General features: G+C 54.9%; 54 protein-coding genes, 2 pseudogenes and 1 CRISPR repeat array (1 of these 57 only partly in view). Of the genes and pseudogenes, 27 read left to right on the top strand and 29 right to left on the bottom strand.

The window, feature by feature from the left end; translation table 11 throughout:
* The 5 genes from rpsD to HUO07_RS09535 all read left to right on the top strand — a co-directional run.
* Positions 1–406 carry the 3' portion of a 30S ribosomal protein S4 gene (gene rpsD / locus HUO07_RS09555; RefSeq protein WP_008959152.1) on the top strand. Its footprint begins 215 nt before the window's first position, so the window shows 406 of its 621 coding nt (coding positions 216–621); the start codon falls outside the window, past its left edge; the stop codon is at positions 404–406.
* A 98-nt stretch (positions 407–504) separates the two neighbouring features.
* Positions 505–1500 carry a DNA-directed RNA polymerase subunit alpha gene (locus HUO07_RS09550; protein ID WP_008959151.1) on the top strand — a complete coding sequence of 332 codons (996 nt, stop codon included), beginning with the start codon at positions 505–507 and terminating at the stop codon, positions 1498–1500.
* A 39-nt stretch (positions 1501–1539) separates the two neighbouring features.
* Complete coding sequence (rplQ, locus tag HUO07_RS09545; protein WP_008959150.1) at positions 1540–1926, top strand: 50S ribosomal protein L17; 387 nt, start codon at positions 1540–1542, stop codon at positions 1924–1926.
* A 262-nt stretch (positions 1927–2188) separates the two neighbouring features.
* Positions 2189–3580: a D-alanyl-D-alanine carboxypeptidase gene (locus HUO07_RS09540; protein ID WP_176303470.1), complete on the top strand. Its 1392-nt coding sequence runs from the start codon at positions 2189–2191 to the stop codon at positions 3578–3580.
* A 131-nt stretch (positions 3581–3711) separates the two neighbouring features.
* Entirely contained in the window at positions 3712–4587 is an 876-nt protein-coding gene (locus HUO07_RS09535) for a DMT family transporter (RefSeq protein ID WP_232774935.1), read from the top strand.
* Between the two features lie 8 nt (positions 4588–4595).
* On the opposite strand, the gene HUO07_RS09530 is transcribed toward HUO07_RS09535, so the two are convergent.
* From HUO07_RS09530 to thiM, 5 genes are all read right to left on the bottom strand, one after another.
* Positions 4596–5333: a DODA-type extradiol aromatic ring-opening family dioxygenase gene (locus HUO07_RS09530; protein ID WP_101147109.1), complete on the bottom strand. Its 738-nt coding sequence runs from the start codon at positions 5331–5333 to the stop codon at positions 4596–4598.
* 57 nt (positions 5334–5390) lie between these two features.
* The gene (locus HUO07_RS09525) at positions 5391–5825 is read right to left on the bottom strand and encodes a DoxX family protein (protein WP_101147144.1); all 435 of its coding nucleotides are present in this window, start codon (positions 5823–5825) and stop codon (positions 5391–5393) included.
* 64 nt (positions 5826–5889) lie between these two features.
* Positions 5890–6810, bottom strand: coding sequence for a LysR family transcriptional regulator (locus HUO07_RS09520; RefSeq protein WP_176303385.1), 921 nt, complete (start codon positions 6808–6810; stop codon positions 5890–5892).
* Positions 6807–7430, bottom strand: coding sequence for a thiamine phosphate synthase (gene thiE, locus HUO07_RS09515; protein ID WP_176303384.1), 624 nt, complete (start codon positions 7428–7430; stop codon positions 6807–6809). Before thiE ends, HUO07_RS09520 begins: the two co-directional genes overlap by 4 nt.
* Positions 7420–8229 carry a hydroxyethylthiazole kinase gene (gene thiM, locus HUO07_RS09510; RefSeq protein WP_176303383.1) on the bottom strand — a complete coding sequence of 270 codons (810 nt, stop codon included), beginning with the start codon at positions 8227–8229 and terminating at the stop codon, positions 7420–7422. Before thiM ends, thiE begins: the two co-directional genes overlap by 11 nt.
* A 164-nt stretch (positions 8230–8393) precedes the next feature.
* Between thiM and gloA the strand changes: the two genes are divergently transcribed.
* Positions 8394–8930 carry a lactoylglutathione lyase gene (gene gloA / locus HUO07_RS09505; protein ID WP_101147104.1) on the top strand — a complete coding sequence of 179 codons (537 nt, stop codon included), beginning with the start codon at positions 8394–8396 and terminating at the stop codon, positions 8928–8930.
* A 9-nt stretch (positions 8931–8939) separates the two neighbouring features.
* Positions 8940–9308 carry a DUF6164 family protein gene (locus tag HUO07_RS09500; protein WP_101147103.1) on the top strand — a complete coding sequence of 123 codons (369 nt, stop codon included), beginning with the start codon at positions 8940–8942 and terminating at the stop codon, positions 9306–9308.
* An 8-nt stretch (positions 9309–9316) separates the two neighbouring features.
* Here the strand turns inward: HUO07_RS09500 and HUO07_RS09495 are convergent, their stop codons facing one another.
* The 6 genes from HUO07_RS09495 to HUO07_RS09470 all read right to left on the bottom strand — a co-directional run bounded on the left by HUO07_RS09495 (position 9317) and on the right by HUO07_RS09470 (position 15215).
* The gene (locus tag HUO07_RS09495; protein ID WP_176303382.1) at positions 9317–9982 is read right to left on the bottom strand and encodes a cupin domain-containing protein; all 666 of its coding nucleotides are present in this window, start codon (positions 9980–9982) and stop codon (positions 9317–9319) included.
* A 172-nt stretch (positions 9983–10154) separates the two neighbouring features.
* Positions 10155–11327 (bottom strand): class C beta-lactamase, encoded by a 1173-nt coding sequence (ampC, locus tag HUO07_RS09490; protein WP_176303381.1) that lies wholly within the window; start codon positions 11325–11327, stop codon positions 10155–10157.
* A gap of 134 nt (positions 11328–11461) precedes the next feature.
* Entirely contained in the window at positions 11462–12556 is a 1095-nt protein-coding gene (locus tag HUO07_RS09485) for a metal ABC transporter solute-binding protein, Zn/Mn family (protein WP_176303380.1), read from the bottom strand.
* A gap of 35 nt (positions 12557–12591) precedes the next feature.
* The gene (locus tag HUO07_RS09480; RefSeq protein ID WP_176303379.1) at positions 12592–13482 is read right to left on the bottom strand and encodes a metal ABC transporter permease; all 891 of its coding nucleotides are present in this window, start codon (positions 13480–13482) and stop codon (positions 12592–12594) included.
* Positions 13466–14200: a metal ABC transporter ATP-binding protein gene (locus HUO07_RS09475; RefSeq protein ID WP_101147098.1), complete on the bottom strand. Its 735-nt coding sequence runs from the start codon at positions 14198–14200 to the stop codon at positions 13466–13468. Before HUO07_RS09475 ends, HUO07_RS09480 begins: the two co-directional genes overlap by 17 nt.
* A 331-nt stretch (positions 14201–14531) precedes the next feature.
* Positions 14532–15215 carry a hypothetical protein gene (locus HUO07_RS09470; protein ID WP_176303378.1) on the bottom strand — a complete coding sequence of 228 codons (684 nt, stop codon included), beginning with the start codon at positions 15213–15215 and terminating at the stop codon, positions 14532–14534.
* Positions 15216–15372: 157 nt separating this feature from the next.
* Between HUO07_RS09470 and cas1f the strand changes: the two genes are divergently transcribed.
* The 6 genes from cas1f to cas6f all read left to right on the top strand — a co-directional run bounded on the left by cas1f (position 15373) and on the right by cas6f (position 24082).
* On the top strand, positions 15373–16359 hold the full coding sequence (gene cas1f, locus HUO07_RS09465) for a type I-F CRISPR-associated endonuclease Cas1f (protein ID WP_176303377.1): 987 nt from the start codon (positions 15373–15375) through the stop codon (positions 16357–16359).
* Positions 16356–19697 (top strand): type I-F CRISPR-associated helicase Cas3f, encoded by a 3342-nt coding sequence (cas3f, locus tag HUO07_RS09460; protein ID WP_176303376.1) that lies wholly within the window; start codon positions 16356–16358, stop codon positions 19695–19697. The genes cas1f and cas3f overlap by 4 nt, the downstream gene beginning before the upstream one ends.
* Before the next feature lie 427 nt (positions 19698–20124).
* A complete protein-coding gene (gene csy1, locus HUO07_RS09455) occupies positions 20125–21507 on the top strand; it encodes a type I-F CRISPR-associated protein Csy1 (protein WP_101147093.1) in 1383 nt (460 codons plus the stop codon).
* Positions 21500–22468, top strand: a complete 969-nt coding sequence (gene csy2 / locus HUO07_RS09450) for a type I-F CRISPR-associated protein Csy2 (RefSeq protein WP_101147092.1) — start codon at positions 21500–21502, stop codon at positions 22466–22468. The genes csy1 and csy2 overlap by 8 nt, the downstream gene beginning before the upstream one ends.
* A gap of 15 nt (positions 22469–22483) precedes the next feature.
* Positions 22484–23509 carry a type I-F CRISPR-associated protein Csy3 gene (gene csy3, locus HUO07_RS09445; RefSeq protein ID WP_101147091.1) on the top strand — a complete coding sequence of 342 codons (1026 nt, stop codon included), beginning with the start codon at positions 22484–22486 and terminating at the stop codon, positions 23507–23509.
* A gap of 3 nt (positions 23510–23512) precedes the next feature.
* Positions 23513–24082, top strand: a complete 570-nt coding sequence (cas6f, locus tag HUO07_RS09440) for a type I-F CRISPR-associated endoribonuclease Cas6/Csy4 (RefSeq protein ID WP_101147090.1) — start codon at positions 23513–23515, stop codon at positions 24080–24082.
* Between the two features lie 129 nt (positions 24083–24211).
* Positions 24212–26519: direct repeats of the CRISPR family, unit length 28 nt; unit sequence GTGCGCTGCCGCCCAGGCAGCTCAGAAA.
* A 241-nt stretch (positions 26520–26760) separates the two neighbouring features.
* On the opposite strand, the gene HUO07_RS09435 is transcribed toward cas6f, so the two are convergent.
* The 3 genes from HUO07_RS09435 to HUO07_RS09425 all read right to left on the bottom strand — a co-directional run bounded on the left by HUO07_RS09435 (position 26761) and on the right by HUO07_RS09425 (position 29013).
* Positions 26761–27192 carry a DUF29 domain-containing protein gene (locus tag HUO07_RS09435; protein ID WP_101147089.1) on the bottom strand — a complete coding sequence of 144 codons (432 nt, stop codon included), beginning with the start codon at positions 27190–27192 and terminating at the stop codon, positions 26761–26763.
* Between the two features lie 390 nt (positions 27193–27582).
* Positions 27583–27885, bottom strand: a complete 303-nt coding sequence (locus tag HUO07_RS09430) for a hypothetical protein (RefSeq protein WP_176303375.1) — start codon at positions 27883–27885, stop codon at positions 27583–27585.
* 45 nt (positions 27886–27930) lie between these two features.
* Positions 27931–29013, bottom strand: coding sequence for an alpha/beta hydrolase (locus tag HUO07_RS09425; RefSeq protein ID WP_340162497.1), 1083 nt, complete (start codon positions 29011–29013; stop codon positions 27931–27933).
* Between the two features lie 151 nt (positions 29014–29164).
* On the opposite strand from HUO07_RS09425, the gene HUO07_RS09420 reads away from it, so the two are divergent.
* Entirely contained in the window at positions 29165–30193 is a 1029-nt protein-coding gene (locus tag HUO07_RS09420) for an acyltransferase family protein (RefSeq protein ID WP_176303374.1), read from the top strand.
* 36 nt (positions 30194–30229) lie between these two features.
* On the opposite strand, the gene HUO07_RS09415 is transcribed toward HUO07_RS09420, so the two are convergent.
* Entirely contained in the window at positions 30230–30853 is a 624-nt protein-coding gene (locus HUO07_RS09415; protein WP_035564125.1) for a hypothetical protein, read from the bottom strand.
* A gap of 533 nt (positions 30854–31386) precedes the next feature.
* Here HUO07_RS09415 and glnA point away from each other — a divergent pair.
* The 4 genes from glnA (at position 31387) to ntrC (ending at position 36187) form a co-directional block, all read left to right on the top strand.
* Complete coding sequence (gene glnA / locus HUO07_RS09410; RefSeq protein ID WP_008956934.1) at positions 31387–32793, top strand: glutamate--ammonia ligase; 1407 nt, start codon at positions 31387–31389, stop codon at positions 32791–32793.
* 142 nt (positions 32794–32935) lie between these two features.
* Positions 32936–33484: a DUF4124 domain-containing protein gene (locus HUO07_RS09405; protein ID WP_176303373.1), complete on the top strand. Its 549-nt coding sequence runs from the start codon at positions 32936–32938 to the stop codon at positions 33482–33484.
* 221 nt (positions 33485–33705) lie between these two features.
* Positions 33706–34767, top strand: coding sequence for a nitrogen regulation protein NR(II) (glnL, locus tag HUO07_RS09400; protein ID WP_035586359.1), 1062 nt, complete (start codon positions 33706–33708; stop codon positions 34765–34767).
* Complete coding sequence (ntrC, locus tag HUO07_RS09395; RefSeq protein ID WP_176303372.1) at positions 34760–36187, top strand: nitrogen regulation protein NR(I); 1428 nt, start codon at positions 34760–34762, stop codon at positions 36185–36187. Before glnL ends, ntrC begins: the two co-directional genes overlap by 8 nt.
* A gap of 14 nt (positions 36188–36201) precedes the next feature.
* Here ntrC and HUO07_RS09390 read toward each other — a convergent pair whose 3' ends face one another.
* The 5 genes from HUO07_RS09390 to HUO07_RS09370 all read right to left on the bottom strand — a co-directional run bounded on the left by HUO07_RS09390 (position 36202) and on the right by HUO07_RS09370 (position 39841).
* The gene (locus HUO07_RS09390) at positions 36202–36369 is read right to left on the bottom strand and encodes a DUF6435 family protein (protein WP_144408617.1); all 168 of its coding nucleotides are present in this window, start codon (positions 36367–36369) and stop codon (positions 36202–36204) included.
* 86 nt (positions 36370–36455) lie between these two features.
* Positions 36456–36986, bottom strand: a complete 531-nt coding sequence (locus HUO07_RS09385) for a YqiA/YcfP family alpha/beta fold hydrolase (protein ID WP_176303371.1) — start codon at positions 36984–36986, stop codon at positions 36456–36458.
* Between the two features lie 5 nt (positions 36987–36991).
* On the bottom strand, positions 36992–37123 hold the full coding sequence (locus HUO07_RS09380; protein WP_008956940.1) for an entericidin A/B family lipoprotein: 132 nt from the start codon (positions 37121–37123) through the stop codon (positions 36992–36994).
* A gap of 1052 nt (positions 37124–38175) precedes the next feature.
* Entirely contained in the window at positions 38176–38715 is a 540-nt protein-coding gene (locus tag HUO07_RS09375; RefSeq protein ID WP_176303370.1) for a phosphatase PAP2 family protein, read from the bottom strand.
* Entirely contained in the window at positions 38678–39841 is a 1164-nt protein-coding gene (locus HUO07_RS09370; RefSeq protein WP_176303369.1) for a glycosyltransferase family 4 protein, read from the bottom strand. Before HUO07_RS09370 ends, HUO07_RS09375 begins: the two co-directional genes overlap by 38 nt.
* A 199-nt stretch (positions 39842–40040) precedes the next feature.
* Here HUO07_RS09370 and HUO07_RS09365 point away from each other — a divergent pair, with 199 nt between their 5' ends.
* Positions 40041–40706 carry an SDR family oxidoreductase gene (locus HUO07_RS09365; protein ID WP_176303368.1) on the top strand — a complete coding sequence of 222 codons (666 nt, stop codon included), beginning with the start codon at positions 40041–40043 and terminating at the stop codon, positions 40704–40706.
* A gap of 109 nt (positions 40707–40815) precedes the next feature.
* A complete protein-coding gene (locus HUO07_RS09360; protein WP_176303367.1) occupies positions 40816–41265 on the top strand; it encodes a DUF305 domain-containing protein in 450 nt (149 codons plus the stop codon).
* A 150-nt stretch (positions 41266–41415) separates the two neighbouring features.
* On the opposite strand, the gene HUO07_RS09355 is transcribed toward HUO07_RS09360, so the two are convergent.
* The 8 genes and pseudogenes from HUO07_RS09355 to ugpB form a co-directional block, all read right to left on the bottom strand.
* The gene (locus HUO07_RS09355; protein WP_176303366.1) at positions 41416–41787 is read right to left on the bottom strand and encodes a DUF1428 domain-containing protein; all 372 of its coding nucleotides are present in this window, start codon (positions 41785–41787) and stop codon (positions 41416–41418) included.
* Positions 41784–42170, bottom strand: coding sequence for a YciI family protein (locus tag HUO07_RS09350; protein ID WP_176303365.1), 387 nt, complete (start codon positions 42168–42170; stop codon positions 41784–41786). The genes HUO07_RS09355 and HUO07_RS09350 overlap by 4 nt, the downstream gene beginning before the upstream one ends.
* A complete protein-coding gene (locus HUO07_RS09345; protein WP_176303364.1) occupies positions 42167–43012 on the bottom strand; it encodes a YciI family protein in 846 nt (281 codons plus the stop codon). The genes HUO07_RS09350 and HUO07_RS09345 overlap by 4 nt, the downstream gene beginning before the upstream one ends.
* Before the next feature lie 81 nt (positions 43013–43093).
* Positions 43094–44338 (bottom strand): annotated as a pseudogene (locus HUO07_RS09340) (RNA polymerase sigma factor).
* Positions 44339–44414: 76 nt separating this feature from the next.
* Positions 44415–45470: a sn-glycerol-3-phosphate import ATP-binding protein UgpC gene (locus HUO07_RS09335; protein WP_176303469.1), complete on the bottom strand. Its 1056-nt coding sequence runs from the start codon at positions 45468–45470 to the stop codon at positions 44415–44417.
* Between the two features lie 2 nt (positions 45471–45472).
* Positions 45473–46312 carry a sn-glycerol-3-phosphate ABC transporter permease UgpE gene (gene ugpE / locus HUO07_RS09330; RefSeq protein ID WP_176303363.1) on the bottom strand — a complete coding sequence of 280 codons (840 nt, stop codon included), beginning with the start codon at positions 46310–46312 and terminating at the stop codon, positions 45473–45475.
* Between the two features lie 38 nt (positions 46313–46350).
* The gene (gene ugpA, locus HUO07_RS09325) at positions 46351–47235 is read right to left on the bottom strand and encodes a sn-glycerol-3-phosphate ABC transporter permease UgpA (protein WP_176303362.1); all 885 of its coding nucleotides are present in this window, start codon (positions 47233–47235) and stop codon (positions 46351–46353) included.
* Positions 47236–47300: 65 nt separating this feature from the next.
* Positions 47301–48626, bottom strand: a complete 1326-nt coding sequence (gene ugpB, locus HUO07_RS09320; RefSeq protein ID WP_176303361.1) for a sn-glycerol-3-phosphate ABC transporter substrate-binding protein UgpB — start codon at positions 48624–48626, stop codon at positions 47301–47303.
* Between the two features lie 205 nt (positions 48627–48831).
* Here ugpB and argE point away from each other — a divergent pair, with 205 nt between their 5' ends.
* Complete coding sequence (argE, locus tag HUO07_RS09315) at positions 48832–50004, top strand: acetylornithine deacetylase (protein ID WP_176303360.1); 1173 nt, start codon at positions 48832–48834, stop codon at positions 50002–50004.
* Positions 50005–50072: 68 nt separating this feature from the next.
* Here argE and HUO07_RS09310 read toward each other — a convergent pair whose 3' ends face one another.
* Positions 50073–50384: a hypothetical protein gene (locus HUO07_RS09310; protein ID WP_008957053.1), complete on the bottom strand. Its 312-nt coding sequence runs from the start codon at positions 50382–50384 to the stop codon at positions 50073–50075.
* A 186-nt stretch (positions 50385–50570) separates the two neighbouring features.
* Here HUO07_RS09310 and HUO07_RS09305 point away from each other — a divergent pair, with 186 nt between their 5' ends.
* From HUO07_RS09305 to HUO07_RS09280, 6 genes and pseudogenes are all read left to right on the top strand, one after another.
* The gene (locus tag HUO07_RS09305) at positions 50571–51044 is read left to right on the top strand and encodes a YchJ family protein (RefSeq protein WP_176303359.1); all 474 of its coding nucleotides are present in this window, start codon (positions 50571–50573) and stop codon (positions 51042–51044) included.
* 31 nt (positions 51045–51075) lie between these two features.
* Entirely contained in the window at positions 51076–52104 is a 1029-nt protein-coding gene (locus tag HUO07_RS09300) for a tripartite tricarboxylate transporter substrate binding protein (RefSeq protein WP_176303358.1), read from the top strand.
* A gap of 36 nt (positions 52105–52140) precedes the next feature.
* On the top strand, positions 52141–52701 hold the full coding sequence (locus HUO07_RS09295) for a hypothetical protein (protein WP_176303357.1): 561 nt from the start codon (positions 52141–52143) through the stop codon (positions 52699–52701).
* On the top strand, positions 52661–55642 hold the full coding sequence (locus HUO07_RS09290; RefSeq protein ID WP_340162496.1) for a putative bifunctional diguanylate cyclase/phosphodiesterase: 2982 nt from the start codon (positions 52661–52663) through the stop codon (positions 55640–55642). Before HUO07_RS09295 ends, HUO07_RS09290 begins: the two co-directional genes overlap by 41 nt.
* Complete coding sequence (locus HUO07_RS09285; protein WP_235272444.1) at positions 55639–55938, top strand: GIY-YIG nuclease family protein; 300 nt, start codon at positions 55639–55641, stop codon at positions 55936–55938. Before HUO07_RS09290 ends, HUO07_RS09285 begins: the two co-directional genes overlap by 4 nt.
* 9 nt (positions 55939–55947) lie before the next feature.
* Positions 55948–56793: pseudogene (locus HUO07_RS09280) on the top strand (histone deacetylase family protein); the annotation flags it as partial.
* Positions 56794–56910 lie beyond the last annotated feature (117 nt).

The following is a 56910-nucleotide window of genomic DNA, read 5'->3' as shown; positions in this document are numbered from 1 at the left end:
CCGTAACTACTACAAAGAAGCCGCTCGCCTGAAAGGCGCGACTGGTGAAGTATTGTTGCAGTTGCTCGAATCCCGACTGGATAATGTCGTCTACCGCATGGGCTTCGGCTCGACTCGCTCTGAAGCGCGTCAGCTGGTCAGCCACAAGGCGATTTCCGTGAACGGCCGCACCGTTAACGTAGCTTCCTATCAAGTGAAGCCGGGTGACGTTGTTTCCATTCGCGAAAAGGCGAAAAACCAAGCACGTATTCAAAGCGCGTTGTCCATTGCGGCCAACCGTGGCGATATCGCTTGGATCGAAATCGACGCCAAGAAGATGGAAGGCACTTTCAAGGCTCTGCCTGAACGCGGTGACCTGTCTGCCGACATCAACGAAAACCTGATCGTCGAGCTGTACTCCAAGTAAGCAGTTTTCTGTTTCTTGTCAACCTGGTGCGGGTGTAACGCCCGCGCCAAGTCGTACCGAGTACCAAGTATCCGTTTGGCAGCCTGAAAGGTGTTCATATGCAGCGTTCAGTGACAGAGTTTCTACGTCCTCGCGACATCAAGGTCGAAGAAATCAGCGCACATCACGCCAAAATCGTGCTCGAACCGTTCGAGCGTGGCTTTGGTCACACCCTGGGGAATGCACTGCGTCGCATTCTGCTTTCGTCTATGCCCGGCTGTGCCGTGGTAGAGGCTGAAATTGCTGGCGTCGAGCATGAATACAGTGCGCTCGAAGGGGTGCAGGAAGATGTCATTGAAATCCTCCTGAACTTGAAAGATGTTGCGATCAAGATGCACAGCCGCGATGAGGCGGTGCTCACGCTGAACAAGCAGGGCCCAGCCGTCGTCACCGCTGGCGACATTGCGCTTGATCATAGCGTCGAAATCGTCAACCCGGACCACATCATTGCTCATGTCAATGAAGGTGCCGAGCTGAAAATTCAGCTTAAGGTAGCGCTGGGTCGTGGCTACGAACCGGCTGACGCGCGTGGCTCTGATGAAGAGACCCGTGCCATTGGCCGCCTGCAGCTGGATGCCACCTTCAGCCCTGTCCGCCGTGTTTCTTACTCGGTTGAAGCCGCTCGTGTTGAGCAGCGCACCGATCTCGATAAGCTAATTATCGATCTGGAAACCGACGGTACCCTGGATCCGGAAGAGGCTATCCGTCGCAGTGCGACCATCCTGCAAGAGCAGCTGGCCGCCTTCGTCGACCTGGAAGCTGATAAAGAACAGGAAGTCGAAGAGGAAGAGGATCATGTTGATCCAATTCTATTGCGCCCCGTAGACGATCTTGAGTTGACCGTTCGCAGCGCGAACTGCCTAAAAGCCGAGAATATTTATTACATCGGTGATCTTATCCAGCGCACAGAAGTTGAGCTGTTGAAGACACCGAATCTCGGTAAGAAATCTTTGAATGAAATCAAAGACGTATTGGCGGCTCGCGGCTTGTCCCTTGGCATGCGGTTGGAAAATTGGCCACCGGCAAGCCTGAAGGACGACAAAGCCTCCGCGTGAGCGTCGACTTGAGTCCCAGTTTGGTAAGGAATTACAACCATGCGTCATCGTAAGAGTGGTCGTCATCTGAATCGCACCAGCTCGCATCGTCAGGCCATGTTCAAGAACATGTCTGTCTCGCTGGTCGAGCATGAAGTCATTAAGACAACCCTGCCTAAAGCCAAGGAGCTGCGTCGCGTTATCGAGCCGCTGATCACCTTGTCTAAGCAGGATAGCGTTGCAAACCGTCGTTTGGCATTTGCCCGCACGCGCTCTAAAGAAGCCGTCGGCAAACTGTTCAACGAACTAGGTCCGCGTTATGCCGAGCGTCCGGGCGGTTACGTCCGTATTCTTAAGTGCGGTTTCCGCACCGGCGACAACGCGCCTATGGCGTTCGTTGAGCTAGTTGACCGTCCGGTTGTTGAAGAAGCCGCTGCAGAAGAGTAATCCTCTGCGCTAGGTTTCTTTAGTAGCAATCGAAAACCGACCCCTCAGTGGGTCGGTTTTTTTATGGCATATATTTATCTTCTTTTGATACGCATGTAACTTCTCTTTTTCTAAGCCTAACTCCGTATATACTCAGCTTATTATTAAAAGTACCTAGCATGGCCGTGCAGAGCAGGGAAAGCCTTGCGTTGCACCTTGAGTATGGCATGGTAGTGAGGCCATGGATCAGTCACAGTACGTTGATAACAAGCAAGGGGCAGGTATGTATGCGAGGGTAAAACAGATCGCCGTTGGCGGTGCATCAGCGGTATGGTCATTGAGTGTGGTTTTGCTGCTCATGCTGGCAATGGTCTCCAATGCTCACGCCGACAATCCACGCTATGCAGGCATTGTGGTGGATTTGGATAATGGCGAAGTCCTCTACGCTGAAAATGTTGACGATCAGCGTTACCCTGCCTCGCTGACCAAAATGATGACCCTGTATTTGACCTTTGAAGCGCTGGAAGCGGGCACGTTGCGTTTAGATCAGCCCTTGCCGGTTTCCCGTTTTGCAGCAGCAAAGCCAGCCGTCAAGCTCTGGCTTGCTGCAGGTAGTTCTATCCCCGTCGACACGGCCATACGTGCGCTAGCGGTTCGCTCGGCTAATGATGTTGCCGCGGTGGTTGCCGAAGCACTAGGCGGTAGCGAAGCGCGTTTTGCACAGATGATGACCACCAAGGCGCGCGAGCTCGGCATGCACGCGACCACCTTCCGCAATGCTTCTGGCTTGCCTGATGACGGCCAAGTCACCACCGCACGGGATATGTTGACGCTCTCAGTACGCGTAATGCAGGATTTCCCTCAGTACTACCACTACTTCGGTCTCCAGGAATTTACCTACCGCGGCACACGGCATACCAGCCACAACCGTCTGGTGCGTGATTATCCTGGCGCTGATGGGCTGAAAACCGGATTTATTAGAGCGTCTGGTTTTAATGTGGCGACCACCGCAGTGCGCGGCAATCGGCGATTAGTGGCAGTGGTGATGGGCGGTTTTTCATCTCAGTCGCGTGATACCCATATGGCCAATTTGCTAGACCGCAGCTTCTTGCGAGCTTCGCTACGTGATCAACGTAGCTGGGTGGCCGACACCACCTTTTCACAAGAGTTTATGGCCTTTGCCCCTCCCGCTCAGCCGGTTTCCCCACCAACACCTGAACCACGTCAGCCGCTATTGGCCGTCGTGGAAACGACTACGCTTTCGCCCTCCGCGAACACTGCCGCTTCAACGCCCGCCGTGGACCTTGAAGAACAGCTGGCCGATATAACCAGCGTTCAGCGCCCCACGCCTGAAAGCGAGATGCCGCAGCCCGACCCTTTGCAGGCCTTTATTGAGCGCGAACGTCAGCTTGCTTCTGTCAATGAAACAGGCGGCGGTTGGGGAGTTCAGGTAGGCGCCTTTAGCCAGGAGGCCCAGGCTCGTCAATTGGCGCAACAGGCGGCTCAGCGTATTGCACAAAGTTTAGGTGGTCGTGTGGCTATCGACACCGTAGAGGGCCAGAACCCGGTTTACCGCGCCCGCTTAATGGCGTTGGATGAACAGCGCGCCCGCCAGGCGTGTCGCGAACTACACTCCCAGGGGATGGACTGTATGGTCGTTAACGCCAGCTTGTAAGCTGGTTAAGCTGGCGTTGGTTCAAGCGCTGACCCAAGTGCGTATCACCCCGCCACTCGTTATTGGGCGGGGTTTTTGCTTTTAAGCAATTGGCTGGCGATTACCGGCTAACAACAACTAAGGAGAGAGCGGTGACCACCTCACTGAAGGGCATACTCTGCATGTGTATGGGGGTTCTTTTTCTCGCCCTGGGAGACGCCGTTTCCAAGTGGTTAGGCGAGACACATTCGCCGCTGCAGATTATTTTTTTCCGTGCTTTAGTCTCGCTACCAATGATTGCGCTGCTTGCCCATTTTGCGGGTGGTTTACGCAAACTACGGACGAAACGCCCAGGCGTTCATTTGCTGCGTGGATTGATCTATACCGCCACCATGGTCTGTTTCGTCTGGGGATTAACGCTGTTGCCCCTGGCGGAAGCGACGGCAATCGCCTTTGTGGCACCGTTATTTGTCACCCTCCTGTCGGTGCCCTTGCTAGGAGAGCGTATCGACCCACCGGTACTGATCGCCTCGTTAGTCGGGTTTGTGGGTGTGCTGATTGTGGTTCGCCCTAACGGTGATGCCTTCCAGCTAGGCGCGCTGGTGCTGGTCGCCGCGGCGCTCTTTTATGCGTTGATGATGATTACCGCACGTCGCTACGGCGCCCGTGAACACTTATGGGCAATGCTGTTTTATATGACTTTTGTGCCACTCGTGGTAACCGGCTTAACGCTGCCATGGGTATGGCAACCCCCCCAGCCCTGGCACTGGGTCGGTTTTTTCACTTCTGGAATCTTCGGTGTTGCGGCGACCGCCTTTATTACCCTGGCGTTTCGGTACGCGCCAGCCGCCATTGCCGCCCCGTTTGATTACACCGCGATGCTCTGGGCAGTGCTTCTCGGCTGGTGGTTTTGGGGGGAAATGCCCGACCTCTGGGTGTGGGTAGGCAGCGCCTTGATCATGGGCAGCGGCTTAGCGGTGGCGTATCACGACCGCCGCACCACCCTTAAACGCCGCCCTACTGCCTAGCAGTACGCTTAAGCGAACTGGTAAACGTCCATCGCCAGTACGCCGTGTTCCACGCTGTTGTGTAGCTGGGTGGCGTTACCGCCAGCGCCCATCGCGACCAGCAAGGGTTGAAAGTGCTCTGGCGTGGGGTGATTCTTCCGCGCGCTAGGGGCGTTCTCCCAATTTAGCAACGCCTCACGGTCATTGGCGATCAGGTGATCGTGTACCCAGCGCGCAAATTCATCTACCCAACCGGGCATTGGGCTATCTTGCGCCATCAGTTCATATAGATTATGGGTCAGGCTGCCCGAGCCGATAACCAAAATGCCCTCATCCCGAAGTACCGATAACTGTTCACCGAGTGCCGCAAGCTGCGCACTGCTCCAGCGCACCGGCAGCGATAATGAAACGACAGGTACATTAGCGTCTGGAAACATTAGCGAGAGCGGCACCCAAACGCCATGGTCGAAGCCGCGCTCTACCGGTTTGGCGCCCAACAACACGGCCAGCCGTTCAGCCAGTTCAGGGTCGCCAGGGGCGGCATATTGCAAATCAAAAAGCGCCTGCGGAAAGCCACCAAAATCGTGAATCGTCTTCGGTTTGGCGCTGCTACTGACCTGTAGCTCGCTGCTCTCCCAGTGCGCCGAAACCACTACCACCGCTTTAGGCGAGAGCTGACTGCCAAGTTCACGCAGAAACGTATGGGCAGATGTTTTATTCAGCGCCAGCATGGGTGAACCATGGGAAATAAATAGACTAGGTAACATGGGTAGATCTCCACGGTAGTACCGGCGCTTGCGGTGGAGCAAGCGCCGGTGATGAGGTTAGGCGAAGCGACGGTTTAACACCCAGTGACCACTTCCTAAACCAGCTTGAGTAATGAGGGCCAGCGTCCAAAACACCGGGAATTCCCAACCGCCACCAGCATTCGAGAACATCCAACCGTTACCCAAGTGTACCCAAGCGGCACCCAGCAATACCGGTACCAGTGCTAGGCTTACCCAGCGGGTGTATACGCCGAGCAGAAGGGCTATCCCACCGCCCACTTCAGCAGCAATGGTTAAGTAGGCTAAGACCCCCGGCAAACCCAGTGACTCAAAATAGCCGACCGTACCCGGTACGGTAAATACCAACACTTTGAGCAAACCGTGAGCGAGGGCCATAACGCCGAGGCTGATGCGCAGAAGCGTAATAGCATAAGGCTGTAGAGAGGGAGTGGCCGTAAGTGATGATTGAGTCGTCATTTGAGGAGCTTCCATCTGTGTGGTTGATGGAGCTACTTTACAGCTAGGCCAGGGTGAGATAATCAGCGCGTTATGCACATCACTGTTGCGTAATAGGCGACAATCCAATCGCCTGTTCCCAAATAGGTGGATCTCCCCACGCCTCGGTAAGCAGATCGATAAAGCGCTCCACCTTGGCGGGCAGATACCGCCGGGCAGGGTAGAGCGCGTGAACGTCGAGCCGCACCGCGGGCTCGTCGGTTAAAATCGGCACTAACCGCCCGCTGACAATACTCTCCGTGACCAGAAAACTGGGCTGTTGTGCGATGCCTAAGCCCGCTTCAGCAGCCTGGGTCAGTACATCACCATTATTGCTCTCCAGTGGGCCATTAACCGTCAAAGACTGCGTAGCAATTTGCCAGTCAGCGCTCTGCTGGCCACTACGATATCGCAGGCAGCGGTGCTCATTAAGGTCGTTAACGCTAACGGGTTCGCCGTGGGTGGCAAGATACTCAGGGGAGGCACAAAACAGCAAACGGCAGCGGGTCAGGCGGCGTGCCACCAGGCTGGAGTCGGGCAGGCTGCCGATACGGATCGCCACGTCATAACCCTCTTCAAGTAGATCAACGCGACGGTCATTAAGGTCCAGGCGCACGTCAAGCGCCGGGTGGGCAAGCATAAACTGGGTGACGAGTGGCGTTAAGTAGCGGGTACCAAAACTCATGGGCCCATTTACGCGTAAACGGCCGCGCACATCGCTGGTACCTTGGCCAACTTCAGCAGCGGCTTCATCGAGCGCTTGCAGCACACCCTGGGCGCGCATTAAATAGCGCTCTCCTGCTTCCGTGAGATGCAGGCGACGCGTAGTGCGCTGTATCAGTCGCGCCCCGAGTGCCTCCTCCAGTGCCATGACCTGACGCGACACGCGGGTACGCGAAATATCGAGTGCTTCAGCTGCCCGGGTATAGCTACCCAGCTCGGCGACTCGCACGAAAGCAACGATATGCTCTATTTGGTTCATGACGCAGCAGCGACCTGAAAGGCGCGTGCCGCCTGGAAAGGATCGGGTTGGCCGCAAATGGCTGAAATCACCGCTAATCCGTTCGCTCCCGCCCGCTGCACACTAATGGCATGCTCAGCTTTCAACCCACCAATCGCCACGCTGGGCAGTGGGCACGCTTTGACCAGCGAAGCCAAGCCGCCAAAGCCGATAGGCTGGGCGTGGTCCTGTTTGCTCACTGTTGCAAACACGGGCCCAATGCCAACGTAATCAATTAACGCCATGGGCGCCGCTTGGAGCTGAGCGAGGGTATTGATCGACAGGCCAATAATCGCCTGTTCACCTAGCGCTCGGCGTGCTTCCTGAACAGCGGCATCGCTCTGACCGACATGCAGGCCATCTGCCTGACTCTCTAGCGCTACCTGTAAACGGTCGTTAATGATGAGCGGCACGCCGGTTCCGGCCAGTAGCTCTTTTAGTCGTTTGGCCTGGGCCGTCATGTGCGCATCGCTGGCATGTTTATCGCGCAGTTGCACAACAGTGACGCCACCGTTTACCGCTGCTTCAACCGTCTGCTCCAAGCCATAATCGCTACACAGCGCAGCGTCAGTCACCAAATAAAGCGATAGATCAAGCGCCATGAATCGCCTCCCACTGTGTATGAGTCGTAAGGTCGTTGGGGGTAAGTTGGTAAAGAGCATCCAGCAGTGCTACTTGGAAACTACCTGGCCCCTGCGCAGCGTTACCCGCACGCTCGCCAGCGATGGCAAAGCAGCCCAGCGCGGCGGCGGTAGCTGCCAATGTGGTTTCATGGTGGGTGGCAACAAACGCTGTGACTAGCGCGCTTAGCCCACAGCCTAAGGTCGTGACGCGAGGCATCAATGGGTGACCACCGCTAATGCGATAATGCTGTGTGCCGTCTGTCACCCAGTCGGTCTTCCCGGTCATTGCCACAATGCAGCCATGTTGTTGTGCCAGTGCTACCGCTGCCTCCTCAGCCTGCTCAGTGGCGGCAGTCGAGTCGACGCCGCGGCCTTGGCTGGTTAGGCCCTTAAGGGCGAGGATTTCCGACGCATTGCCACGAATCACGCTTGGTTGAGCGGCCAGCAGCTTCGCGCAGAGGGTTTGTCGATAACGCGTGGCCCCCACCGCGACGGGGTCTAACACCCAAGGAATGGCATGCTGGCTCGCAGTTGCCGTAGCGGTCAGCATGGCATCAGCCCAGTGAGAGGAAATAGTGCCTATATTAATCGACAGCCCCGCGGAAATGGCGGTGAACTCAGCCACTTCTTCAGGGGCATGCAGCATCGCTGGCGACGCACCGGTGGCTAACAGCACATTCGCGGTGCTGTTCATGGCAACGTAATTAGTCATGCAGTGTACCAACGGCGTCACTGTGCGCAGCGTTTCAAGATAATCGCCAAGCGGGGGTAAGGGCATAGCGTCTTCCTGTCGTGGTGGCGTTAAGCGGCAACGCATTGACAAAGGGATTATTGATAGCGGTTTATGCCACCATGTTAACGATTATCCAGCCCTTGTGCTGACACAAGGTGGTGAAAGATTATAGCCTTGTGGATAAGGCCAATTTTGCAAAGGAGAGTTAGATGAGTTTTCAAGGTGAGCAGCATCCTGGTGTCGTCGATACACCGCCTCAAACCCAAGGATTCCGTTTAAACCACACCATGCTGCGGGTCAAAGACCCCGAGCGGGCGCTGGCGTTCTACTCAAAAGTGTTTGGCATGCAGGTACTGCGGCGGCTGGATTTCGAAGAGATGCAGTTCTCGCTCTACTTTTTAGCCAACGTAGAGCCGAGCGACAGCGTGCCGGAAGAGACTGACGCGCGTACCGTATGGACGTTTAGCCAGAAGGGGCTGTTGGAACTGACCCACAACTGGGGGACTGAAAACCAGGAAGATTTCGCCTATCACGATGGCAATGCCGAGCCCCAGGGCTTTGGGCACATCTGCTTTAACGTGCCGGATTTGGCAGCGGCACAGGCATGGTTTGACGAGCACGACGTCACCTTCGTAAAACGCGCTGATCAGGGCAAGATGAAGGATGTTATCTTCGTTAAAGACCCGGATGGCTACTGGATCGAAGTAATTCAGGCAGACCTGATGGCGGGTAAAAGCGACGCATGAGGCACGCCAATGGCTGAACTACTGTTCCGGCTGCGCCACGTTACCGACGAAGAGGCCATGGAAGTGCGTGACCTGTTGGCCGACCATGGCTTTGATACCTATGAAACCCAGGCGGGCTTTTTCCGCCTGGGGGTCGATGCTATCTGGCTACGTAATCCACATCAGCATGATGCGGCTATCGCCGCGCTAGACGCCTATCAGGCGGAGCGCCTTGACCGCGTCCAGCGTGAGCATCAAGCAGCGGTTGAGCGGGGCGACGCGGAAACATTGTGGCATCGCTTGGCCGCTCACCCGCTGCAGGTGGTGCTGGTGCTGTTAGCCGTGGGGCTTATTGCGGCTCTTACGCTGCTGCCGTTTCTGGGCTTATCACGAAGCTAAGCACTAAGCTATGCGGGCGGCAGATGGCCGCGCTTAAGGTACATCATCACGCCATCATCACCAGCGGTTAATGCCGGTGCCGCGCCGCTGGGGTAGCGGCACCACGTGCCCGCTGTGTAGCTCTGTTCGCTATCGCTTAGGCTGCCTTCAAGAATCAAAAACTCCAGGCCGCCCAGCAGCGTGGGGTAAGTGATGGAGGTGCCCGCCGACCACCGTTCCAGGCTGGTGCGTTCCTGCTTGTAGGTGTGCAGCATCTTGTAGGCAATGCGCGGGCGACGATCCGGCTGCCAGGGAAGCCGATGCGCAGGTACCGCCAGCTGGAGCGTGTCGTTGGGGTCAAACTGGTGCAGTTTGACAAAAATCAGCGCGCCTTCCTCGCCAATCTGTGGCGTGTGGCCGGTACCGATGGGGTTTCGTAAGTAGCTGCCGGCTGGGTAGCGCCCATGCTCATCGGCGAACACGCCTTCCAACACCAGGATCTCTTCGCCGCCGCCGTGGGTATGCCGCTCAAACTGCGTATTAGGCGCGTAGCGAACAAGACTGGTGGCACGGGCAACTTCATCACCAATTCGGTCAAACATCATGCGCTCGACCCCCGCACTGGGGGAATCGACCCACTGATACTCTTCCGGGGTAACACAGGCAAAGTGGCTAAAATCGGCGTTTAGACGCATGGGAAAGGGCTCTTCGCAGTGAAGGTAAGTATCGGGGAGGAGTAATAGTCTCCTTATTGACAGCGAAAAATGCAACTTTAGGTTGTTTGATCTTAGCGATGATGCCATAAAAAATGCCGCCAACGGCGGCATTAGACTGTTTTAAACAAGAGAGGCGCTAAGCGAGAGAGACTCAGTGGGCTTCTGCCAGTGCGGTAACAAGTTGGTGTGCTGCTTCTATGCGGGCACCATTGGGGTAGTTACGGTTAGCCAGCATCACAATGCCGATCTGCTCGCTGGGCACAAAAGCCACATAACCGCCAAAGCCGTTGGTTGAGCCGGTTTTGTTATAAAGCGCCTCTTGCCGAGGGACTAAAGGGGGCGTTAAGCGGTTGGCAGGGTTGGGCTCTAATATCATCTCAAGTGAGTTACCTGCCAGCAGTTGCTCAAGCGTTACTGGGTAGGCGTAGCTTTCCCAGCCCAGGCCCTGGGTCATATTTCCGACCTCAAAGTATCCCGTGCGCGTGGCAGTCAGGGCTTGGCGTAGGGGGGCTTCCAGCGCTGAGTCATTCATGTGGGCTTCCACAAAAGTGAGCACATCTGCAGCAGTTGATTTCAAGCCGTAAGCCTGAGCATCCAATACGCCGGGGTTCACCCGAATCGGCTCATCTTCTTTCGAGTAACCGTAAGCGTAGTGCGCCTGCTGTGCTTCAGGCACCTGATAAAAACTGTGGTCAAGCCCTAACGGTGAAAAGAGATGTTCCTCCATCAATGCTGCATAACGCTTTCCGAGACGTTGGGCGGTTAAATACCCCATCAGCCCTATGCTCGGGTTGGAGTAGAGCCGATGACTGCCAGGCGTGGATTCAGGCTGCCACTGGCGATAGTAGTCGACCATTGCCGCTTCGTTGTTTACCGCCTCGGGAAACTGCAGCGGCAGTTCACCCGCGGTGTAAGTGCCCAATTCCAGCAATGTGATCTCATCGAAGGCACTGCCTTCAAGGGCAGGCAGGTACTCGCTGGCCGAGTCGGAAAGCGAAAGCGCTCCGCTGGCCTGCGCGTAGCCTGTTAACGCCGCAGTGAAAATCTTACTGATGGAGCCCAGCTCGAACAGCGTCTCATCGGCGACCGGAATCCCCGCTTCTTGATTGGCGAGGCCATAATGAAAGTAGTGCTGCTGGCCGTTGATGCTCAGCGCGACCGCCATGCCTGGAATACGATGCTCATCCATCAGTGGGGCGATAGTCTCGTTCACCAGCGCTTCAACTGCGTCGCTATCCGCTCTTTCAAGCGCCCAGGCAGCGCTGCCGAACAGGAGTGAACTCGTCATGAGAAAGGAGGTTGTTACCGCTACTAACTTACGCATACCAAGATCCTGTGGTAGTGGGTGCGGCAAGTAAGTTAGGGGTATGGCCAGCCGCAAAGAGCGTGATAAAGATGATTGGTGATATGGCTGCTCATATCTATCACGACGTGAGCAGCGTTTATAACCCTATCTGCTTAGTGATTATGCTCACTGTGGTCATGGTCATGGTCATGGTCATGGTCATCGTGGTCACGCTCATGATCGTCATGACCGGGCTTTATATATCCGGGCTCTGCTAACGCATCATGCAGCACACGGGCATTGTGGCGCATCATGCCCAGGTAAGTGCTGGCTTCGCCTTCTGCGGTCAATGCATCGGCGTAAAGTGTACCGGCGATCGGCAGGCCGGTCTCTTCGGCTAGCTGGTTGATGATCGACTGATTGGTCATGTTCTCATGAAACAGCGCCTGCACGTTCTCCTGCGCAATCACATCCACTAGCGCGGCCATGCTGGCGCCACTGGGGTCGGCTTCGGTCGAAAGCCCCACCGGAGAGAGAAAGTTCACCCCGTAAGCGCTGGAAAAGTAGCCAAAGGAGTCATGCCCGGTAATCACGCTAGTGGAAGCCGGAATCTCATCAATTAGCGCACGAATCTCGGCGTCTACCTCGGCCATTTCCTGTAAATACTGCTCCGCATTGGCGCGGTAAGCATCGGCGTTATCGGCATCCGCGGCGATTAAACCGTCACGAATATTGGCGACATACACCTCGGCTTGCTGCATATCCTGCCAGGCATGCGGGTCTTCATTACCATGGTCGTGATCGGCGTGGTCGTCATGCCCATGCTCTTCATGATCCTGCTCTTCGTGAGCGTGCTGGTCATGCCCATGTTCCTCATGGCCGTGCTCGTCATGGTCTTCATGCTCAGCGAAAGAGAGTGGTTCAACGCCATCCGTCGCGGTGACCAGTGCACCTGAATAATCGCTGGCGCTAATCAAACGCTCCATCCAGCCCTCAAACAGCAGGCCGTTGAACACCACCAAATCCGCGTTCGCTAGAGAGCGGGCGTCGCCGGGGCTGGGGGAGTAAACGTGGGCATCGCCGTCGGCAGCCACCAGCGAGGTCACCTCAACATGCTCGCCGCCTACGTTTTCCACCATATCCGCCAGTATCGAGAAGCTGGTCACCACCTGAACGCGTTCATCAGCGATAGCGACAGGCAGTGCCAGCAAGGCGGAAACACCCACTAACCAGCGCGACGGCCGATAGGATAAATAGGCAAGCGACATGCAACACTCCTTACGATAAGTATAAATAGGGACGATTAAGACCCTTGCTCCACGGCCAATGGCGTTGTCTTACGCCGCAGCTTGGCTGCCAAACTGTGATAGCGACCAAACAGGGCCGAAAACAGATACCCCACCCCGGCCAGCAGGATAATGCTCGGGCCAGAAGGAATATCCAGATGAAACGAGAGCAGCAGGCCGCCAGTACTCGCCACCATGGCCAGTACAATCGCGATGCCGATCAACCCCTCAAGCCGTTTACTCCAAAAGCGCGCGGAGGTAGCAGGCAGCATCATCAAGCCCACCGCCATTAGCGTGCCCAGGGTTTGAAAGCCAGCGGTTAAGTTCAGCACCAGTAACCCCAAAAACACACTGTGCACCCAACCGCTGCGGCGGCTTTGGCCGCGTAAAAACAGCGGGTCTAAACACTCCACCACCAATGCGCGAAACACGATGGCCAGCGTCACCACAATCAGCGTGCTGATGCCCGCAATCAGTAGCAGCGCGGTGGAGTTGATTGCCAATATCGAGCCAAACAGCACATGAGTAAGATCTACACTGCTGCCACCAATCGAAATCAGCATGACACCGGCGGCCAGCGAAATGATAAAGAAGCTCGCCATGGCGGCATCTTCGCGTTGGCCGCCCATTTTTGAGACCGCCCCCGCCAGCAGCGCGACCATTAAGCCAAACAGCACCCCGCCAATACTCATGATCGGCAGCGAAAACCCTGCCAGCAGGAACCCCAGCGCAACGCCCGGCAGAATCGCGTGGGCCATGGCGTCGCCAATCAGGCTCATGCCGCGCAGCACCAAAAACACTCCCAGCGGCGGGGCGGCCAGCGAAAGCGCCAAGCCACCCACCACCGCGCGGCGCATAAAGCCATAATCGAAGGGGCTGATCAGCCACGCATTAAGCAGATCCAGCATGACGACCTCCCAGAGTAAACGGCACCACTTGCGCAGGTGAATGGTGATCAGTAAGCGCACTCGGCGCGACCCAACGGCCATGGCCGCCGTTTAGCATCAACACTTCATCGGCCAAGCGTTGCAGGTGATCCATATCGTGGAGCACGACAATAATCGTCGCGCCGTCGTCCGCCATCTGGCGCAGGATGCGTATCAAAATATCCACGGTCTCGCTATCCACGTTGGCAAACGGCTCATCAAGCAGCAGCAGTTCGGCTTCCTGCATCAGTGTGCGACCGATCAGTGCGCGCTGGCGCTGGCCACCGGAAAGCTCGCCCAAGGGGCGGTGAGCCAGATGCGAAATACCCAGCCGCGCCATGATCTCGCGACCCTTGCGATAGTGCGCTGCACAGTAGCCGGTTAACGCGCCGTGGCTGGGCCAGCTGCCAGTCATCACCAGCTCTTCCACGCTCATCGGGAAGGTCAAGTCTAACGCCAACTGCTGGGGCAGCCACGCCCGGCGCTCTTTTGGCACCGTACAGACCACTTCACCGTTAATCGGCCGAAGTTCACCCATAATCGCCTGAATCAACGTGCTTTTACCGGCCCCGTTAGCGCCGATCAGCGCCGTAATCGCGCCCGGTTGAAAGTCGCCCTCAAGGTGTTCAAGCACCGTGCGGCGCGCTTGAGCCAAATGCAGGTTATGCAACTGACAGCGTGATAAAGAGCGCTGACTCATCCTAGCCACCCACCAGCCCAAACCACCAAACACCAAAGCATCAACAACGGCACGGTGACAAACAACAGCCGTTTAACAGCCGATAACGACATCAAGGAGAAGTGACAAGGACCTTCCTTGTTATGGCGGTGCGTATGCTCACTCATCAAGCGGCCTCGTGTAATTTCAAATAGGTTATAACATAACATTTGGCAAAGCCAAAAAATTGCTGAATATTTTACGCGTTAATGCCGCGCTGACAACGAAAAAGCGCTAGCCGAAAACCGCCGACAGCGCTTTTTAGAGTCACAAATAAGTGGGGGAGAGTGGCGCAGGCAGTTTACGTAAAAACCTAGTAGCGCCAGGTAGCACCAAGCTGTTGCGGCCCCACATGGAGTACATATTCACCAGGAATAGTCATCGGACCCAGCGCTAGAGTAGCGGGCTGAAAGCGATTAATCGCAGAGGTCGCCTGATTCGGCTGTGTCCAAATTTGCAGCTCGTTGACCAGCATGCCCGTTGCGAAGTTGATGGCGCCATCGCTTTCACGACCATCGGCAGCAATCACCGCCCCCGCCACACCATTAACCACCAATGAGCCCACACGAGCGCCCCAGCCGCGCCGCTCACGTTCCGCCTGGGCAAGCTGTAAGCCCAACGCCTGCACACCGCTTAGCTCGCCGCTGGCTTTCAACCGCTCATATTCGGCCAACGCCGCCGGGTGCGGCTGGCGGTCGGTCAGCATACCGCCCAGCGCCAGCGCAGATTTCACCACCCCCACTCGCGCATCAAAACGGTCATCCGGGTCGTTCGCCTCACTCGACTGGTACGCATTCACCGCCAGGCTAGTGCCGTAAATGCCCGTCCAGCCCCACTGCCAAATATGCGCATGGCGCGCGCCATCCTCAAACACATCATCGTACTCACTCCACTGCCCGCCCGGCTGAGCCTGGGTTTGTGCGTGGGCCTGCAAAGAGACAGGCAGGGTGATCATCAGCGTCGTAACCAGCGCGGAGAGAAGACGAAAAGCATGCATAAGGAAGTGCCTATTAACGGGATCAATAGCGCTAAGCGTAGCACGGCGTTCGCGGCTGGCTAGCGTGGAATAACGCGAAGCGAAGTATGACTAAGGTTCATGGTGTTTGCTCATAAAGAATGATTAGATGAGGAGAGACGATAACCAGGAGTGCCGCATGGATGACTTTTCGCCCAATGACTTAAAAACCATTCTTCACTCCAAGCGCGCTAACCTCTATTACCTGCAGCACTGCCGGGTGTTGGTGAATGGAGGCCGCGTAGAGTACGTCACCGATGAAGGCAGCAAATCCCGCTACTGGAACATTCCCATTGCCAATACCACCTCGATACTGTTGGGCACTGGCACCTCGATTACCCAGGCCGCCATGCGCGAGCTTGCCAAAGCAGGTGTCTTAGTCGGGTTTTGCGGTGGCGGCGGCACACCACTATTTGCGGCCAATGAGGTGGATGTAGACGTTGCCTGGTTGACCCCGCAGAGCGAGTACCGACCCACGGAGTACCTGCAGTACTGGGTGCGCTTCTGGTTTGATGATATAAAACGCCTGGATGCCGCCCGCGCGTTTCAGCAAGCACGCCTTGCCCGTATCGAAGCCCTGTGGACAAGCCGCGTGATGAAAGACGCAGGCTTTAGTATTTCCACCGATCACCTGCACAGCGCACTTAATCACCATCGCGAAGCGATCAAAAAAGCCCCCAGCACGGTTGATCTGCTCACCTTGGAAGCACGTTTAACCAAAACGCTGTTTAAGCTGGCGGTGAGTGCCGTTGATTACGGGGACTTCACCCGTGCCAAACGCGGCTCGGGCACTGACCCTGCCAACCGCTTTCTTGATCACGGCAACTACCTTGCCTACGGCCTGGCGGCGACCGCCACCTGGGTGCTGGGGATTCCTCACGGGCTGGCGGTACTCCACGGCAAAACCCGCCGGGGCGGGCTGGTGTTTGATGTAGCCGACTTGGTAAAAGATGCGGTGATTCTGCCCCAGGCGTTTATTTCCGCCATGCGTGGTGACGAAGAGCAAGAGTTTCGCCAAGCCTGCATTGAGCGCCTAACCCGCACCGAATCCCTCGACTTTATGATTGATACACTCAAGGAAGTTGCCCAAGAGCTAGGGCAAGAGTCGGGGAGTGGCGAAGCATGAACGTGCTGCTGATTTCCCAGTGCAATAAAAACGCCCTTAAAGAGACACGTCGCGTCCTTGATCAGTTTGCCGAACGCCGGGGCGACCGCACCTGGCAAACGCCGATCACCCAGGCCGGGCTGGATACACTGCGCAAACTGCTGCGTAAAAAAGCCCGCAAGAATACCGCCGTTGCCTGCCACTGGATTCGTGGTCACGACCATAGCGAGCTGATGTGGGTAGTGGGGGATGCTTCAAGGTTTAATATCAATGGCGCAGTGCCAACCAATACCACCGCCCGAGATATATTGCGTCGTAGCGATGAAAACGACTGGCATAACGGTGAAGATATTCTCCTGCTCACCGCTCTAGCTGCGCTACTGCACGACCTGGGAAAAGCTTGCGACGCCTTTCAGCAACGGCTTAAGGGCAAGCTGGAAGGCCGCAACTTATACCGTCATGAGTGGATATCGCTACGCCTGTTTCAGGCATTTGTGGGTAATAACGACGATGCCACTTGGCTGGCGCGCCTGGCCGAAGGTGACTATCAAGAGCAGGCCTGGTTGGAGGGGTTAGAGCGTGATGGTCTGGATGAGGCTACCTCAGCGGTGTTTAGTCATTTGCCGCCGCTTGCCGCTGCGCTTGGTTGGCTAGTACTTAGCCACCATCGACTGCCGTTAAAGCCGCCGTCGTACGATAACGATACTCCCAGGCGCTGGGGTGGAAGGATCAACCTGCAAGCCGAGCAACTGCCTGCGTTATTTGAGTCGATTAGCGCCGAGTGGAACGAAATACCTGAGACGCAAGACCCAAAGCGCATCGCGCCCTACTGGCAATTTAGTGGCGGGTTACCCGTTAGCACAACACGCTGGCGGGAACGCGCCACAAAGCTTGCCACGCGGTTACAGGCGCGGCTGGTCAAAGATGGCCATTGGTTGGAGAGTCACTACGTCATGCACTTAGCGCGGCTAAGTTTAATGCTGGCCGATCACCACTACTCAAGCCTGGAAGACCCACTGCATCGAGTGCGTGGTGAGTCCAACTATCCACTGATTGCCAATACCGTGCGCAAAACCGGCAAACCCAATCAGCCATTGGATGAGCATATTCTTGGCGACGAAAAGCACGCCGCCGCGGTCGCCCGTGCGCTGCCTAGCGTCGACAGCCACTTGCCCCGTTTAGCCCGCCATAAAGGTTTTCGTAAGCGCAGCAGTCACCCGCGCTTTCGCTGGCAGGATAAAGCCTTTGATTTGGCCCAATCGCTTAGAGAGCGCAGCCAGCGCCAGGGCTTCTTTGGCATCAATATGGCATCCACCGGCTGTGGTAAAACCTTGGCGAATGGGCGCATTATGTACGCGCTGGCCGACCCTCAGCAGGGCGCGCGCTTTAGCATTGCGCTGGGGCTACGCACGCTGACTCTGCAAACTGGTCAAGCCCTTCGTGAGCGTCTGAATCTGGGTGAAGATGAACTCGCCGTGCGCGTAGGCGGCAGCGCCAATAAAGCGCTGTTTGCGCACTACGAGCAAGAGGCCGAAGCCAGTGGCTCGGCATCTAAACAGGCACTTATCGAAGAAGACGCCCACGTGGTGTTTGATGGCAATTTTGATAGCCACCCCGTACTGCGCCGACTGAACGATGAACCGGGCACCCGCGCGCTAATCGCCGCACCTATTTTGGTATGTACCGTTGACCACCTTGTGCCCGCCACGGAAAGCACGCGTGGCGGTCGGCAAATCGTGCCCATGCTGCGCCTGATGAGCAGCGACTTAGTGCTTGATGAAATCGACGATTTCGATATCAACGACCTGCCCGCGCTTACCCGGTTAGTCAATTGGGCGGGACTTTTGGGATCACGGGTGTTGCTTTCATCGGCCACCTTGCCGCCCGCGTTGGTCGAAGGGTTGTATGAAGCCTACCGCAGCGGTCGCGAAGCCTTTCAACGCCACCGAGGCGAACCGGGTTTGGCGGTCGATATCTGCTGCGCCTGGTTCGACGAGCACGACCGCCAACATGAAAACTGCGCCAGTAGCGAGACCTTCAAGGCGACACATCAGGCTTTTGCCAAGCGCCGGCTAGAGCGCTTAGCCTCCAGCCCGGTGCGACGCAGTGGCGATATTTTAGCGTTGCCAGCGTTGGGTAAACGGCCAGAAGAAATCAGGCCCGCAGTTGCAACGCTGCTACGCGAACATGCATTGGCGATGCACCAGCAGCATCATTCCGTTGACCCCCACACCAGCAAGCGCGTCAGTTTCGGTCTGATTCGCATGGCCAATATCGACCCCTTGGTGGATGTGGCCAGGGCACTGTTTCAGCAGGGCGCGCCAGAAGGTGTGCGCATTCACCTCTGCGTTTACCACTCGCGCCACCCGTTGGTGATGCGCTCGGAGATTGAGCGCCGGTTAGATAAAACGCTGCAACGGGCCGAGCCCGAGCGCGTGTTTCAGCAGCCCGATATCCGCCGCCTGCTGGATAGCAGCGAAGAAAACGACCACCTGTTTATCGTGCTGGGCTCGCCGGTCACCGAAGTGGGCCGCGACCACGATTATGACTGGGCCATTGTCGAGCCTTCTTCCATGCGCTCAATTATCCAACTAGCGGGCCGGGTGCGCCGACACCGCGAGCAGGCCTGTGAAGTGGCCAATATTTTGCTGCTAGAGACCAATCTAAAACACCTGGAGCGCGCGGATGAGCCCGCTTTTCATAAGCCAGGCTTCGAAACGAAGATGGCCTGGAAACTTAATAGCCACTCACTTACCACGCTGTTAACTAAAGATGAGTACCAGGTGATAGATGCCCGCCCGCGCGTGCTGGCGCGGGAAGTGCTGCACGCTAAAGAAAGTCTCGTCGATTTGGAGCATGAGCGGCTGCATCAACTGATGATCGAACAGCCCGCCGAACCGTTAACCAAAAAAGAGATCAGGCTTGGCAAGCAGCCCAAGCCACCACCGCTGGGGGCCTATAGTTGGTACGCCGTACCACAGGTGCACTTAACCGGTGTATTGATTCAGCGTGACCCATTTCGCAAGCAGCTCGAACCTGAAATAACCCTAGCGCTGCTGCCCGATGAGGGAGGAGAAACCTGGACACTACACCGCGTAGACGATGGCGCAAGGCGAGGTGAAAAGCTCTACGTTCTGGTGGAGGAGAGCCTGCTGGTGCGGATAGACCTGACAAAAGAGCAGGGCGAGCGGATTCAGCCCTGGGGAGCCAACGACTATTTAACAGCCCTGGCTGACTTGGCAGAAGACTTGGATATCTCCCTTGATCGCGCCGCTCGCACCTTCGGCACGGTAACCGCCTCGGCTAGAAACCAACGCTGGGGATATCACCCGGTGCTGGGATTTTGGCGGAGTAAATGAAGGCCGGTGATAGACACCGGCCCGCTGCCTGGGCGGCAGCGTAAGTTACTCTGATTAAGAAACTTTTCTGAGCTGCCTGGGCGGCAACAAAAATATGGTAGTGGCACGGGCAGTCAAAGTCATTTTCTATTTTAATTACACTAATTAATAAACTGGTTGATAATTTTAGAGTGGTGCCCTAATATCAATTTAGCCAAGGGGTGGTCGCACACCTCCTTGGCTAGCTTGAAACACATTCGTATATCGTCGTTACCCAAATCTGCAGGGTCAGAGCAGATAGGAGGAATCTGAGCATGATTGGCTATCATGTAAACATAATATTTTGAGGCCGATTTTTAGATCGGCCTGCCAGATGCCCCGAGGCGTATTGCCTCGGGGCTTATTTTGGCACGAATTTCAGTGATTCCCAAATTCGTAAGGATAAATAATGCCTACCATTCCTAGTGGAAGTTGGCAGCAACTCCGAACATTAGTCGAAGTTTTTTTAAAAGATCGCTTCGATACCAAGGCGGAAAAGCTAGCTCCCGACGATCCAAAATACCAAGCACTGGTTGAACAGTTCCAATTCGATACCTGGATCAACGATGCGGCAAGGCGCGTTGGTCAACTGCAAGTCGTCACCCACTCGCTAAAACCTATCCACCCCGATGCCAAAGGCTCCAACCTTTACGCTCCGCCCGAATCGCTACATACCCACAACCTTGTTGGCAGTCATGTACTACCCGCTAATTTTGCGGGCGATGTGGTGGGGAACGCCGCAGCCTTGGATGTTTATAAGTTCTTGAAGCTGCAGCTCGAGGGAAAATCGCTGCTTGAGCGTGCGCTAGAAAATGATAGCGAGTTTGCCAAAGCGTTAAGCGATAACCCCGAACAAGCCCAGGCGTGGATCAGCGCCTTTGCGGCGATTACCGAACCGCGTGGCGAGCACGCCTCACATACCCGAGGCAAACAGCTCTACTGGCTGGTAGGTGATGATGCCGCAGACGTAGAAAGTGATGCCGAGAATTTTCATCTATTAGCACCGCTCTATGCCACCTCGCTGGCCCACCGCGTATTTCAAACCATTAACCATGACCGCTTTAGCGAAGAGGCTAAAGAGGCACGTAAAGCTAAACGGGAGGGCAACTACGCTGAGCAACCCGTTCACAGCTACCCCAACTTGGCCGTACAAAAAATGGGCGGCACCAAGCCGCAAAATATCTCGCAGCTGAATAGCGAGCGGGGCGGTAACAACTATTTGTTGGCGTCGCTTCCGCCCAGTTGGAATGTCCGTGATATTCGCCCACCGCTAAAAGTAGCATCGGTTTTCTCCCATCCAGGCGTATTTGGCAGCCGCTCAGAAGTGCGCGCCCTTGTTAAAGACCTCAAGCGCTTTCTGGAGACCAACCCCTCTACCGACATGCACACCCGCGATTTACGTGATGACTACACCGCCATGCTGATGGATGAACTGGCGCTGTTTGCCATGCAAATGCACAGCCTACCTGCCGGGTGGAGTGCGGATGAAAAATGCGAATTGGTCGCCGAAGAAGCCTTTTGGTTAGATCCTGGCCGTGCCGAGGAAGATGCCGCTTTTCGTGAAGCACGAAACAGCGTGGAGTGGGCAGACGAGATTCGCCACCGCTTTGCTAACTGGCTCAATGCTGCGTTGGGTGAAAAGCTCCCATTAGGTGATGTGGAATTTCGCCACTGGCAGAAAACGCTGGCAAAAGATGCCACCCATCAACGCCTGCTAGATCGTGACCGCCGCTGGATGGAAAACCTAATGGAAGACTTAACCAACCTGCCAGGAGGTGATGACGATGAGTGAAGTGAAAAACCTCCTGGTTTTACCACGCCTGCGGGTACAAAACGCTAATGCGATTTCCAGCCCAATGACCTGGGGCTTTCCTGCCATGAGTGCTTTTGTGGGATTGATGCACGCCCTGGAACGCAAACTCTATGCAGCAGGCATCAACGTTTCGCTCGGTAACGTCGGCGTTATCTGCCATGACTTTGAAGCCCAGGCCACTGAAGGCGGCTATATCCGTGGTTTTCATCTCACCCGTAATCCAGTGGATAAAACTGGCGGAACGGCAGCGATTGTAGAAGAAGGGCGCATCCATCTGGATATCACGCTGATCTTCACGATTGATTCAGCCGCGGCAGAAAGTGAGCATGATGAGATTGCCAAACAAATCAGTGAGATCGTTGCAGGTATGCGTATTGCCGGTGGTAGCGTCATCCCTAACCGCGCCGTGCCAAGCCACAAGCAACGCCCGCAATGGGTCGCGCTTGATGACGATGAAGAAAAGCGGCAAAAGCAGTTCGAACGCCTAAAACGGCGCTGGCTGCCGGGCTTTGCGCTAACCCTGCGCGATGACTACCTCGCCGAGCACCACCAGACGCTGCAACAGCAGAACCCGGATGCCAGTTTGCTGGATGCGTGGCTGGATCTTTCACGGCTCAATCACCACTGCGCCCTGGAAAATGAAGGTGAATCCAACGAGAAGCCCGTTTGGCAGGCTCAGCGCCCCTATCGCGGCTGGCTGGTGCCTATCCCTGTAGGTTACGGCGCTATTTCCGATCTATTTAATCCCGGCGAAGTGGCCAATGCTCGCGATGCCAAGACTCAGTTTCGCTTTGTTGAAAGCCTCTACTCCATTGGCGAGTGGGTCAGCCCCCACCGCATGAAGCAACCGGAAGACCTGCTTTGGTACGTTGATAACGACGAAGAAGCGGGACTTTACCGACTCAATAACGATTACCACCTTCGCGCCACTGCCCAGTAAACCAGGAGCTCTATCATGGCTAAAAACGATACCCTTAAAACCGCTTCCGTCCTCGCCTTTGAACGCAAGCTTGATCCTTCCGATGCCCTGCTTTACGCCAGCAGCTGGGAAAAGCGGCAAGATAATCAGCAGTGGCAGCCGGTAGAAGTGCGCGAAAAGTCGGTGCGCGGCACCATTTCCAACCGCCTGAAAGCCAAAGACCAAGACCCCGCTAAGCTAGACGCAGCGATTGAAAATCCCAACCTGCAAACGGTGGATGTCGCCACGCTGCCCCACGATGCAGACACCTTAGTTGCTCGTTTTACGCTGCGCGTATTGGCGGGTGCCGGAACGCCTTCGGCCTGTAATAACGCCGAGTACCAAGCCAAGCTGGAACAGGCAGTTGCCGAGTATAAACAAGCGCAAGGCTTCGGCGAGCTGGCGCATCGCTATGCCAATAACCTCGCTAATGGCCGCTTTCTGTGGCGTAACCGCATGGGCGCTGAGCAAGTCGAGGTAAGCGTTCGCCAATTGGCGCAGGGTAAAGCCACCAAAGAGTGGACGTTTGATGCACTGTCGCTTTCGTTGCGGGCCTTTGAGGAGACCGCCGAGCTTAAAGAACTCGCCGGTGTTATCGCCGCCGCGTTGGTGGGGGAACAGCACTTACTGCTAGAGGTAGTGGCCTATGTGCGCGTGGGCAGTGGCCAAGAAGTGTTTCCTTCACAAGAGCTGATTCTTGAGCGGGGCCGGGGTGATAAGAGCAAAACGCTTTATCACGTCAGCAACATTGCCGGTATTCACTCGCAAAAGTTGGGTAACGCCATTCGTACCATCGACACCTGGTACCCCAATGAAAACGATGATGATCTTGGGCCGATTGCCGTTGAGCCGTATGGCTCAGTGACCACGCAGGGTAAAGCGTACCGCCAGCCCAAGCAGAAAGCTGATTTCTATTCACTCCTAGATAACTGGATGATCAAGGACCAAGTGCCTACGAAGGAAGATCAGCACTTTGTGATGGCGACCCTGATTCGCGGTGGTGTATTCGGCGAAGCGGGGTAAACCATGGATCACTATATCGACATTCGTTTAAGGCCCGATCCTGACTTTGCCCCGGCAATGTTAATGGGCGCGCTTTATAACAAGCTGCACCGGGCGCTGTTTGATTTACATGCCGAAGATGTAGGCGCCAGTTTCCCAGGCTATAAGCACGGTGTTCGCGCTCGCACACTGGGCGATCACCTTCGCTTGCATGGCACGCAAGCACGTTTGCAGCAGCTAATGAGAGCGGACTGGCTAACCGGTATGCGCGACCACACCCAGGTGAGCGAAGTGCTTGCGGTACCTGCAAATACTCAGCATATAAACGTGGCGCGTAAGCAATTTAATACGGGCAGTGAAAGCCGGGCCAAACGTTACGCCAAACGGCATGATATTTCAGAAGCAGAGGCGCGGAAGATTTATGCCAAGTTGGCTGAACGACGCATTGAGCTCCCCTTTGTGCAGATCAATAGCCGCTCCACCCAGCAGCGTTTTAGCCTGTTTATTGAACATAGCAAACCGTTGGCTTCTGCAACGGAAGGCACGTTTAGCCATTACGGCCTAAGCCCCAACGCCACGGTGCCCTGGTTTTGACCCTTTTTTCTAGCATGAAAATTGGCCACCAATAATCAACCACTTAGCGGTGTCACTCTGAAAAGGGTGATACCGCTTTTTTCGGCTAAAGCTCTTTAACAATCAGCACATTAATTTTGGTATGCTCTAGTGCGCTGCCGCCCAGGCAGCTCAGAAAACATAAGTTCCGCGCTTACGTGGCTGGTTTCGGTGCGCTGCCGCCCAGGCAGCTCAGAAATGACCGTCGCAAGCGCGACATCGACAACTATGGTGCGCTGCCGCCCAGGCAGCTCAGAAAATTGGCGGCGCGGCCAAAGCGGCCCTTGTAAAGTGCGCTGCCGCCCAGGCAGCTCAGAAATGCAGTATGACGGAATCGATATTTCAGGCTGCGTGCGCTGCCGCCCAGGCAGCTCAGAAACTGGAAGCCCGCGACCGGCTGCGCCGCTTGGCGTGCGCTGCCGCCCAGGCAGCTCAGAAATAACCTCTGCGACCAAAACGCGACCACAATGAGTGCGCTGCCGCCCAGGCAGCTCAGAAAGATTCAAGCTGTAGACCGTGGCAATTTTAAATGTGCGCTGCCGCCCAGGCAGCTCAGAAAAGCCGATGGCCGCGCCGCAGCGTGAAACCGCCGTGCGCTGCCGCCCAGGCAGCTCAGAAAAATAGCCGCAGCGGCGCGCAGATTTCAGCAGCGTGCGCTGCCGCCCAGGCAGCTCAGAAATGTTCGGCGCAAAGCGTGTGCATGGCTTCATGGTGCGCTGCCGCCCAGGCAGCTCAGAAAACCTTCCAACAGGAGCAGCAGGAAGGCGAGATGTGCGCTGCCGCCCAGGCAGCTCAGAAAACCAAATCAGCTCACCGCGTATGTCGGTGGTTGTGCGCTGCCGCCCAGGCAGCTCAGAAAAGCTCACCATCGAAGCGCCGCGCATCGATAACGTGCGCTGCCGCCCAGGCAGCTCAGAAATACCACGGGTTGTCCGAACTGCAACGTGCGGTGTGCGCTGCCGCCCAGGCAGCTCAGAAAGTCATTGCTGCGGTGAAAGCGGTATGAGTAGCGTGCGCTGCCGCCCAGGCAGCTCAGAAAACACTCCTTCAACCCGCCACCAGTGCCAGCTTGTGCGCTGCCGCCCAGGCAGCTCAGAAATATTAAGCGTGACCATGACTACTAACAGTCAAGTGCGCTGCCGCCCAGGCAGCTCAGAAATTAATGGCACTGACAGCACAGCAGCGAGCGAAGTGCGCTGCCGCCCAGGCAGCTCAGAAAAAGACGTGCCCGACGCCATTGATGACCGCGAAGTGCGCTGCCGCCCAGGCAGCTCAGAAAAGCCTCTAGAGCCGCGTCCGCTCGCTTAATGAGTGCGCTGCCGCCCAGGCAGCTCAGAAACCACCAGTTCCAGCCAGCACGGACCGCGTCAAGTGCGCTGCCGCCCAGGCAGCTCAGAAATACCTGCAAACCATCCGCCAGGAGCTAGACAGGTGCGCTGCCGCCCAGGCAGCTCAGAAATTTGACGGCACGGTGACCAGCTCGGTCGATTCGTGCGCTGCCGCCCAGGCAGCTCAGAAAAGAAACGAAAAGCCCGGCGCTGCTGGGGAGCAGTGCGCTGCCGCCCAGGCAGCTCAGAAACGATACCGACGACCTGACTGAAGCGCTGGCCAGTGCGCTGCCGCCCAGGCAGCTCAGAAAAGTTCAGCAGGTCGCGTCCTGTACGTCCCTGAGTGCGCTGCCGCCCAGGCAGCTCAGAAACGTTATAAGCACGGATAGAAACAGCGGTTGAAGTGCGCTGCCGCCCAGGCAGCTCAGAAATCCTGATTAGTTCAGGATGCTAAAAAGGGGCCGTGCGCTGCCGCCCAGGCAGCTCAGAAATCCCATAGAATAAGAACCCCCACCATCAATACGTGCGCTGCCGCCCAGGCAGCTCAGAAAATGAAGAAGGCGACTGGAACACGAAGCGCTCAGTGCGCTGCCGCCCAGGCAGCTCAGAAAATATATTCGCTTGGACGTAGGCCGGTCCAGAAGTGCGCTGCCGCCCAGGCAGCTCAGAAACAGCCGCAATCCTGACAGTGCATTTGCATAGCGTGCGCTGCCGCCCAGGCAGCTCAGAAAAAAACGAGCTAGAGCGTTTGGGTAGTGTCTCTGTGCGCTGCCGCCCAGGCAGCTCAGAAAAAGGTAGCACGCAGTGAGCCACCTGATCTCGGGTGCGCTGCCGCCCAGGCAGCTCAGAAATATCCGTTCTGGAACGGCGCTATGTTCAACAAGTGCGCTGCCGCCCAGGCAGCTCAGAAATCATCAAACGCCGCCCGCACGTCAACCACCTCGTGCGCTGCCGCCCAGGCAGCTCAGAAAGCTACCCTCTCGCGCGTAAGCCGCGCAGCATTGTGCGCTGCCGCCCAGGCAGCTCAGAAATGCGATAGTGAGGCCTAAAGCCTGCTGGCTCGGTTCGCTGCCGCCCAGGCAGCTCAGAAATGTTCAAGCGCCCAGGCGTAGGCATCCTGCTCGTGCGCTGCCCAGGTAGCTCAGGTAAACGTCAACGAAGCGCAGAAGTATGGGTGAGAGTACGCTGCCGTCCAGGCAGTTTTGCTAGATTTAAGATGTGTACTGGTAGTATCGCTGTGCGGTGCTTTCGGGGTGCGCTAGCGCTCATGCCAAGCTACAAGTGACGTGCATTGGGCGAGTAAGTGGTTAGGCCTGACTGCTTTCATGCGATTTAGTGCTCGACAGGTTGAAACGTTACCGCTTCATCGAAACTGTACATACACTTTTCTGGAAAAGCGTGCAGCTCGCTATCGGTCTCAATCGCTGCTGCGCGGCGTGCATCTTCGTACGCTTCGCTCATCAGTTCAGGTAATGATGCTTTTAGGCTGGGGTTGTCGTTCAGTAAGCGATTCGTTTTGGCTTGGGCATCAATGATCGTCAACCGCCAGCTACGTGAGCGGCGTTCGGGCTGGTGATCCCATTTCAGCAGGTGCATTAACAGACGAGCCAATTGGCTGACCAGCGCGCGCCGTTCGCTTTTGCCCATGCTCTCAATCTCCTCGGCGAGGTGCTCAAGATCAAGTTGCTCCAGTTTCCCCGCCCGCAGTAGCCCAGCTTGCTCAAGGGCCCAGGCATAGGCATCGTGTTCATAATGTACGGCCATAGTGATACTCCTCTAAAACCGCTAAACCACTTTGCATTTGTTTAGTGTAAACGCAAGAAGACAACAGGCGACAATATTGAAGTGAGTATAAATTTACATGGTGGCTTCTGTTAACTGTTGCTAACGCGGAGTGTGAGGATAGTTTGCCTGCCACCTTAGGTGATTAATTTGCGCTGTAGCTCAGGCAGCTCAGAAAGATGTGGGAGTTCGAGTCTCCCCATCCGCAATAAATATGATAAGTGCCTTTGGTATTGCTGCGCGTAATCGCAAGGCCATCAATGTGGTTGCGATTACGCTACTCAAGAATGGCTGCTTGGCTATTCAAATTCACACAAAAAAGCCATCGCGTTGGATGGCCTCTGTTACTGAAATCAGGAACGCGCTAACGTGTTAATCTTCTTTTGGTGGTGTTTCCATGGCGCGTTTGTCGTCGGGTACTCGCACGATGTGGCCGACTTCGAGCTTGCTGTGGCGTTGGTGGCGGCCGCCGTTGGTGTCGATGATGGCGACAACTTCGCCAATGCTGACAGCGTCATCTTCGCGGTACGCTTCTACTTTGATGCGTACCATCATGCCCTGGAAACGTGCGGAAATAATATCGCCTGGGTCGGGTGCCCTGTGGTCGGGGTCGTTTTTAAAGTATTCCACTACGCTGGCGCTGCCGGGTTCGTCCCATTCAATATGTTGATGCATTGTGGTCTTCCTTGTCGTGTTGGATGTTGCTTCAGTGTAGTGCGTTCAGCTGCTTACTTCCTCAGTGCTGGCGGTGCTTTCTAAACCGCTTGGGCTTGCTGCCTCTACTCGCGCTTCATTGGCTTGTTTTTCATTCTGCTGTTCAATCTGTTCTTCCATTTGCGTTTCAACCTGTGCTTCAGCTTGTTTTTCAATTCCCGCTACGCTGTTTGTTTGCCCCACGTATTGAAACAGGAAGTTGAGCGCGGCGGGTAGGCTGGCGCGCCAAACCTGCCATGTGTGGCCGCCGGGGTAAAGGTCGAGCCTTACGGCGTTGGGTTGAATGCGCTCCATGGCTTGGCGGAGTAAGCGGGCGTGAAATTCTGCGTCGTAAACGTCGCTGCGCCCGGCGCTGATATACAGTGGTACGGGGGGAAGGTCGCCTTCTTCATCGGTGCCGCGGGGGGTGACGCGCAGGCGGTATTCTTCTAAATGGGCGGTGTAGTTGAGGGTTTCCCAAAGCTCGCGGTCAAATTGCCCCTGGTCATTTATAAAGGCTGGGTGGCGCCAGGCGGAGGAGTTGCGCGGTGGTAGGGGGGCGTAGCTTGCGGGGCTAAGCGCCGCGACGGCAGCAAATAAATCGGGCCGTTCTAGGGCGAAGTTAAGCGCGCCGTAGCCACCGGCGGAAAGCCCCGCTACGCCACGTAGGTGGCGTTCTTGCCCAACGCGATAGGTAGCTTCCACGTGGGGCATTAGGTCATTAAAAAAAGCGCTACGGGCGGGTTCGTTGTGGCCATCTACCCACCAGCTGCGGCTACCGGGCATAATGAAAACTGCTGGGGGGATATGCCCTGCGCGAATTAACCTGTCGGCTACCTGTTGAAGATTGCCGCGGGAAACCCAGTCGCGGTCGGTGCCAAAAGAGCCGTGCAGCATGTAAATGACGGGGTAGGGCGTGGTCGCCTGGGTGTCATAATTATCAGGTAAATACACGCTATAGGGGTAGTCGTAACCGAGGGTGGGTGAGGAAAAATGATGATGCTCAACGTCGCTTGCCAAGCTTTGCCCGCTGAGTGTTAGCCACCCAATAAAAGTGGTGAGTAGGGTGCGAAACCGGTAGGAGAGGAAAGGTGGCTTTGGGATGAACACGTTTTCTCCAGAATTAAACTAGTTTAATAAAATCGGACAGCGCGGCGGCACTGGTTGTTCATCGTAGCTATGCAGACTCGTTATGCCGAGCAGTTACACAAAGTAGTTATGCAGGATAGCAGGTTAGGCGTATGTAGCGGCGGGAGGCCCAATGCGAAAAGTTGAAGAGATCTATTGGTTGCGCGCTTACGGCTGTATAGCCGTTTTTTTGTTTCATTTATTAGATCACGTCAATCAACGCCTCGATAATGTCGCCACTGATTTAATGCGCCTGCCGCTGGTGCTGGGTACGCCAATATTTCTGTTTATATCGGTCTTTGTGTTTGCTGTTCGCTACGATAAATCCGTGCCGGAGGGGTTTCTTATTCAGCGCGTAAAGTATGTGATGGTGCCGTACTTTGTGTATGGCTTTATTTATTCCACCGCTGAATGGTTAAGCCAACAGGCGTCGGATGAGCCGGTGGGGTTCGTGGCTAATGCTATCGAGTATTACGTTTATGCGGGCTGGCATGGCTATTTTTTGATCATTGCGATGCAGTTTTACGTGGCTTATTGGCTGTTTACCCGCTGGCAGCTGTGGCGATTGAATCCGGTGCCATGGTTGTGGGGTGCCTGCGTTATCAGCATGGCGTATTGGGGGCTGGCTTATTGGTTTGATGTTGATTTGCCCGGCTACCTGCTGTGGATCGCCCCGCTGGGGTGGATCTATGTGTTTTTCCTGGCGCTGGTGCTAGTGCGCTACTACCCGCTAGCCCCAGAGGGCGTACTCGCTGAGCGGCCCACCTGGATGCAGCAATTGGCGCACCCGGCGTGGTTGGTGCTATTGGTGGCGCTAATTATAGCGGCGACGTTTGCGGGTTGGCTGGCGTTTTCATCCAAAGAGGTGTGGGTGATTCCATTCTTCGTGCTGTTTACGCTTTGCGCCATGCGTTATTTGGCTGGGCGCCCGGCGCCGTTGTGGGTGCGCCACATCAATGCGTATTCGTTTGGGATTTACTTGGCCCACCCCATGTTCTTTGTGCTTGCCGATCTGGTGGTTGAGCCTTTGTCGTTGCCGATTGGCGTGTATGCGCTGGTACTCATCGTCGTGGGACTCGCCGGGTCGGTGGCCCTTAATAAATTGGCGAATACCACCACGCTGGGAGCGATGCTGTTTGGCAAGCGCTTGAAGGTTCGTTAATGGGAAAATGTTAGTGCATAAATCGAAAGGCACGGCTTACCGCTTCGATGTGTAAGCGAGATCCGGGTCGTTAGGCAGCATGGCGGATGGGTATTCATCGGCCTGGCTAAGCAAGCGGCCGCTGTACGTTTTTAGGCGAGTGGGGCAGTCATGCAAGCGCTGTAAAAAATCGTCAATCGCGCTGGCGTCATCCAGCTCAGGATCAAATCCACCTAAGCGCTCAAGCCAGGCCCGCCTGACGGCGATGTAGGGCGGTAACAGCAGCGTGCTTGCCAATAAGCGGCGCAGGATGCGTTTGGCTAATGATGGCTGAGCAAGGCCAACAATTAAGGCATCAAGGCTGTAGGTGTTCAATTGCGGGTAGAGTGAGCCCCAGAGGCTGGCAGGCAGTGGCTGTTTCTGCAGCGCAATAATTAACCACTCAGCTTGGCTGGCAAAGGCTGCTTTATTGAGGCGTGCGCCTAGTGGTAGCTTGGGGGTGATCAAGCAATGAGTGTGGTAACGCTGCTCAATCGAGCTGAGACGCGCATGGGCTTGCGTGCTCGTTACCAAAATGGGCAGCAAGTGGTCGGCTACGCCAGAATCACGTATGGATTTTAAGTGGCGTGGCAACATGTTACCCGTCACCATGGCATCAACGATAAAGCAAACCGATCCCATTTGCCGACTCCGATTGTGAGCAAATCTATCAAATTGTAATTTATTGTAGTAGCTGGCTTATTTGCGTAGCAAGTAAAAAAACTTGCGAGCCAAAAAAGAGGGCTCACTATTATTTATGCACTTTATTGGCGCATAAGGCATTATTTTTGCTCTGTATTGGTGCGTCATGCCTTTCTTAAACAGCTTCCGGACCTGTATTTAGCCGCTTTGCGTCATCAAGAGGCATCCTGATCCACTTTTTAACAGTTATAAAACAATTGGTTGCTGTTTTTCTATGCCATATTGGTGCAGAGTTGGCATGCTCTCTGCATTATATTTGCAAGCGGCTAGCGGGCCGTAGGCATAAGTCCTACGACGTGCTAAAACGATAGCCGGTTTGAAATGCTCGCTGAGCGATTTGTTCACTAATGTCAGGCAAACGTTGAGCGAACAAGAATGACAAACGTGCGGTTTAGCGCGTATTTTGTCGAACAACACATTTATCGGTAGCTTACAGTCGTTAGCTTTAAGCCACGCTCATACCGGAGGACTCTATGTCAGCCAAGACTCTCGCGCTAATTGAAGAACATGATGTTAAGTGGGTAGATCTGCGTTTCACCGACACACGCGGCAAAGAACAGCACGTTACTGTGCCTGCTCGCGATGTGAACGAAGAATTCTTTGAGAATGGCCAGATGTTTGATGGCTCTTCTATCGAAGGTTGGAAGGGCATTAACGAATCCGACATGATTCTGCGCCCGGAAGATGGCACTGGCTATCTCGACCCCTTCACCGAAGATGCGACGCTGGTGCTGCGCTGCGACATCATCGAGCCGGCCACTATGCAGGGCTACGATCGTGACCCGCGCTCCATCGCTAAGCGCGCTGAAGCTTATCTAGAGTCTACTGGCCTGGGCGACACCGCGTTTTTCGGTCCTGAGCCTGAATTCTTTATTTTTGACGAAGTACATTGGAAGTCTGACATTCAGGGCTCCATGTACAAAATCACGTCTGACGAAGGCGCCTGGGCGACCAATAGCCAGGTAGAAGGCGGCAACCTGGGCCACCGCCCGCGCGTTAAAGGCGGCTACTTCCCGGTTCCCCCGGTTGATAGCTTCCACGATATTCGTGGCGCGATGTGTAACACCCTGGAAGCGATTGGTCAGACTGTCGAGGTTCACCACCACGAAGTTGCCAACGCGGGTCAGAACGAAATCGGCGTTAAATTCAACACGCTGGTGAAGAAAGCTGACGAAGTTCAGGAAATGAAGTACGTGATCCACAATGTGGCGCACGCGTATGGCAAAACGGCGACCTTTATGCCGAAGCCGCTGGTAGGCGACAACGGTTCTGGTATGCACGTTCACCAGTCGTTCTGGAAAGGTGGTGAGAACCAGTTCGCCGGTGACGAGTACGCTGGCCTGTCTGAAATGGCGCTTTTCTACATCGGCGGCATCATCAAGCACGCTCGTGCATTGAACGCCTTCACTAACGCTTCGACTAACTCTTACAAGCGTCTGGTGCCAGGCTTTGAAGCGCCGGTAATGCTGGCCTACAGTGCCCGCAACCGTTCTGCTTCAATCCGTATTCCTTACACCGCTAGCCCGAAAGGCAAGCGCGTTGAGGCTCGCTTCCCTGATCCGACTGCCAACCCGTACCTGGCATTCTCTGCCATGTTGATGGCCGGTATCGACGGTATCAAGAACAAGATCCATCCTGGCGATGCTATGGATAAAAACCTGTACGACCTGCCACCAGAAGAAGGCAAGCTAGTACCGACCGTAGCGCACAGCCTGGATCAAGCACTGGAAGCCCTCGATGCTGACCGTGCGTTCCTGACCGAAGGTGGCGTGTTCACCGACGAAATGATCGATGCTTACATCGAACTCAAGATGGAAGAAGTGGAGCGTATCCGTATGACGACGCACCCCATCGAGTTTGATATGTACTACAGCTGCTAATCAGCGCTTTTAGCACCTAGCTGCTACCATCACCCTGGCGGTGGTAACAGTTGATAAAGACGCAGTTGATCAAAATAGTATCAAAACCCCGCTTCGGCGGGGTTTTGTCGTTATTGAGGTTGTGACAAGTGTGAGGAGCGGTATGGGCAAGCTAACCACGTGCGCGATCAGCTTCTTGATGGCTGCTGCACTGAGCATCGAGGCGACCATCATTTCAGGTGCCGCTTTCGGGCAGACGGTTTTCAGGGTCATTGATGAGCACGGTAACGTTACGTTTACCGATAACCCTGGCCGCGGCGGTGAGGCGTTGGAATTGGCACCGTTGCCAAGCCTACCACCTGGGTTAAGCGCGGCTACGGCCAGTGTGGCAACGCCCGCTACTGAGCGCCCACGTGGCAAGCCAGGGCAGCCTTTTATGCCTTATGACCACTTTTCGATTGCGCTGCCCCAGCAAGGCGCACGGCTGCCGGAGCGAAGCACCGCGGTGGAAGTGGCCATTGCGCCTCCGCTGCGCGATGACCACCAAGTGCGGCTGATAGTGAATGGAGAGATTAGCCAGACCGCGCTGCACAGTGATGTTTTCTGGTTAACAGGGCTTCCTGTGGGGCAGCACGAGCTTCAAGCAGAGCTATTGGATAGTAGCCAACGTTTACAGCATCGCACGCCCGCAGTGACGATTACGGTTCCTTAGACCGGGTGGTTAAAATCTCGAATGCACTAAATTGGTGCGGTTGTGGAGGCATTTGGCGCGGTGATTGCGCTAAAACGATCCATCTTCTTTTATTGCTATGCCCGCAAGCCGTGCAACTAGGCATAAATGCATAATTGGCGCGCTTTTTGCAGTTCCCTCATTGATTATCCACCTGTAGGTCTGCAACGGCGATGGAAGACGTAATTTCTCAGGACACCACCATGCATCAGCGTTTGCTTGAACATCTCACCACGGCGGTACTGCTGCTGGACGGCGAGCTGCGTGTGCGCTGGATGAACCCTGCCGCTGAAGCCTTACTAGCGGTTAGCTTAAGCCGCGTTCACGGCATCAGCCTAGATACGCTTCTGGGCGGTGTTGACAGCATCGATGAGGTATTGGCTAAAGCGCGGGATGCGTTTCATCCTTACACCCAGCGAGAAGCGCGTATTACGCCGCTGAACAGTGAGCCGCTGACGGTCGACTACACTGTAACGCCGCTATCGGACGACGAGTTACTGTTAGAAGTGGAGCCGCGGGATCGGTTGATGCAGATCTCGCGTGAAGAGGCGCTAACCACTCGCCAAGAAACCATCAAGATATTGGCCCGTGGGCTTGCTCACGAAGTGAAAAATCCGCTCGGCGGGATTCGTGGTGCTGCACAGCTGTTAGAACGGGATTTAGACGATCCGGCGCTGCGCGAATATACCCATATCATTGTGGAAGAGGTGGATCGGCTGCGCGACTTGGTCGACTCCATGCTGGGTCCTAACCGAGTGCTTAAGCATGAGCCGGTCAATATTCACCGGGTGTTGGAGCGTGTACGCGCGCTGTTAATTGCCGAGCATCCCAGCGTTGTTATTAGCCGCGATTATGACCCCAGTTTGCCCGACCTTTCCGGCGATGAATCTCAGATGATTCAAGCGGTCCTCAACGTGGCGCGCAACGCCGTGCAAGCCATGAGCGATGCGCAAACCCCTGAACCTACCTTAATACTGCGCACCCGCGCCCGGCGTCAGTTTACCCTCGGGGCGGAACGCCACCGTTTAGTCAGTGAAGTCTCGGTGATTGATAACGGCCCAGGCATTCCCGATACGCTGCAGGAAACGCTGTTCTACCCGATGGTATCAGGACGCGCAGAAGGCAGTGGCCTTGGGTTATCGATCGCCCAGTCGATTTTGCACCAACATCAAGGATTGATTGAATGCGACTCACGACCCGGACATACCGAATTTCGTTTACTGATTCCATTGGTAATAATTTTACCGGAGAAGCGTCATGACTGAGGCTACACGTACCGATGTTGCGCGGGTGGTGATTGTCGATGACGACCGCGCTATCCGCTGGGTGCTGGAACGCGCCCTGGCGCAGCCCGATCTCGATGTTGAGTGTATTGAGCGTGCAGATACAGCCCTTGCGCGTTTACTCGAAAGCCCTCCTGACGTGCTGGTCACCGACATTCGTATGCCAGGCATCGACGGCCTGGACTTAATGGCGAGAGTACGCGAGGCGCATCCCGATCTACCGGTGATCGTGATGACCGCGCATTCCGACCTAGACAGCGCCGTCGCCTCCTATCAGGGCGGGGCGTTTGAATACCTGCCTAAACCGTTTGACGTTGATGAAGCCCTGGCGCTGGTGCGCCGCGCGGTGGCCCACGCCCGGGAACGCCAACGACCGGTCGTCGTGCCGGAAGGCTTAAACGCTGAGATTATTGGTGAAGCGCCCGCAATGCAGGAGGTGTTTCGCGCCATTGGCCGTCTTTCTCACTCGCATATCACGGTGTTAATCAACGGGGAATCGGGGACGGGTAAAGAGCGCGTTGCCCAGGCGCTGCATCAGCATAGCCCGCGTGCCGGTAAACCCTTTATCGCGTTGAACATGGCGGCGATTCCTCGCGACTTGATCGAATCGGAGCTGTTTGGCCATGAGAAGGGCGCTTTTACCGGGGCGGCACAGCAGCGCCAAGGGCGGTTTGAGCAGGCCAACGGCGGCACACTGTTTTTAGACGAAATAGGCGATATGCCATCGGAAACCCAAACGCGCCTGCTGCGCGTGCTGGCGGATGGTGAGTTCTATCGCGTCGGGGGGCATACGCCGGTCAAAGTGGACGTGCGTATCATCGCCGCTACTCACCAAAATCTAGAAGTGCTGGTGGATGACGGCCGCTTCCGAGAGGATTTGTTCCACCGCCTGAACGTGATTCGTATCCACCTGCCGAAACTGGCTGAAAGGCGCGAAGATATACCACGTTTAACCCGACATTTTCTGGCCGAAGCGGCGAAAGAGCTGACTACCGATATCAAAGTGCTGACCAGTGAAGCGGAAGCCCACCTAACGCGCTTGCCGTGGCCCGGTAACGTGCGGCAGTTGGAAAATATCTGCCGGTGGCTGACGGTTATGGCGTCGGGGCGTGAAATCCTTGTTGAAGATTTGCCGCAGGAACTGCGCTCGCCAAGCGCTTCCGAAAGTAGCGCTCATGGTGATTGGCGTACGGCGTTTCGCGACTGGGCGGATCATGCCTTGGCCGAAGGCCATACGCATCTTTTGGAAGAGGCGGTACCCGATTTTGAGCGGATTCTGATTGAAACCGCTTTAAAACATACCGGTGGGCGCAAAGGTGAAGCCGCTGAACTGCTTGGCTGGGGGCGCAATACATTGACCCGCAAATTAAAAACGCTGCTGCCAGCACTGGCTGACGAGTAAAGGCTAAACAGTCGTTACTGCTCTAGGCGTTTAATCTCAGCCAATATCGCCTCAGCCTCTTCGGTAAGGGTGGCATTGGCGCGCATATCGCCGTTACGAGACGCTTCCATCGCGGCTTGCAGTTTACGCTCATAATTTTGCTGGAGTTTCTTTTTGGGGTCGCGCTTAAACATGCCAAACATAAGCAATTTCCTCACTATCTGGTTTTTGTGTACACCATTTGTATAGGTTTTGGTTGCTTGTGTCGAATGTTTGTTTTGATCAGCGGTTATGCGTCGTTCTGAGAGTCCGCGCTGCATTGACATAGAAAGCGCTCAAAATCGACCAAAATGGTGTCGAGGCTGGCGTGTAAGCGGTGATCATCGTCCACCATTCTCAGCGACAGCCGCTGCAGGCGAGCACGTTCAATCACTGGTTCAGGGGCAACGATATCATCGCGCCAGCCGTGAACAATGTGCGTGTGGCGTGCCTGGATGGTGGGCGACGTTTCAGGGTAGGCGGCTATGCCTAACGCGGGGGCTAACAAAAAACAGCCTAATACGGGCTGCTGAGCGCTGACGGCCGCGCTTAGCCACCCGCCCAGGCTTGAACCTGCCAGTACACAGTGGGCAGGATCATCACCGCGCTCGGCTATCACCTGTAAAAGATGCTGAAGACGTTGCTGGGGCTCTGCCATGCCTCGATAGTCCATCACCACGGGCTCACAATCATCTAGTTTTTCAGCAACGCCTTTTAGTGCCTGGATTTTAAGTGCCTCTGGGCCGCTCTCTAGGCCGTGGGATAAGTAAACAGTCATCATCACGTTTAGCTCGCTGAGCGTTGGATAGCTTCTCCACCCTGTTCGATATCCTCACCAGCACCCCGAATGGTATTGCAACCACTTACCAACAGAAGTGTGGTCATGACGAGTATGGCAAGCGCAATAGTACGTTTCATAGCGGTTTCCTCAAAGGCATGGGCGTGCGTCAAACATTGATAGAGCTATCTGGACACTTTTTAAAGCAAAGCCTTTTTATAGCAAAGTGGGAAGGTTCGTTAGCAAAAATAATCGCTGTTGCGCCGTTTCGCCATCATTTTAATGTGTTTCAGCTAGATAGATGTGTCTTGATAACGTGTGCTTATGTCGCATGTGCCAGTTCTACACATCAAAAGTGCAGGGAAATTAGCCTATTTGGAAATGTTTGTTGTTTTTAAGTTATTGTTTTTAATTATTAATATTGATTATTGGCATGGCTTGGCGCAGTCCCTGCAGCTACTGAGTAGTTGCTTAGAAGTTCAGTTGTTTAGCTCTAGCCGTTTAGATAATTGTTATTAGTAACTAAGTGAGTGGGTTGAGAGACAAAAGGAAGGCAGGACGCCGAAAGACAAACAGGAAGTTAAAGGACAATCCGCCCACTCACTGGTTGCAGCGCAAGGAGGCGCTGTTCATCAGACCAAGGAGTGGAATCGGTGCAAAACGACCATCTCGTAAAAACGGGGTGGTCTTTTTGCGTGCGTAAGATATTATAAGCGATTGATTTTTATATGTTTTAAAATTTAGCTTTCTGCATCGCTTTTGTACACACAGCTCTCGTACAGATAAAACCTGTGTTTTAGTCTATCCTTTCGATAAAACCAAATGTAGCGGTTAGAAAACGTCAACGTAACGACCGCACACGAACAGGGACAAGATTATGGCGATGGCATTGATGTTATGCATGTTTGTTTTGTTCTTAGGGTTTTCGGGGGTGGGTGTGTATATGATGTTTAAGACATCTTTCATGGCCACTATGGACGAGCGCGATGACATGCCCCCCGACATTTAACCAACTGCTCTAACCATAACAATTATTTAAAAATAACTAAAATGCCCGCGTCAGCGGGCATTTTGCGTTATTGCTTCCAACGGCCTTTGCTTCGCTCAGGCACCATACGCTCGAAATAGAGCAAGCCAAATGCAAGTCAGCCCACGGTTAATAAGCGGTAAAAATAAGTCGGAAGAAAATGGCCTACCCCATCCAATAAAGGCTGACCAAGGCAAAGGCATAGCCCAATGCAGCGCCTGCCAGTACATCACTCACATAGTGCAGCCCCAGCCCGACGCGGGAGATCGCAATCAGTAGGGATAGCGGTAGGATCACCGGTAGTAGCCAGGGGGTGTGAGCGGCTACTAATACGCTAAACATCACCGCATGCATGGTGTGGCCGCTGGGAAAACTATAACGATCACGTGCCGGTTCACAGCACAGGATGCCCTCGCTATAGGTGATAAAGGGCCGCTCACGACAGAGTCGTGTTTTTACCAGGCGATATACAGCTATGGCAAACAGCGCAATAACGCTGTACTGCATCAACCGCCACGAGCCGTTTGGTTGAAGCCAGGGCTGGGCCAGAATCAGCAGCACCCATACCGGCCAATCACCTAAGCGGCTGGCAGCTTGCAGAGTAATGCGCCAGGGGCGATACAGCGAGAGCCGCGATATGCGCTGGCATAATTGCCACTCTAGTAAATCAAGACGGTCGAATACGACAAGCGGACGCGGGCGCATGGTGAGCCTCCTGGGCTTGGTGTAAATAACGCAGAAACTGCTCTGCAATCCCTGTCCAGCTCTGCTCAAGTGCACGTAAACGCGCTACTCGACCTAGGCGCGCGTAGTCAGCGGGGTGCTGGCACAGCTCGACCGCTGCCTGCTGAAAGGCAGCGCTATTGCCAGCGGGAACGGTAATACCGTTATAGCCACTATTAATGAGTTCGGCGCTGGCAGCATGTTCATAAGCCACCACGGCTAAGCCGCTGGCCATTGCTTCTGCGACCACATTCCCCCAGGTTTCTGAAAGTGAGGGGAAAATAAACAGATCGGCACTGGCATAGTGGCGAGCCAGCGATTCCTGCCCCACGAAGCCGGTGAAATGCGCGTCCGGCAGTGCTTTTTCCAGCTGTGCCCGCGCAGGGCCGTCGCCTACGATGACCTGAGCGATATCGGGACGCACTTCACGCATGGCTTGAAGGCTTTCATGGAGCAGGGTGAGGTTTTTTTCGGCGGCTAACCGACCAACATAAAGTGCGACCGGCTGATGTTCGCCTACGCCCCAGCGCTGGCGCAATTGTGTATCACGATGGGCAGGCGAGAAGCGCTCTCCGTCTAGCCCACGTGAAAGTACATGGATATCCCGGATCCCTTGCTGTTGAAGCGTATTAGCTTGCTGATGGGTAGGCACTAACGTTAGGTCGCAGCCATTATGAAAGTAGCGAAGGTAGCGCCGTGTGGTCGATGCCAGCCAAGTAACACCATAATCTTCGCAGTAGTGATCAAAGTTCGTGTGCCAACCCGCCACTAGAGGGATATTGAGCCGCCGTGCCGCTTGACGAGCAGCCCAGCCGAGCGGGCCCTGGGTGGCTAAGTAGATAACATCAGGGCGATGTTGGTCCCAAAAGCGCCGTAATGTGGCGGGTGTGACTAATCCCACCTGAACATCGGAATAGCCGGGTAAAGCAAGGCGCTGCACTTGCAGTTCGCTGTTCACCCCCGTTGCATGACTAGGGGTTCTTGGGCGAGGACGAATAACATCAACCGGCACTCCTTGCCGACGAAGTTCGTAGCTTAACCGGCTCAGCGTATGGGCAACGCCATTAATATCCGGTGACCATGTTTCACTGACGATGCAGAGCCGCATAAGCGATCCATCCCTTTATCACGTTTTTATGCAGTGTGGGCAGAGTGAATGACACTGCCGAGTCAAACGGATGAACAAGCGATGACAACGTGGTAAGGAATGATAACGAACGGCAATGCCATGATTGTCAGAAAGCCAATCGCGCGATTATCACCTAGGCTGGGTAGGGCGCACTATGAATGGCAACAGGGAGACCAAAATGAAACCGACAGTGGTAATTACGGGAGCCAAGCGCGGTGTAGGTTTAGCGCTGGCAGGGCACTATTTTGATGCTGGGTGGCAGGTTATAGGCGTCTGTCGGCAGTCGTCAGAAGAGCTCGATCGCGTGGCTGATCAAGTGATTGAGAACATTGATGTTACCCAGCCAGATGATATCGTCCGCCTGGTAACGGCGCTCGACGGGCAAGCGATCACGCTGTTAATTAACAATGCAGGCATGCTGCGTGATGAATCGCTTGGCAATATCGATTTCGACAGTATTCGCGAGCAAATGGAAATTAACGCCTATGCGCCGTTGCGGGTGGTCGAGGCGCTGCTCCCCAACCTTGCCGAAGGCAGCAAAATCGCCAATATCACTAGCCGAATGGGCTCAATTGCTGATAACGACTCCGGTGGGCGCTATGGTTATCGAGCCTCTAAAGCAGCGCTGAATGCGTTTGGTAAATCGCTGGCAGTAGATCTAAAGCCCAAAGGTATTGCGGTGGCCCAGCTTCACCCAGGCTATGTGCAAACACGCATGGTCAATTTTGGTGGCTTAATAAGCCCGCAAGAAGCTGCTTTAGGCATTGCTGCCCGTATTGAAGCGCTGACACTAGATAACAGTGGTGGGTTCTGGCATAGCAATGGTGAGCTTCTTTCCTGGTGATTGTTGCGGGACATAAAAAGCATCCTTTGGTTGCACCGTTGTCATTCGCCAGGATAGCGAATCGGTATCTACACTCGTAACTCCGATAATGGGTTCAAGGAGGAATGCGATGAAAATGTATTTACGTTTCGGCGCTATGATCGTGACGGCGACCGTGATCATGTTGGGGTTGATGTACCTGAACACTTACCAGTTAGACCATGTCACTTTCAGTGAAACCCGTACTTACATGGCTATTGTCATGGGGGCCACGATGGCAGTGGTCATGCTGGGTTTCATGCTTGATATGTACTCCAAAAAGGGCGTGAACCTGGCTATTTTGGTGGGCAGCATCGTGGTCTTTGCCGGGGCGCTGTGGCTGGTGCGTAGCCAGCAGACGGTGGATGATGTTTCCTATATGAAGGCGATGATTCCGCATCACTCTATTGCCATTCTGACCAGTGAGCGTGCTCAGATAACCGATCCCCGCGTACGTGAACTCGCCGACTCAATTATCGAGACCCAGCGGGAAGAGATCGCAGAAATGAAAGCATTAATAGCGGATCTTGAAGGTGAGTAATAACGCTTATTGAAACCGCTACTGGTGGGCAGGTTGGCACAAGATTGTCGAAATTCAGTTGGCGGGTAGTCGGTCGGATATTGGCTTGGAAGGCGCTATGCCATCGGTTCACGCATAGCGCTTCCAACTATTATGTCGGGCGGTGCCCTGTCACTCCTCATCAATGATACTTTTAAAACCACCGAAAATGAGTCGCTTGCCATCAAACGGCATTGGATTAACGTCCATCTGCAAGCGCGGGTCTTGCATGACTTTGGCCATTCCTTCATCACGCACGGCCCGCGATGGCCACTCTATCCAGGAAAAGATGATGCTTTCGCCATCCTTGCGTTTGACCGCCATGGAAAAGGAGGTCACTTCCCCTTCGGGGACATCGTCTTCCCAGCACTCCACGACCCGCAGTGCGCCGTGCTCCTTGAAAACAACAGCCGCGGCACGGGCATGCTCAATAAACGCATCTTTATTAGCGCTGGGCACGGCAGCGACGAAACCATCCACATAAGGGTGTGTAAGCTTGCTCATGGCTGCTCTCCTATTACTGTTTTACTGTGCTTTAGGGGGAGTTCTCGAACGGGGCGTACCTCAATACTGCCCAGCCGGGCTGGTGGGATGCGGCTAGCCAGCTGCAGCGCCTCATTCAAGTCGTGGGCTTCGAGCAGGTAGAAACCGGCCAACTGCTCCTTGGTTTCCGCAAATGGGCCATCGGAGATTAACGTCTCGCCATCGCGCACGCGCACGGTGGTGGCGGTCTCCGTCGGTTGTAACGGCTGTCCGGCCAGGTAGTGGCCGCTGGCGCTCAGGCGCTCAACCCCAGCAATGCATTCCTGGTTGAGGTCGTGCCACTCCTGTTCGCTCATGGCGTTGATAATCTGTTCTTGGTAATAGACCAGCGCAACGTACTTCATGGGGAGTCTCCTTCTGTGGCCAAGGGACAGTTGTCTGACGAGACATTTACCATCCAGCCGACGCCAAAACGGTCGGTTGCCATGCCGAACCCTGGTGACCAGAAGGTCGCTTCGAACGGCATGATGATCTTTCCACCCTCCGCTAGCTGAGCAAAGGTTCGTGCGGCCTGCTCGATATCTTGATACTCCAATTGAACCTCTACCCCTTGCGGTGGTGTATAGCAGTCAGCTGCCAGATCCGCGCCCATCAAGCGGCGTCCACGCAGGTTCAACGAGGCATGAATGATGCGGTCATGGAGTTCCGGCGGTGAGTGTTCAACTGCGGGCGTTTCAGCGTAGGTCAACAGGCACTCCAGCTGCCCTCCAGTGACATCGGCATAGAACTGCATGGCCTCCCGGCAGGTGCCGGGAAAGGCAACGTGCACGTTCATGGCATTCGGTACACGAGCAAGGTTGCGGTGCTGCTCGAGTCCGGCACCGGGCTCAAAATCCTCCAGCGAGAAGTAGCGCCGCAGCTCCAGGGTCACGTTGCCATCGGCATCCTGGGTGGGCCACTGCTGGGCCCACTCAATGGCCGCCTGTAGGGAGGGGACTTCGAGCACACTGTAACCGGCAATACGCTCACTGGCTGGATACAAAGGCCCGGGGATGATGGTGGGCTCACCGTTTTTGAAACGGATCAGACACCCGTCACTGGTCGGGCGTAAGCCATCGCCGTTTAAAAACACACCTGCCTCGGTCATGCGCTGGTTATAAGCAGCCATGGCGGCAAACATTTCCTGGGATGGCATAGCGCCATTCTCGGTGTCGGCATCGGCACGGCGTATCAGCATGAATTTCATTGAGAGCCTCCTGGTTGGTCAGGGTAGTGATCTCTCTAGTCGTTTGGCATCGTCTTGAATCGACATAGCCTAAGCATTTTTTTATGGGGAATTTTCGAGCTCTGCCAATCGCCTGTTCAGAAACCGTTTTTCTGGCTCCAGAGTGGCCAATAGTAACGCTTGCTGATAGGCGTTACGTGCGGCCTCATACTGGCCTTGGCGGCGCAGTAAATCTGCTTTTGCGGCATGAAAGAGATGATAGCGGCTTATTTGCGGGTGATGGGCGATGTCGTCGAGTAACTTCAGGCCGGTGTCAGGTGCACCATTCATGGCAATGGCGACCGCACGATTCAGCGCCAGGATGGGGGATGGAAAACCTCGGCAGAGGACATCGTAGAGCCTGACGATACGCCCCCAATCGGTCTGCTCGGCGCGGCTGGCCTGGGCGTGTACGGCGGCAATCGACGCCTGAAGGGTGTAGTACCCGGTAGGGGTGAGCGCCAGCGCCTGTTCCAGCCACGCTATGCCGACGTGGATATCCTCTTGGTGCTATAGGCGTCTGTCCTGAGCATCCAATGTCACCAGTTCTCCGTCGTTATCCTGGCGCGCATCCCGGCGGGCATTGTTAAGCAGCATCAAGGCCATCAGCCCAAATACCTCACCCTGGGGCAGTAGCCGTGCCAGCTCATTGCCCAGTCGCATGGCTTCTTGGGTTAGGCTGATATCGACCACGCTGGCGCCCGTGCTGCGTGAGTAGCCCTCATTGAAGACCAGATAGATAACTTGGAGCACATCGGGTAGGCGCTCGGGTAACTCTTCCTGGGTAGGCACGGCATAAGGAATATGCGCATCGCGAATTTTACGTTTGGCTCGTACGATACGCTGAGCCAGCGTCGGAGGCTTCATCAGTAGCGCGCTGGCTACTTGCTCAGTGGTCAAACCGCATATTTCGCGAAGCGTCAGGGCAATCCGTGCTTCCATGCTCAAACTTGGGTGGCAGCAGGTAAATAGCAGCCGCAAGGCGTCGTCTTCGATAGCCGTTAGCTCAAGATCCAGCGTCTCTTCTGTAGGTAACCGCTCTGTGGGTAATAGCAAGTGAGCCCGACGGCGAGCAGTACTGCGCTGGCGGATTTGGTCGATTCCGCAGTGGTAGCCGGTGCGAATTAGCCATGCCGTGGGGTTATCAGGTTTGCCGTTAACTGGCCACTGTTGAACAGCCGCCATAAAGGCGTCCTGCATGGCTTCTTCGGCCAGCTCAAAATCCCCCAGCAGGCGTATCAGCGTCGCCTGCACGCGCCGGGAGTGCTCACGATACAGGTCATCAATGGATGCAGGTTCAGTACTCATCAAGGGAGATCCGTAAGCTTTATCTCAAACGTAGCGCATGGTTTCTCCGTTGACTTGTTTTTTGGGAGGGAGGCGTTCAATCCCCTGTGCGTTTCCCCGTGGCGCTGTTGAAAGGATGCAGCGCGTCCCGGGTCACAAAAAATCGCAGGGTTTCGCCTTCGGCGACCGGCGGCTGGCCCGACACGCGGATGACCGTGGGCTGGTCGCTATCGGCGAGGGTCACGTATAGGTGGCTTTCGGCACCGGCGGCTTCAAACAGCGCAAGCGTAGAGTCGACAATCAGATGCGGCGCTTCGGGGGGAGCCAAGTGCATATCGTCCGGGCGAATGCCGACGATATCGGTACCTTCTGGCAGGTTATCCAGCAGGCCGTTGGCACCCTGGGCTTTTAGGTAATCCACTGGCAGCATGTTCATGGCGGGCGAACCGATAAACCCGGCGACGAACATGGTGGCAGGGCGGGCGTAGATCTCCATGGGCGTGCCCACTTGCTCAATCTGACCCGCGTTTAGTACCACTAAGCGATCGCCTAAGGTCATCGCCTCTAACTGGTCGTGGGTCACGTACAGGCTGGTGGTTTTCAGGCGCCGCTGTAGCTGCTTGATCTCCACGCGCATCTGCACACGCAGTTTGGCATCCAGGTTGGAAAGCGGCTCATCAAGCAGGAAAGCCGCTGGGTCGCGCACCAGGGCGCGGCCCATGGCCACCCGCTGGCGCTGTCCGCCGGAGAGCTTGCGCGGTTTGCGATCCAGAAACTCTTCGATCTCAAGCATTTTGGCGGCAACGCGCACGCGCTTCTCAATCTCATCTTTTTTAAAGCCGCGGTTTTTCAGGCCATAGGCGAGATTGTTGTACACCGTCATATGCGGGTAGAGCGCATAGTTCTGGAACACCATGGCGATATCGCGCTCGGCGGGTTCGAGTTTATTCACCACCCGATCGCCGATTTTTAGCGTGCCTTCCGTGATGGTTTCCAACCCCGCCACCATACGTAGCAGGGTAGATTTTCCGCAGCCCGAAGGCCCGACCAGTACTACGAATTCACCGTCTTCAATGTGTAAGTCGATGCCTTTTACCGCATTCACGTTGCCGGTGTAGGTTTTCTTTAGCCCTTCCAAGGTAATACTGGCCATGCTTATTTCTCCGTTTCGGTCAGGCCTTTCACGAACAGGCGTTGCATAAACAGAATCACTAATACCGGCGGCAGCGCTGCCATTACCACTGCGGCCATCACCAGGTGCCATTGTGGGTTCTCTTCCGAGGTCATGCGCTGGATGCCCATCACAATGGTGGTGTAGTCGGGGTCGGTGGTGATCAGCAGCGGCCAGAGGTATTGGTTCCAGCCATAAATAAACATGATCACAAACAGCGCTGCGATGTTGGTCACGGAGAGCGGCATCAAGATGTCTTTAAAGAATTTGAACGGCCCGGCGCCGTCGACCCTGGCGGCTTCGAGCATCTCTTCGGGAATGGTCATGAAGAACTGTCGGAACAGAAAGGTCGCGGTGGCTGAGGCAATCAATGGTATCGACAGCCCGGCAAAGCTATTGAGCATATTAAGGTCCGCGACCACCTGAAAGGTGGGGATAATGCGCACCTCAACCGGCAGCATCAGGGTGACGAAGATCAGCCAGAAGAAGAACATCCGAAAACGGAAGCGGAAGTAGACAATCGCAAAGGCGGAAAGTAGCGAAATGGACAGCTTTCCCACGGTGATGGCCATGGCCATCACAAAGCTGTTCCAAAGCATCAGCGCGGCAGGCGGGGAGTTCGCTGACGATATGCCCGATTGCCACATTTGGGTATAGTTTTCGATCCCATGGCTGCCGGGCAGCAGCGGTAGGGTGCGCATTAACTCACCCGGCGCCTGGGTCGAGGCCACCAGGGCGATATAAACCGGAAAGACCACCAGCGCGACGCCGATGATTAACACGGTATGGGCGAAAAAATTGGCCCATGGGCGATTTTCAACCATGACAACACTCCAACGAGGCCGATTTAATAGTACGTTTGTTAATAGTTCACGCGCCGCTCAATAAAGCGGAACTGAATCACAGTGAGCACCACTACAATCACCATGAGGATCACCGACTGAGCTGCGGAAGAACCCAAATTGAGGCCTACAAAGCCATCGGCGTAGACCTTGTAAACCAAAATATTGGTCGACTGAGCCGGTCCACCTTGGGTAGTGGCGTGAATAATGCCGAAGGTATCGAACATGGCGTACACCACGTTCACCACCATCAAGAAAAAGGTCGTGGGCGAAAGCAGTGGGAAAATGATCGTCCAGAAACGCTTGAAAGGGCTGGCGCCATCAATCGAGGCTGCCTCAATGAGCGATTGCGGAATAGACTGTAGACCCGCCAAAAAGAACAGGAAGTTGTAAGAGATCTGCTTCCAGGCTGCGGCAAGAATGACCAGCAGCATGGCGTCGCTCCCCGAGTTTCGGTGGTTCCACTGGTAACCGACCATTTCCAGCATATAGGGCACGATGCCGATGGAAGGGTTGAAGATAAACCACCACAAAACACCGGCAATCGCAGGCGCAATGGCGTAGGGCCAAACGAGGAGCGTGGTATAGGTGCTGCGTGAACGAATCATCCGGTTCACAGTGCTAGCCAGCAGTAGCGCCACCGACATTGATACCAGCGTGGTGCCAACAGCGAATATGGCGGTCACCGACATCGAATTGAGGTAGCTACCGTCGCGAAACAGACGGGCAAAGTTTTCCAGGCCCACAAACGTAGAGCGCAGCCCAAAAGCGTCTTCACGCAGTAGCGATTGGTACAGCGCTTGGCCCGCAGGCCAGATAAAAAAGATCAGAGTAACAATTACCTGGGGCGCCAGCAGCGCGAAAGGCAGCCATCGCCCTGGAAACGTCATGCGTTTAGTTTGCATGGGCAGCTCGCATGTAAACGAAAGCGCCGCCTACCCTAAGGGAAGGCGGCGAAGTAAGTGCTTATTTACTGATTGGCGGATTCAAAGTCACGCAGCAGCGCATTGCCGCGCTCTACCGCGTCGTCTGCGGCTTCCTGACCCGATTTACCACCGGTCATTACGGCTTCCATCTCTTCGGAAATGATGTCGCGAATCTGTACGAAGTTACCAAAACGAAGGCCTTTCGAGTTCTCGGTCGGCTCGTTGAGCGTCATCTGCTGCAGAGAAATATCCGCACCGGGGTTCTCTTCGTAGTAACCCTGCTCTTTGCTCAAATCCCAAGCGGCTTGGGTGATGGGTAAGTAGCCGGTCTGCTGATGCCACTCTGCCTGTACTTCAGGCTGAGAGAGGTACTCAAAGAAAGCGGCAACGGCTGCATACTCTTCATCGCTGTGGCCTTGAAGTGCCCAAAGCGTAGCGCCACCGATGATCGAGTTCTGCGGTGCGCCTTCTACGTCGTCGTAGTAGGGCTGCATGCCAAAGCCGACTTCAAATTCTGAGTTGGCGGCGACATCGGCGCGGGAAGCAGAAGAGCCAAAGAAAATCGCACAGTCCTGGGAATAGAACATCGGCTCGGAATCCGGGCCGGTCCCGGGGCCTGCCCAGCGGTAAATGTTCTCTTCCTGCCAGTCGTGTAGGTTATCCCAATGGCGGGCGACCAGCTCATTGTTGAAATTTAGCTCGGTCTCCATGCCGCCAAAACCGTTTTCCAATGTGCCGAGCGGCGAGTTATGCATGGCGGAGAAGTTTTCCAGCATTACCCAGCTAGGCCAAGACGAAGTGAAACCGCAGCTAGCCGCCCCGGATTCGACGATTTGACGAGAGGCCTCGGCCAGCGCTTCCCAGGTTTCGGGCGGCTGTTCAGGATCGAGGCCCGCTTCCTCAAATACGTCGCGGTTGTAGTACATAATCGGCGTAGAAGAGTTGAACGGGAAAGAGAGCATGTTGCCATTGGTGTCGGTGTAATAACCGACCACGGCGGGCAGGAAGGCCTCATTATCGAAAGCGCGACCGTGCTCTTCCATCAGTTCATATACTGGGTAGATGGCGCCTTTGGCGTTCATCATGGTGCCGGTACCAACTTCAAACACCTGCAGGATATGTGGCTGTTCGTTTGCACGGAAAGCGGCAATGGCACCGGTCATGGTTTCGGCATAGGTGCCGCGGTAGCTGGGCGTGACCTGGTACTCGTCTTGGGACTGGTTAAAATCCTCGGTGATGCCTTCAAGGATTTCACCGAGCTGGCCGCCCATGGCGTGCCACCAGCTAACTTCCGTTGCGGCCTGGGCGGATAAGCTTAGGCTGGCAGTCGCCACCCCAACAGCAAGCGCGTGCAGTGATAAACGAGACATAACAGCTCCTTGTGGGCCTGAACTTAATCAGGTGTGCAGTGTGTTATTAAGTTTTATTGGATGCACTGAACAGTAGAAAGTGACGATGACGTTTTGATGAATGCGAGGTGAACACGCGATGACATTCACGGCTAATGACGGGGAGTAGGCGAAGTATCGGGAGGGTGTTAGGGTTAGCGACAAGCAATTTTGAAAAGAGAACATAATGCCTCACGCTATCGCTCTACTCGAAAAACTGGTTGCCTTTGACACCACCTCCAGCGAATCCAACTTGGCGCTGATTGAGTATGTTGAAGGCTATTTGGCCGAGGTTGGCGTTAGCGCCGAGCGGGTGATGAGCCCCTGCGGCACCAAGGCCAATTTGATTGCAAGAATCGGCCCAGATGCCCCAGGTGGGGTAATGCTTTCCGGGCATACCGATGTGGTGCCGGTGGCAGGACAGCCTTGGTCGAGCGATCCCTTCACCCTGCGCGACGGTGATGATGGGCGGCTCTACGGGCGGGGTACCTGCGATATGAAAGGTTTTATCGCCTGTGTCTTGTCGATGGTGCCTAACTGGGTGAAAGCGCCTCTGCAGCAGCCCATTTATCTTGGCTTCTCTTACGATGAAGAGATCGGCTGCGTGGGGGCGCCCAGCCTTATTAAGCGCTTTTACGAGCACTACTCCACCACCGCCCATGTGATTGTTGGCGAGCCCACCAGTATGCAACCTGTGGTCGCGCAGAAAGGCGCTACCAACCTGCGCACTACGGTGACTGGCCAGGAAGCTCATAGCAGCCAAGTGAATCAAGGCACCTCAGCCATTCACGTGGCGGCAAGACTCGTCACCTTTATTGAAGACACCATGGCGGCGTTGGTCGAAGAGGGGCGAGTTGATGAAGCTTTTAACGTGCCTCACACCAGCCTACATGTGGGTAAAATCAAAGGCGGAACGGCCATCAATATTATGGCGCGGGAGTGTCAGTTCGAGTGGGAGATTCGTCACCTGCCGACCGATACTTTTGACGAGATATATGCGCGCTTTGAGGCGTTTTGTGAGCAGCTAACCGGCGAGCTCAAGGCCAAAGGCAAGCACGTTGACATCACCACCGAGCCCCTTAACGTCACAGTGCCGGGGTTGGCGGATCGCGATAACGACCGAGTACTTCGCTTGGCTAAAGACCACTTGCCCGCCGCTTGCTGTAACCATGCAGTGGCTTACGCTACAGAAGCGGGGCAGTTCCAGGGCCAGGGCTTACAAACCATTATTCTCGGTCCGGGCAGCATTGCCCAGGCGCATCAGCCCGATGAGTATATCGATATTGAACAGCTTGAAGCGTGCGAAGCGTTTCTAACCAAGATGGGCAAAGCACTTGAGAAGCCCGCTGACGCTGGCTAAAAACCGCCCAATAGCCACACAAAAACATCCCACCCGGTTAAAGGGGTGGGATGTTTGGCGTTACCATTTCAGTGCTGAGGATGTTGTTCAAACAGCTCAGCTTTTGCATGGCGCATCACATCTTCGCACGCCTGCTGTTGGGCTAACTGCGTCAACAGGCGCTGAGTTACTTCGAAGCCCTTGCCTAAGCAAGTATCCACTTCCTGTGGGCTAACGGCTGGCGTCACGCGATAATCGATTTTTACCGTGCGCCCGCCGCCTTCCAGTCGATCCGCAACTCCCCTGAGCCGCCACGCGATTTTCTCTTTCCAAGTTGCTGATTCTTCCGCGCCTTCGTTTACGCTAAACGTGCACTGCCATTCCGGTTTAAAGACCTTCATAGGAGAACCTCCAAAAATTTTGGAAAGAATGATCAATCGTGATTCGTACCCCATCGTCTGAATGTATTGCCCTACTACTATATACCTAACGTGGCATGAAAATCGAAACAATAGTGATACACGTCGGGCGACGCGCATAGGATGTATCGGTTAGGCTATAGAAGATGACGTTAAAGAGCCTAAGCTATGACCCGCACGACTGATGTAAGTTGCCCCTGTGGTAGCGATTTAATGCTGACTATATGCTGTGGCCGGTACCATCAAGGCGAGATAGCGCCTACCCCTGAAGCGCTAATGCGCTCTCGCTATTCGGCCTTTGCATTAGGCTTAAGCGACTACCTACTGGCCACATGGCACCCCAGCACACGGCCAGCCGAACTTGGGCCGGATCCTGAAACCAAGTGGAAGAGACTGGTGATTGTGAGCGCCGAGCCAGCGCTTGCGCAGAGTGGTCAGGTGCATTTTCGGGCATTTTTCTATGAACGAGGGCATGGGCGAAAACGCTGGCATGTATTGGAAGAGGTGTCCCGCTTCGTGCACGAGCAGCAGCGTTGGTGGTATGTGGATGGCTCTCCCACGCTTACCCGACTAAAACCCGGCCGCAATGACTCATGCTTATGTGGCAGCGGGGATAAATTAAAGTTATGTTGTGGTGAGTAGGCGCGAATCACTAATAAAAATGAGGCAAAAAATGAGCCCAAAAAAGGGGTTAGCGTTAAGTCATCACCGGGGAAAGGGTGGCTTGCAAAAACGCTTAAGAATGGCGCTTACAGCGTGGATGGGAACATGGCTATGCATCTGGAGCTTTATCACGCTGGCCGATAATCCCTTTCCCGACACCGACATTACGCTAGTCATACCCTTTGGCCCTGGGGGTGCCACCGATGTACTGTTTCGTGACATATCGGCGGAAGCACAAACCTATCTAGATACCGCGATCAATATCGTTAATATTGCGGGCAGTGGCGCGACGCGTGGCTCACAATCTGTCAAAGATGCAGAGGCCGATGGTCATACACTGCTAGGCAGTCACCAAACCATCGACCTTGCATACTTTGCGGAGCTGTCTGCTTATTCTCATGATGCTTTTGCGCCTGTTGCACTACTCACGCGAACAGTGAACATACCCGCTACCTATCCTGGCCACGCTGCTCAACATGCCAGTGATATTCCTGCGTTAGTCGCGGAGCAGGCTGAACCGTTAACGTTTGGCGTAGTCCCTACCTCCACTGACCATTTTTTTTGGCTGCATTTTTTCCAGCAAACGGGTATTGATGCCCAAGATATAGTGTTCATTCATTACCCTGATACTGGATCACAAGTGACCGCATTACTTGCTGGTGAGATCGATTTTGCGATGCTTAACCTGCCCTCAGCGAGTGAGCTGTTCGCTACCAGTGCACTCACGCCGTTGGGCGTGGCAAGTGACGCTAGGTTAACCGCATTGCCAGCAGTACCCACACTACAAGAGCAGGGTATCGAACTGGTGAACACCACTGACAGGGGTGTTTTTGCACCGTTGAATACTCCCCCCGAAAGATTAGCGATACTGGCCAGTGCCTTTGAGCAAGCACTGGCTCAGCCAAAGCTGGCGCGCACTATTGAGCATAGTCATGGCTCCCTAATCGACTATCGTCCGCTGAACGACTATGCCGATTATCTTAACCATCAGTACACGCTGTTAAAGTCGCTGTCGGAAAGCGTCGCGTTTGAACGTTAGCCATCAGTGTCGTGCTAAGTAGGAGTTCCGTAGCACATGCCGATTAAACCCCGTGATTTGGCGTTGGAAACGCTGCTTTTAATGGTCGCTGCCGCGCTACTCTTCATGGGCTTGGCAGGGCTAATGTTTGGTATTAGCGCGCAGTACTCGTTGTTCGCGGTAACCCTGGTGCCTGATGCTGCCGTGGCAACCTTGCTATTAGGTATAGGGCTGTTGGCAGCGTTGCAACATTGGCGGTGGCTACGCCGTCTCAGCGCATGTTTATTGATGGCAATGCTGGTGTATACCCTGGCGCACAATCAATGGGCGGGGGGGGCAGGAAGGCTCATGGTTAACGGGACAGCCGCGTATTACGTCGATAGCCGCCGTGATGCTACTCGCGGTGGCGCTCTGTTTATTGATTGGGTTCGCTACCTTTCGCCGCCGCTGTTTATGGCTGGCGACGGGCCTTATTTTATGGCTCTTTTCAGGCTTAGTCATTGCACGTTTATGGAGTGGCGTCGAAGCAGAGAGCCCGCTTTTTTCATCTTCACCCGTGGCAGTGGTGGTGTTTGCCGTGCTGCTGGGAAGTGCGCTGGTTGCCATTGGGGGGCGTAAACAGCCAGCACCTCTTAATCCAGGACGTTGGGCTATCGTTGCCGCGTTGTCCGGCGTCGCCATCAGTAGCTTTGCGTGGCTACTACTCAGCATGCAGCAGCATGCGGCCACGCAACAACAGGCTATGTATCTACTGGATAATGTACAGCTCAATGCTGAGCAGGCAACGCGTGCCCGTTTACATCAGATGCAGCGTATGGCCGAGCGATTGAACGCAGCAGAAGGCGATGTTGATGCGGCTTGGTTGGTGCCTGATGCGCAGAATTATCTGCGCGATATGCCCAGCTTAAAAGCCATCATGCTACTCAATGAAGAGCGGCAGCTCTTGTGGTCAACCACCCGCACTTTGGATGAGGAAACGTGGTTTCAACAGCAAATCACCAAGCCGCGAGTAAATAACTGGTTGAACGCTCCACTCAGCCAGCCGCGCTTGATGATTCCTGATGCGAGCCAACCTCAGCGGGTATTGATGACTATTTCTAATCAGAGCAGCGGGCAGCAGTTGCTCTCGACGTTTGATATAGCAGAGTTGCTTAACAATGAGCTGCGAATGGCGCTAGGGCCTTTTCAGGTCAGTGTTAATCGTGCAACGAAGCCGCTGCTCGTACTACACCCATCAGGGTTTAGTGCTGATCCCGTTTTAACGCCGGATATGGCGTTGGCATCGCGGCATGCCGGCTTGCCAGGCGGGATTAACCTCACCTTATACGCCTACCCGGGCGCTCATTATAATTGGTATATGATGAGCTTTATGCCAGTCACCGTTGCCATGGGAGGGCTGCTACTCAGCTGGCTATTGGCATTTAGTTTAGGGTTGGTGGGCGTAGGCATCGCACGCGCTAGAGAGTTAACCGCGGCGCAGCTTTCACTGGCAGAGAGCGAACAACGCTATCGCTCGCTTTTTACCTATCATCCTGATGCGGTGTTTTCACTGGATAGCGAAGGCCGCTTTGTTACCGCTAACGCGAGTTGCGTTAACATCACCGGTTATACGCAGAGCGAAATTCTAGATCAGCATTTCACCCATTTTATTAATGCTGACGACAAAGAGCGTGTCGATCAGCATTTTGCAATTGCCATCCAGGAAAAGATTACTCGTTTTGATCTCTCTATTCTTGATCGTAACGGGGAGTCCCATCTTTTAGATGTGATTGCCCTGCCGATTAGCATCAATAACAACGTTGTCGGCATCTACGGCATTGCTCAAGACGTGACTATCAGCCGTGCTCAGCAAACACAATTACGCACCTTGGAGCGCAGTGTTGAAGCGAGTGTTAACGGGGTACTGATCGCTGATGCCAATCTGCCTAATATGCCCATCCTGTATGCGAACAAAGCGTTTACCACCATGACGGGCTATACGCAGGAGGATGTTATCGGTCATAACTGCCGGTTTCTGCAGGGCAGTGGTAGCGATCCTGCCATTGTGGCGAAAATGCGTCGTCACTTGGCTGAACAGCGTGATGTGCACGTGACCCTGTGCAACTATCGTAAAGATGGGACGCCGTTTTGGAACGATTTATATATTTCTCCAGTGCGTGATCAAGAGGGGCGCGTTACCCATTTTGTGGGCGTTCAGCACGATATCTCCAAGCATAAAGCGTACGAAGCGCGGCTGGCTTATCACGCCAGTCATGATGATTTAACTCGATTACCTAATCGTGCGCTCTTTGAAGATAAGCTACTGGCGCAATTTACTCTTTCACAGCAGGGCGAACAGCGATTAGCGGTGCTATTTGTTGACTTGGATGATTTCAAACCGATAAACGATAATCTCGGCCATGCGGTAGGGGATCGGGTATTAATCGAGGTGGCCAGGCGCCTGCAAGCTACCTTAGGGCCAAAGGATACAGTGGCGCGGCTAGGTGGCGATGAGTTTGTGATGCTACTTACCGATATCACAGAAGAAGCGCAGATCGTAGAGCGTGTAGAGTGCATGCTAACGACATTGGCGCGACCCTATTGCCTAGACGGACAAGAGCTTTACCTCACTGCCAGTATTGGCATTGCGCTCAGTCAAGACACTACCCTACAGCCGCAAATGCTGATTCAGCAGGCCGATATGGCGATGTACAAAGCCAAGCAGCAGGGTCGTAACGCCTATGAGTGGTTTACTGAGGCTTTTACCGACTCAGTCAGCGAGCGGATGGTGTTACGCAATGAGTTGCAAGAAGCCATCGAGCGGGAGGCCTTCCAGCTACATTATCAGCCATTGATCGACCAGCGTGGTCAGTTGGCGGGCGTTGAGGCTTTGCTACGCTGGCAACACCCGAGTAAAGGTTGGATTTCACCATCACGTTTTATACCGCTCGCTGAAGCCACCGGCCAGATCATACCGATTAGTGAATGGGTGCTTAAACGTGCTTGCTTAGATATGCAGGCGTTAACCCTAGGCGGGTTGGGCCCCGTTCAAGTAGCTGTTAACCTATCACCCCTTCAATTTAACCGTGCTAGTTTTCTGACCACGCTGCGTCAAACGTTGTTAGACACTGGGTTACCGCCGGAACAGTTATCTTTAGAACTGACCGAAGGAATCCTGATGGATAATACCGAAGCGGCGATTGATACCCTTCAAGCGCTGCGGAGTATGCAGATAAGCGTATCGATCGATGATTTCGGCACCGGATTTTCAAGCTTAAGCTATTTAAAACTCCTGCCGATCAGCACAGTAAAAATAGATCGTAGCTTTATCCGCGAGCTTACCCATAGCGGCGATGATGCCGCCATCGTGCAGGGCATTATTTCCATGGCTCACCACCTTGGGCTAAGGGTGGTAGCGGAAGGCGTCGAGACTGAAGAGCAGCATCTACGCCTAATGTCCTACCAATGCGATATATTTCAAGGTTTTGGGCTAGCGAAGCCAATGCCAATTGAGGCCTTGAAAAACTTTATTGCCTCGCTATCGACCGATTCAATTCCCTATTACGAGACAAACGAGTGACTAGCTTGCCAAGCGAAAGCCAGCTTGCTGAAAATCAGTGGTATGTTTATCTGCTGGAGTGCCGACGCGGTACCTACGCGGGCATTACCAATAACCTAGCGAAGCGCTATCAAGCGCACTGCACAGGCAAAGGGGCACGTTATACCCGTGCGAATCCGCCCGTTGCGCTGCTGGGCGCCGAGCCGTTTGAAGACCGCGCCGCTGCCAGCCGAGCTGAGTATCAGTTAAAGCAGCAAACGCCGAGTCAAAAACGCCGCTGGGCCAAACAGTGGCCTGTTCAGTTAGATGTCCATTAAGGAGCCGGAATGCTGACGTTTTATTCAGAGGGCAGCCGCTTACGCCAAGCGCGTACAGAGCTACATGACGGCGCGTTGGTCACCCCGTTTGAGTGCCCGGAACGCCTGGATTTAGTTCTAAAGCATCTCTGCCATTCTGGGCTTGGCGATATTCGAGCGCCCGCCGCCTACGGGCTGGCACCAGTGCTAGCGGTGCATGATCAAGAGTATGTGACGTTTCTAGCCAACTGCTGGAAAGAGTGGCAAGCGGCTGGGCATGAAGGTGAGGCGATTCCCAATATTTGGCCCGCCCGAACCATGCGCGGTGACCGCATTCCGCAATCCGTTAGCGGCCAGCTAGGCTATTATGCACTGGCGGCAGAAACGTCCATTTCAGAAGGCACCTTTGAAGCCGCGATGGCGAGTAAAGACGTGGCGTTAGGTGCGGTAGAGCATACGCTACAAACCGGCGAACCCAGTTTTGGCCTGTGTCGTCCGCCAGGCCACCATGCTGCGTTTGATCAGTTCGGCGGGTACTGCTTTTTTAATAACGCCGCCATTGCCGCCCAGCGAGCGCTGGATGCAGGCAAGCGCCGGGTCGCCATCCTTGACGTCGATTTTCACCACGGCAATGGTACCCAGCAGATTTTCTACAAGCGTGACGATGTACTGTTTATCTCATTACACGGAGACCCTGAGGTAACCTTTCCGTATTACTTGGGCTACGCTGATGAAAGCGGCGAAGGTAAGGGCGAGGGCTTTAATATTAATTACCCGTTACCGCCGGGTACCAGCGTTAACACATGGATGGCCACACTGGAGCAGGCGTTGGCGCAGATGAAAGCCGCTGAGTGCGAGTGTTTAATCGTATCGCTAGCCCGGATTTCTCACAGGGTATAAAAGAAAGCGGCTGAAAGTGCTATGATTTCAAGAACCTAACCAATCCATCAAGCACCAACAGCCGCTTCCAAAATGGTACCTGAAAAGCTGACC

The organism is Vreelandella maris (assembly GCF_013371085.1).
GTDB classification, from domain to species: Bacteria; Pseudomonadota; Gammaproteobacteria; order Pseudomonadales; family Halomonadaceae; genus Vreelandella; species Vreelandella maris.
Note: the sequence above shows the minus strand (reverse complement) of the source record. Positions and strands in the feature narration are given on the sequence as shown.

Coding starts and splice junctions, on each gene's coding strand:
- HUO07_RS09550 (WP_008959151.1), top strand. CDS start 505: ATGCAGCGTTCAGTGACAGAGTTTCTACGTCCTCGCGACATCAAGGTC.
- rplQ (WP_008959150.1), top strand. CDS start 1,540: ATGCGTCATCGTAAGAGTGGTCGTCATCTGAATCGCACCAGCTCGCAT.
- HUO07_RS09540 (WP_176303470.1), top strand. CDS start 2,189: ATGTATGCGAGGGTAAAACAGATCGCCGTTGGCGGTGCATCAGCGGTA.
- HUO07_RS09530 (WP_101147109.1), bottom strand. CDS start 5,333: ATGTTACCTAGTCTATTTATTTCCCATGGTTCACCCATGCTGGCGCTG.
- HUO07_RS09525 (WP_101147144.1), bottom strand. CDS start 5,825: ATGGAAGCTCCTCAAATGACGACTCAATCATCACTTACGGCCACTCCC.
- HUO07_RS09520 (WP_176303385.1), bottom strand. CDS start 6,810: ATGAACCAAATAGAGCATATCGTTGCTTTCGTGCGAGTCGCCGAGCTG.
- thiE (WP_176303384.1), bottom strand. CDS start 7,430: ATGGCGCTTGATCTATCGCTTTATTTGGTGACTGACGCTGCGCTGTGT.
- thiM (WP_176303383.1), bottom strand. CDS start 8,229: ATGCCCTTACCCCCGCTTGGCGATTATCTTGAAACGCTGCGCACAGTG.
- gloA (WP_101147104.1), top strand. CDS start 8,394: ATGAGTTTTCAAGGTGAGCAGCATCCTGGTGTCGTCGATACACCGCCT.
- HUO07_RS09500 (WP_101147103.1), top strand. CDS start 8,940: ATGGCTGAACTACTGTTCCGGCTGCGCCACGTTACCGACGAAGAGGCC.
- HUO07_RS09495 (WP_176303382.1), bottom strand. CDS start 9,982: ATGCGTCTAAACGCCGATTTTAGCCACTTTGCCTGTGTTACCCCGGAA.
- ampC (WP_176303381.1), bottom strand. CDS start 11,327: ATGCGTAAGTTAGTAGCGGTAACAACCTCCTTTCTCATGACGAGTTCA.
- HUO07_RS09485 (WP_176303380.1), bottom strand. CDS start 12,556: ATGTCGCTTGCCTATTTATCCTATCGGCCGTCGCGCTGGTTAGTGGGT.
- HUO07_RS09480 (WP_176303379.1), bottom strand. CDS start 13,482: ATGCTGGATCTGCTTAATGCGTGGCTGATCAGCCCCTTCGATTATGGC.
- HUO07_RS09475 (WP_101147098.1), bottom strand. CDS start 14,200: ATGAGTCAGCGCTCTTTATCACGCTGTCAGTTGCATAACCTGCATTTG.
- HUO07_RS09470 (WP_176303378.1), bottom strand. CDS start 15,215: ATGCATGCTTTTCGTCTTCTCTCCGCGCTGGTTACGACGCTGATGATC.
- cas1f (WP_176303377.1), top strand. CDS start 15,373: ATGGATGACTTTTCGCCCAATGACTTAAAAACCATTCTTCACTCCAAG.
- cas3f (WP_176303376.1), top strand. CDS start 16,356: ATGAACGTGCTGCTGATTTCCCAGTGCAATAAAAACGCCCTTAAAGAG.
- csy1 (WP_101147093.1), top strand. CDS start 20,125: ATGCCTACCATTCCTAGTGGAAGTTGGCAGCAACTCCGAACATTAGTC.
- csy2 (WP_101147092.1), top strand. CDS start 21,500: ATGAGTGAAGTGAAAAACCTCCTGGTTTTACCACGCCTGCGGGTACAA.
- csy3 (WP_101147091.1), top strand. CDS start 22,484: ATGGCTAAAAACGATACCCTTAAAACCGCTTCCGTCCTCGCCTTTGAA.
- cas6f (WP_101147090.1), top strand. CDS start 23,513: ATGGATCACTATATCGACATTCGTTTAAGGCCCGATCCTGACTTTGCC.
- HUO07_RS09435 (WP_101147089.1), bottom strand. CDS start 27,192: ATGGCCGTACATTATGAACACGATGCCTATGCCTGGGCCCTTGAGCAA.
- HUO07_RS09430 (WP_176303375.1), bottom strand. CDS start 27,885: ATGCATCAACATATTGAATGGGACGAACCCGGCAGCGCCAGCGTAGTG.
- HUO07_RS09420 (WP_176303374.1), top strand. CDS start 29,165: ATGCGAAAAGTTGAAGAGATCTATTGGTTGCGCGCTTACGGCTGTATA.
- HUO07_RS09415 (WP_035564125.1), bottom strand. CDS start 30,853: ATGGGATCGGTTTGCTTTATCGTTGATGCCATGGTGACGGGTAACATG.
- glnA (WP_008956934.1), top strand. CDS start 31,387: ATGTCAGCCAAGACTCTCGCGCTAATTGAAGAACATGATGTTAAGTGG.
- HUO07_RS09405 (WP_176303373.1), top strand. CDS start 32,936: ATGGGCAAGCTAACCACGTGCGCGATCAGCTTCTTGATGGCTGCTGCA.
- glnL (WP_035586359.1), top strand. CDS start 33,706: ATGCATCAGCGTTTGCTTGAACATCTCACCACGGCGGTACTGCTGCTG.
- ntrC (WP_176303372.1), top strand. CDS start 34,760: ATGACTGAGGCTACACGTACCGATGTTGCGCGGGTGGTGATTGTCGAT.
- HUO07_RS09390 (WP_144408617.1), bottom strand. CDS start 36,369: ATGTTTGGCATGTTTAAGCGCGACCCCAAAAAGAAACTCCAGCAAAAT.
- HUO07_RS09385 (WP_176303371.1), bottom strand. CDS start 36,986: ATGATGACTGTTTACTTATCCCACGGCCTAGAGAGCGGCCCAGAGGCA.
- HUO07_RS09380 (WP_008956940.1), bottom strand. CDS start 37,123: ATGAAACGTACTATTGCGCTTGCCATACTCGTCATGACCACACTTCTG.
- HUO07_RS09375 (WP_176303370.1), bottom strand. CDS start 38,715: ATGCGCCCGCGTCCGCTTGTCGTATTCGACCGTCTTGATTTACTAGAG.
- HUO07_RS09370 (WP_176303369.1), bottom strand. CDS start 39,841: ATGCGGCTCTGCATCGTCAGTGAAACATGGTCACCGGATATTAATGGC.
- HUO07_RS09365 (WP_176303368.1), top strand. CDS start 40,041: ATGAAACCGACAGTGGTAATTACGGGAGCCAAGCGCGGTGTAGGTTTA.
- HUO07_RS09360 (WP_176303367.1), top strand. CDS start 40,816: ATGAAAATGTATTTACGTTTCGGCGCTATGATCGTGACGGCGACCGTG.
- HUO07_RS09355 (WP_176303366.1), bottom strand. CDS start 41,787: ATGAGCAAGCTTACACACCCTTATGTGGATGGTTTCGTCGCTGCCGTG.
- HUO07_RS09350 (WP_176303365.1), bottom strand. CDS start 42,170: ATGAAGTACGTTGCGCTGGTCTATTACCAAGAACAGATTATCAACGCC.
- HUO07_RS09345 (WP_176303364.1), bottom strand. CDS start 43,012: ATGAAATTCATGCTGATACGCCGTGCCGATGCCGACACCGAGAATGGC.
- HUO07_RS09335 (WP_176303469.1), bottom strand. CDS start 45,470: ATGGCCAGTATTACCTTGGAAGGGCTAAAGAAAACCTACACCGGCAAC.
- ugpE (WP_176303363.1), bottom strand. CDS start 46,312: ATGGTTGAAAATCGCCCATGGGCCAATTTTTTCGCCCATACCGTGTTA.
- ugpA (WP_176303362.1), bottom strand. CDS start 47,235: ATGCAAACTAAACGCATGACGTTTCCAGGGCGATGGCTGCCTTTCGCG.
- ugpB (WP_176303361.1), bottom strand. CDS start 48,626: ATGTCTCGTTTATCACTGCACGCGCTTGCTGTTGGGGTGGCGACTGCC.
- argE (WP_176303360.1), top strand. CDS start 48,832: ATGCCTCACGCTATCGCTCTACTCGAAAAACTGGTTGCCTTTGACACC.
- HUO07_RS09310 (WP_008957053.1), bottom strand. CDS start 50,384: ATGAAGGTCTTTAAACCGGAATGGCAGTGCACGTTTAGCGTAAACGAA.
- HUO07_RS09305 (WP_176303359.1), top strand. CDS start 50,571: ATGACCCGCACGACTGATGTAAGTTGCCCCTGTGGTAGCGATTTAATG.
- HUO07_RS09300 (WP_176303358.1), top strand. CDS start 51,076: ATGAGCCCAAAAAAGGGGTTAGCGTTAAGTCATCACCGGGGAAAGGGT.
- HUO07_RS09295 (WP_176303357.1), top strand. CDS start 52,141: ATGCCGATTAAACCCCGTGATTTGGCGTTGGAAACGCTGCTTTTAATG.